Consider the following 57,671-nt stretch of genomic DNA (forward strand, 5'->3'; position numbering starts at 1 on the left):
GCGCCGGCCGGGTCGGCCGGCGCGACGACGGCGAGCGGCGGCCCGGGAGCGGCCGGGTGTGGCTTCTCTGTTGCCGCCGTGTTGCGGGGCATGACGCGCCGTTGCGGGTTGATGGCCGGGCGGGCGACATGCTTCCGGGGGTGTGCCGTGCGGCTTACGGTCCGTATTCAGCCGTCACCGCCCCGTGCGAGGAACCACATGAGCCAGTCCCTGGACTCCGTCACCGCAGGCCGCACCCCCGAGGACCAGGACCGTCAGGAGCCTGGCGCCGCCTGGTCGTTCGAGACCAAACAGATCCACTCCGGCGCAGCCCCGGACCCGACGACCGGTGCCCGCGCGGTGCCGATCTACCAGTCGACGTCCTTCGTCTTCCGCGACACGCAGCACGCGGCCGACGTGTTCTCGCTGGCCGAGCCGGGCAACATCTACACCCGCATCCACAACCCCACCCAGGACGTCCTGGAGCAGCGCATCGCCGCGCTGGAGGGCGGTGTCGCCGCCGTCGCGCTGGCTTCGGGGCAGGCCGCCGAGACACTGGCGATCCTGACGCTGGCCGGAGCCGGGGGCCACATCGTCTCCTCTCCGTCGCTGTACGGCGGCACCTACAACCTCTTCCGTCACACGCTGCCCCGGTTCGGCGTCGAGGTGACGTTCGTCGATGACCCGGAGGACCTGGCGGCGTGGCGGGCCGCGGTCCGGCCCAACACGAAGGCGTTCTTCGCCGAGACGCTCGGCAATCCGCGCGGCGACGTGCTGGACGTGCGGGGCGTCGCGGACACCGCGCACGCGGCCGGGGTGCCGCTCATCGTCGACAACACCGTGCCCACTCCCTTCCTGCTGCGGCCGATCGAGCACGGCGCGGACATCGTGGTCCACTCGGCGACCAAGTTCCTCGGCGGGCACGGCACGACAATCGGCGGCGTGGTCGTGGACGCCGGCACGTTCGACTTCGGGGCCCACGCCGAACGCTTCCCCGAATTCCACGATCCCGATCCGAGCTACCGCGGGCTGCGCTACTGGCCCGACCTCGGCCCGAGCGCGTTCGCGGTGAAGCTCCGGGTGCAACTGCTGCGCGACCTGGGCCCCGCCCTCTCGCCGCACTCGGCGTTCCTGCTGCTCCAGGGCGTCGAGACGCTCAGCCTGAGGCTCGAGCGGCACACCTCCAACGCGCTGGAGCTGGCCCGCTGGCTGGAGCGGCGCGACGAGGTGGCGACCGTGCACTACGCGGGCCTGGAGTCGAACCGCTGGTACGAGGCCGGGCAGCGCTACCTTCCGCGCGGGGCCGGGGCGGTGCTGGCGTTCGAGCTGAAGGGCGGGGCAGAGGCGGGGCGGCAATTCGTGGACGCCGTCGAGCTGTTCAGCCACCTCGCCAATATCGGTGACGTACGGAGCCTGATCATCCACCCGGCCTCCACCACGCACAGTCAGCTCACCGAGGAGCAACTGCTGGCCACCGGCGCCACGCCCGGTCTGGTGCGGCTGTCGGTGGGGCTGGAGAACGTGGACGACCTCAAGGCCGACCTGGAGGCGGGTTTCCGCGCGGCGAAGGCGGCGTCCTGAACCGGCGGGACCCGCACCGCGCACGCCCCCTCCCACCGGCCTCCGGCGGCCGACGGGAGGGGGATCCGCCCGGTCGTCGCCGCTGGGCGGCGATCGAGGACCCGCTGCCCCTGGAGTCCGGCGTCCGGCTGCCGGGGGTGCGCCTGGCGTACGAGACCTGGGGGCAGCGGGCGGCGGACGGATCCAACGCCGTGCTGGTGCTGCACGCGCTGACGGGCGACAGCCATGTGGCCGGGCCGGCCGGCCCGGGGCATCCGACGTCCGGCTGGTGGGACTCGCTGGTCGGTCCCGGCCGCGCGGTCGACACCGACCGCTGGTTCGTCGTCGCGCCCAACGTCCTGGGCGGCTGCCAGGGCAGCACCGGCCCGTCCTCCCCCGGGCCCGACGGCACACCGTGGGGGCCGCTGTTCCCGTATCTGAGCGTTCGGGACCAGGTGGCGGCCGAGGCGGCACTCGCCGACGCGCTGGGCATCGACCGGTGGGCGGCCGTCGTCGGCGGGTCGATGGGCGGCATGCGGGCCCTGGAGTGGGCGGTGAGCAGGCCCGCGCGCACCGGTTCGCTGCTCGTGCTCGCCGCCCCGGCGGCCGCGTCCGCCGAGCAGATCGCCTGGGGCTCGGTACAGATCGGCGCGATCCGCTCCGACCCGGGGTGGCGGGGCGGCGACTACCACCGGGCGCCCCCGGGCGGCGGCCCGCACCTGGGGCTCGGGCAGGCGCGCCGCATCGCCCACATCACGTACCGCGGCGAACCCGAGCTGAACTCCCGCTTCGGCGGGGAGGCGCAGCCCGGCGAGCGGCCCGGGCACGGGGGCCGCTACCGGGTGGAGTCCTACCTCGACCACCACGCGGACAAGCTGGTGCGCCGGTTCGACGCGGGCAGCTATGTGGCACTCACCGAGGCGATGAACGGCCACGACGTCGGCCGGGGCCGGGGCGGGATCGCCCGGGCGCTGCGCCGGGCGGACATGCCCGCCCTGGTCGCGGGGGTCGACTCGGACCGGCTGTATCCCCTGGCGCAGCAGGAGCGCCTGGCCGCACTGCTGCCGGGGGCGGACGTACCGCGCACCATCACCTCGCCCTGCGGGCACGACGGTTTCCTCGTCGAGACGGAGCAGGTGGGCCTGCTCGTACGGGAGTTACTCGCGAGCCTGCCGCAACCGCATCCGCGCCCAGCTCCCGCGCCTTCCCTCTCCACCTCCACCTCCCCTCACCTTCCCACCTGAACTGCGAGGAGCTTCCATGAGCCCGGTTCCGAGCGAGAACGTCTACGACCGGATACGGATGCGGCAGTGGACCGGCGGCCGGGCACGCTCCGCCGGGATCGACCGCCGCGATCTGCTGAAGCTGGTCGCGGCGGCCTCGGCCGCCGTGCCGCTGGCCTCGGCCGCCGCACCCGCGCGGGCGGCCGACGGACTGCCCGGGGTGGTCAAGCCGCTGCCTCCGGAGCTGTTCACGCTGCGCGGCACCAACGCGGAGACGAAGTTCGCCGCCCTGCGGGATACCGGGCTGCTCACACCGGCCGACCGGTTCTTCGTCCGCAATCACACCGCCACCCCGCGCATCGACCGGAACGACTGGAAGCTGACGGTCTGGGGAGACGGGCTCAGTGGCGGCCCGGTCGACTTCACCTTCGCGGATCTGCTGGCCCTCCCCCCGGCGACGCGCACCGCGTTCGTGGAGTGCGCGGGCAACGGCCGCAGCTTCTTCACCTCGCAGCAGGGCCGGGCGGTCAGCGGCACCGCGTGGACGCTCGGGGCGATCGGGACGGCACGCTGGCGCGGAGTGCGGCTGGCGGACGTACTGCGCCGGGCGGGAATCGGGCGGCACGCGGTGGACGTCCTGCCGCGTGGGCTGGACGCTGAGGTCGTCACCGACGGGGTGAACCTGGGGCGGGTGCGCCGTCCGCTGCCGGTGGCCAAGGCCCTGGACGACGTGCTGCTCGCGTACGGGATGAACGGCGAGCCGCTGCCGCCCGACCACGGCTTTCCGGTCCGGCTGATCGTGCCGTCGTGGGTGGGCATCGCCAACATCAAGTGGGTCGGGGACATCGAGGTGAGCTCCGGGCCACTGCTCACCCCGTGGAACACGGGCCTCTACCGGCTGTTCGGTCCCGGGCATCCGCCCGAGGGGAGCGCGCCGTTGACCCGGCAGACGCTGAAGAGCGCCTTCGAGCTGGCCCCGGGCGCTTCGTTCCGCGCCCATCGGCGCACGCTGCTGACCGGGCGTTCCTGGTCGGGCGGGGCGCCCGTGCGGGCCGTGGAGGTCAGCACCGACGGCGGGACGCACTGGCGGGCGGCCCGGCTGCGGGACGAGCCGCGGGCCGGGAGCTGGGTGCGCTGGACGGCCGACTGGGTGCCGAGCGAGCGGGGGCCGGTCGTGCTGCTGGCTCGGGCGACGGACCGCTCGGGGCGTACGCAGCCGGTGGCCACCGCGCACAACACGCAGGGCTACCTGTTCGACGCGGTGGTGCGGCATCCGGTGACCGTGGACTGAGCCGGCCCGGGCCCGTCACGGTGCTGTGCGGGCCCCCGCCAGGACGGCGGTATGCACGGCGCGGGCGATCCTCGCGCCCCAGGTGGACCGGGGTCCGGCGAAGGGTTCGCCGCCGTCGGGTCCCGGTTCGGGAGCGGCGACGCACACGGCGTCCGTGGGGGTGCCCGAGCAGTCGAGTCCGGCGTCCAGGAGTGCCTGCACCTTGGCCTCGGTGGCGGTGGCGACGGCGTTGACCAGGGCGGCGTCGGAGAGCGCGACGGGCAGCGTGACGACGATGTTGACCGTGCCCGGCCGGAACGGGGCCGCCGGAACCTCCGCGGGACCCTGCGGGAACGGCACCGCCGAGGCCTCCGCCTCCGGCAGACGCGGCGCCCGGGTGGCGGTGTCGGGGGCCGCCGCCCAGCCCCGTACGCCGAGGCCGGCGGTGACGGTCGCGGTGACTCCACCGTCCTGGCCGCTCGTGTACGCGGCGACGTCGGCGGCGGTCATCAGCCCCACGCCCGGCCCGGTGAGACCCTCCGCGGCGGCGATCTCGGCGAGGTGCCGGTCCGGGTCGAGGCGCGGGTAGCCACCGGGGACCTGGGCGTTGAGGATCCATGCCCGGGCGCCGATGCCGCCGCCGAGAATCGCGCTGCTGCAGACCCGGACGCCGGGTCCCAGCCGCCAGAGGAGGTGGTGGAGGCGGTGCCCGCCCTCGTGCCGGTCGCGCAGTTCGCCGCGGAGCGCGGGCGGCCTGAGGCGTACGGAAGAGATGGCGCACCCCTGGTGGCTCGGCGGGTCGGCGGCGGTCCGTCCTTCGGCCACCACGGTCCGCCGATCATATGCGGGACCCGGGGTCTCACCCGATTGGCCTAACGGGTTCGGGGGCGGCCCGGTGCCGCCGCACGGGCCCGGGGCCCCGCACCGGGCTTCCGGGAGCCCGGATCCGGGCAAGCGGGCGGTTGCAGCGTCCATGCGGGTGAGGCGCGATGGAATCCGGACGCGCCACCTCTGGTGGAGCCACCCACAGGGCGTGCCCGAGAGGAGGAATCGGTTATGGGAGCCGCTGACGGTTTCACGGATTCCGGAGAACTCGACGGTCTGACCGTGTACGACAACGACGGCGAGAAGGTCGGCAGTGTGGGCCGGGTGTACGTCGACGACGACACCGGCAAGCCCGACTGGGTCACGGTCAAGACCGGTCTGTTCGGCATGAAGGAGAGCTTCGTCCCGCTCGCCGGAGCCCGTCGGGTGGGCTCCGACCTGCACGTCGCGCATCCGAAGGACAGCGTCAAGGACGCACCGCGCGTGGACGCCGACGCGCACCTCTCCGTGGCCGAGGAGGAGGAGCTGTACCGGCACTACGGCCTGACCAGGAAGTCGGGCCGGTCGGCGGGCATGGACGCGCCGACCGTGGCCGGGACCGGTGCGATGGGTGCGGCGGGCGCCGCCGGTGCGGCGGGCGCGGCCCGTGGGACCGGAACGGCCCCCGGCGCCAAGGCGACCGGGAAGGCGACCACGGCGGGCACGAGCGCCGGGACGGCCGGCGCGGGAACGACGGGAGCGGGCATGGCAGGAGCAGGCAGCGGTACGGGCAGGCACCGCGACACGGACGCCTCCAGCACGGCGCGCCCGATGGCGGGCGCCGGCGCGGGCACGTCCCGGTCGGCCGACATGAGCGGCCGCGAGGAGATGATCCGCTCCGAGGAGCAGCTGCACGTCGGCAAGGAGGAGTACGAGAGCGGCAGGGCACGGTTGCACAAGTACGTGGTGACCGAGGAGGTCACCCGGACCGTGCCGGTGTCCCACGAAGAGGTCCGCGTGGTCCGCGAACCGCTGCAGCCCGGTGAGAAGACCACCGGGACCACGGACTTCGGCGAGCAGGACGTCGAGGTGACGCTGCACGCGGAGCGCGCCACCGTGCGCAAGGAGGCCGTGCCGGTGGAGCGGGTCCGGCTGGAGACCAACCGGGTCACCGAGCAGAAGGAGGTCTCCGCCGAGGTCCGCAAGGAGAAGATCGACTACGCGGACGGCACGGAGATGGGCAAGGGCAAGGACGCCGGTGGCGAGTTCGGCCAGGGGCGACGCCGCTGACCGGCACTTCCTCAGGTGGCCACACGGCCGCTCCCACGTCCTCGGCCGCCGGGCGGACTCGTTCCACGGGTCCGCCCGGCGGGCTGTCCCGGCGCCGTCCGCGCCCGGCGGCGCGGCGGGAACCGTACCGAGGCGCGCCCGCCGGGCCCGTCCGGGGCGACGACCGCCCTGGCCTCGGTGTGCCAGGGCTGTCCGGCGTGGTCGTCGAGCCGGCCGCAAGCCGGCACGCGTCTTCGGGCAGGTCGGAGGCGGCGCGGCGGGCGGCTGTGCGCGGGGCCGGTGCGGCGCGGGATCGACCCGCCGCACCGGCCCGGTGAAGTCCGCCCGGGAGTCGATCAGCCCTGGGGTCGATCAGCCCTTGGCTTACGGAGCCCGGGTTGCGGGGGCCTGGTTACGGAGCCTGGAGGGCGATCACCGCGTTCTGGCCGCCGAAGCCGAAGGAGTGGCTGACGGCCCGCCGTACGGGCACCTCGCGCGGGGCCTTGGTGACGCAGTCGATGTCGAACCCGGGCTCGGGGGCGTCCAGGTTCGCGATCGGGGGGATCACTCCGTGCTGCAGCGTGAGGATCGTCAGGCCCGCTTCGATGGCGCCGGCCGCCCCCATGCAGTGGCCCAGCACGCCCTTGGGGGCGGTGACGGGCGGCCGGTGCGGGTAGGACCGGCCGATGAGGGCGGCCTCAGTGGCGTCGTTGAGGGGGGTCGACGTCCCGTGCGCGTTGACGTGGTCGACGTCCTCGGCACGCCAGCCCGCGTCGCGCAGCGCGGCGTCGACCGCCGCCCCCGCGACCTCCCCGGACGGGTGGGGGCTGGTGGGGTGATGGGCGTCGGTGGTGGCGCCCGCGCCCGCGATCAGCGCCCGGGGAACGGCTCCTCTCGCACGGGCGTCCGCCGCCCGCTCCAGGACCATGACGGCCGCGCCCTCGCCCATGACGATGCCGGCCCGGTCCGCAGCGAAGGGCCGGCAGAGGCGGGCGGGGTCGCCGTCCCGCAGCGCTGCCGCGCCGGAGCGGGCGAAGCCGGTCATGGCGACCGGGAACACGATCGACTCGGTGGCCCCGGCGATGGCGATGTCGCACTGGCCCAGCGTCAGCATGTCCCGGGCCACCGACAGCGCGGTCACCCCGGACGAACAGGCCGTGCACGGGGCCAGGCTGGGGCCGGTGGCCCTCATCCGGATGGCGATCTCGGCCGCGGGCATGCTCGGGATGGTCAGCAGGATGCCCGAGGGCGAGGTGGCCCCGGGGCCCCGCCGCTCCAGGGCGACGGCCTGCTCGGTGAGTCCGGCGGATCCTCCGCTGCTCGTGCCGACGACGACGGCGACCCGGGCGCCGTCCCAGCGCTCGGGGTCGAGTCCGGCGTCGGCGACCGCCTCCCGGGCGGCCAGGAGGGCGAACTTGACGTACCGGCCCATCCGGAAAGCGGTCCGGCCGCCGACCGCGTCGTCGAGGTCGATGCCGGTGACCGTACAGGCGAAGTCGACTGCGCAGCCGAGCAGTTCGGGGACGGTGCGGGCGGGCGACGCGCCCGCACAGACTCCGTCCCAGGTGGTGTCGGTGGTGTGGCCGACCGGGGTGATCATCCCCAGCCCGGTGACGGCGATGGCGGGTCGCTTCATCGGGTGTTGCTCACCGGCACCGTGGCCTCGGCCGCCGCGCTGCCGACGGCCGCGTCGATGTACGCGGAGATGTCGGCCAGCGTGGCGTCCTTGTACAGCTTCTCCGAGTCCGCGTCGACGCCCAGGGTCTCCTTGATGACGACGGCGAACTCGGCGACCGCGAGGGAGTCCATCTCCAGGCTGTCCATCGTGGACTCCGGCAGGATCTCGGCGGCGGGCACCTTGAACGTCGCGGTCAGCACCTCGGTGATCTTGGGGTGGATGGTCTTCATGGTGGTTCCTCTCATCGGCGTCTCATCGGCTTGGCTTCGTCCCGCGCGGCGGGTGCGTGGACGCGACGGCCCGCCGCCCGATGTAACTGGATGACGATCTTCCGGTTACGCCTTCGGGCGAACCGATTCGTCTACGCTCACCTGCGGCTTCTCGAACCATCGGGAGAGCATGGAGGTGGTTCCCCAGTACGCCAGCAGGACCCCGCGCGTACCGAGTGCCGCCACCTTCTCGCGCAGCGGGCGCCGCCTGCTGCCACAGACGGGCCGCCGGAACTCCGCCGCGCGGCCCCGGATTCCCGCCCTGCGGCCCCGGTGCCAGGGGCCCTCGGGGTCGTCGTACACGTCCGCGTAGCCGGGTCCGGCGATCGGCCAGTCCGACATCAGGCGCTCGGGGAGCGCGAAGGACTCCACCAGGGCGGGCGTGTGTTCGGCCACGACGGCGACCGCGTCCTCCACCGCGTCGGGCAGAAAGGTGACCTGATCGGCCGTCAGCCGTCCGGACGCGAGCAGGGCGCCGCTGTTGCGGGCGATCCACCGGAGCGCGAAGAGCCTGCGCAGCTCGGACAGCCGTTCGCGCGCCGGGCCCTCGGGCAGGGAGGCGACGGCCTCGGCGTACGCTTCGTCCGCCTGCCGGTAGGCGTGCGCCTCGACGCCGCGCAGCGCGGCCGACGAGGCGGCGTTCCAGCGGCCGAGCGGGTCGCCGGGCGGGGCGGCGGCCATCCGCTCGCGGGCGCGGGCGAACCAGAGGTCCTCCACCGCCGCGAACAGCCTGCCGAGGAAGGCGGGGTCGTCCGTGTCACCGGGGCCGTCCGGGGCCGGTTCCGGGCCGGTGGCGCTGAACAGCATCTCGGCGGCGGCCTTGGCGTGCACGGCGAGGTTGTCGCCCTCGGCGGTGATCACACCCTCGATGCCGGTGAGCAGCTCGGTCATGCCGTTGTTCTCCAGGAGCCCCTGGGCGCCGCACCGTTCGCGGCACTCGACGATGACGGCGCGTGCCTGCCAGGTGATCCACCCCTTGGCGACGGCCACCAGGCGCTCCGCCTCGTCCCGGTCGGTCTCCGGCGCCGACTCCCAGCGGTCCAGGGCCCTGCGGTGGAGCAGGCTCATCGCGTAGACGGTCGCCATCGCTCCGGCCAGCGGCCCGTGATGGGTGCGGTGCGCGTACACCGGGATCCGCCGCGCGGCGCGCGATCCGGAGATCATCCGGTGGCCGGCGTACCGGACGGCGATGGCCAGGGTCACCCGGGCGGAGCCGACCGCACAGGCGCTCATGGAGAGCTTGCCGGGGGTGACCCGGCCGATGGAGACGAGGAACCGCCTTCTGCGGTTCGGGACTTCGCTGCGGAAGTGCCCGTCGTCGTCGATCCGTCCCTGCTGTCCGGCGAGCAGCGCGTCGCGCGCCACGAAACGGCGGTCGAAAGAGGTCAGGCAGTGGTCGACCGGGGAACCCATCCGGGCGGGCAGCCGCCGCACCCGGACACCGGGCAGGGGGCGATGGGCGTCGGTGAGCGGGACGAGGAAGAGGAAGACCCCGTGGTCGGCGCCGTCGACGAGCAGCCGGGCCGCGACCACACCGGACTTGGGGCCTCCGGCGGGGCTGGTGTTGGGCATGAACTTCTGCGCCCCGGCGTGCGGGGTGTGCAACACGAAGCCGTCGCGTTCCCGGTCGTACGTCGCGGTCGTCTCGATGGCCGCCGCGTCGTTGCCGTGCACCACCTCCGTACAGAGGAAGGTGCCCACGCGCCGCAGGGCGAGGAAGTCCGACAAGTCGCGTAGTGTGCCCGCGTCGTGGTCGAGGAGGCTGCCGAGAAAGAGGTTGTAGTGGACGCCCGCCACGGTGGTCAGCGCCGGGTCGACGGGGCCGAGCCACTCGTGCAGGGCGGCCAGCGCCCGGGGGTCGGCGGCCAGTCTCGCGCCGCTGTCGAGCGCGTTGTTGAGGATCCGCAGCCGGTGGTAGGAGAGAGCGAGTCGTTCGTCGGGGGTGCCACCACCAGGACGGCGAAACGGCTCCGTTGTGAGCAGTCGGCGCCAGAACCCGTGCTCCTGACGGAAGTTCGGTCCGAAGAGCACCGTGGTGAGCAGGTCGTTCGTGGACGGCGGGGCCGCGTCGTTCATGATAACGGTCACAACAAAGTAACGATCAAGGAACGGCGAGGACACCCTCGCCGTCCCTAAATGCCCCTGTGGATCACGCGCGTTGGAAGGCGAGGGCGACGTTGTGGCCGCCGAAGCCGAAGGAGTGACTCAGGGCCGTCTCGACCCGCTGCTGACGGGGCTCCTTCGTCACGCAGTCGAGCGGGAAGGCGTCGGGGAGCGCGTCGAGGTTGGCGATCGGCGGGATGGTGGCACGTTCCAGCGTCAGGACGGTGGCCACCGCCTCGATCGCGCCCGCCGCCGCCAGGGTGTGCCCGACGACCCCCTTGGGCGCGGTCACCGGCGGGCGGTGCGGGAAGAGCCGGGAGATGAGGGTGGTCTCCATGGCGTCGTTGAGGGGTGTGGAGGTGCCGTGGGCGTTGATGTGGTCGACGTCGCACGGGGCCCAGCCCGCCTGGTCCAGCGCCGCCTGGACCGCCCGCTGGGCGCCGTACCCGTCGGGGGCCGGGGCGGTGGGGTGGTGAGCGTCCGTGCTGGACCCGGCCCCGGTGAGCAGGGCACGCGGGCGGCCGCCCCGGGCGCGGGCTCCCGTCTCGCGCTCCAGGACGAGCATGGCGGCGCCCTCGCCGATGACGAAGCCGTCCCGGTCGGCGGCGAACGGGCGGGACGCGCCGGCCGGGTCGTCGGTGCGGGTGGAGAGCGCGCCCATCCGGGCGAAGGCGGTGACCACCAGCGGGGTCAGCACCGACTCCGCGCCGCCCGCCACCACCACGTCGCAGCTGCCGCCGAGCAGCAGGTCGCGGGCGACGGCGACGGCGGTGGCCCCGGAGGCGCAGGCGGTGACGGGGGCGAGGCTGGGGCCGCCCGCCTTCAGCGCGATGGCGACCTCGCCCGCCGCCGCGTTGGGGATCATCATCGGTACGAGCAGCGGGGAGACCGCCTCGGGGCCCGAAGCCGCCAGCTTGGCCGCGTTGTCCACCAGGACGGAGACGCCGCCGACGCCGACGCCGAGGACCACCCCGACCCGGCTGCCGTCCCACCGTGCCGGGTCGAGGCCGGCGTCGGCGACGGCCTGCCGGGCGGCCACCAGTGCCAGCTTCACGAACCGGGCCATCCGCCACACCGACCGGCCACCCACCGCCGCGTCCAGGTCGATGCCGTCGACCGGGCAGGCGAAGTCGACCGGCAGACCGGCCAGTTCCTCGCACCGCCGGGCGGTGGAGTGCCCGGAGCACAGCCTCTCCCAGAAGCTGTGCTCGTCCGCCCCTGCGGGTGTCACCAGGCCGACCCCCGTCACCGCGATGGCGGTGCCGGCTCCGGCCTCGGTGCCCTGATCAGCGGGGAGCGACATGCTGTGTTCCTTCCGTAGAATCCGTGGAAATGGTCCCCGGGGTCCCCGGCCAGCGAAGTGCCGCCGAACCCCAGGTCAGTCCGCCCCCGAAGGCGGTGAGCAGCACCCGGTCGCCGGAGCGGAGGCGGCCTCGGCCCGCCGCGTCGGCCAGGGCCAGCGGGATGGAGGCGGCGCCGGTGTTGCCGACCCGCTCCACATGGGTGACGCAGCGCTGCGGCGCGATGCCGACCCGCTCTGCGACGGCGTGCAGGATCCGGGCGTTGGCCTGGTGCGGCACGAAGCGGTCGACCTCGGCCGGGTCCCAGCCGACCCGGTCCAGGAGCGTCCGGCAGGAGCCGGTCATCCGCTCGACGGCGTGCTGGTAGACGGTGCCGCCCTGCATGCGGAAGAACCCGTCGTCCGGGGCCGGCGGCTTTCCGCTCGCCCGTGCGCGGGCCCCGCCGCCGGGGACGGTGATCAGGTCGTAGGCCGTGCCGTCGCTGCCCAGGTCGAACGCCAGCAGTTCCCCGGGATCGCCCCAGCGCCCCGCCGCCACCAGGGCGGCGCCCGCCCCGTCGCCGAAGACGACGCCCGCCGAGCGGTCGGCCGGGTCCAGCCAGGTCGAGTAGACGTCGGCGCCGACCAGCAGGATCCGGTCGTAGAGGCCCGAGGCGACCAGCCCGTGGCAGACGGCGAGTCCGTAGACGAAGCCGCTGCACACGGCGGCGATGTCCAGGGCCGGTACGGTGCCGAGCCCGAGCCGGGCCGCCAGCGCGGGGGCGGTGCCCGGACAGAGGTGGTCGGGGGTGGCGGTGGCGAGGATCACCGCGTCCACCTCCCCCGCCGCCGGGCCGCGGGCCAGCAGCCGGGAGGCCGCCTCGTAGGCGAGGTCCCCGGTGGCGACGCCCGGTCCGGCGCGGTGCCGGCTGCCGATGCCGGTACGGCGGCGGACCCAGGCGTCGTCGACCTCCCAGTCCGCGGGGAGCCGGTCGTTGCCGACCGGCTCCCCCGGCACCCATCCCGCCACGCTCTCCAGCACCGCCGTGCGCGCCCCGGCGCCTAAGACGCCCGCCTGCTTCCCCGGCTCCGTACCGCTGTCGGCCACCCGTCGCCTCGCCACCCGTCGCCCCGATCCCGTTGTCGTACTGCATCCGGTTGACGAACGGCGGAACGTCTCACGAGGATGCGTTCGACTGCGCCGAACGGGTCATGACGTGGCGTCAGTTGTTGACGAGCGCCTCGCGGAGCTCGTTCGCGCCGGGCGGGCTGGCCCCGGCCCGGGAGACGGTCAGCGCGGCGGAGGCGACCGCGTGGCGCAGGACGTCGGTGACGGTGCCCCGGTCCATGGCGTGCAGCCGGTCGCGGGCGCCGGGGCCGAGGAGGCCGTGCGCGGCGAGGGCGTGGAGCGTCCCCGACATGAACGCGTCGCCCGCGCCGACGGTGTCGACGACGTCGACCGGCAGCGCTTCGGCCACGGCAGACCCGCCGGCGAACAGGGCGAACGCGCCGGCCCCGCCCCGAGTGACGAGGACGAGTGCGGGGCCGGCGGCCAGCCACCGCTCGGCCACCTGCTCCGCGTGCTGGTCCGGGTACAGCCACCGCAGGTCCTCGTCGCTGGCCTTCACCACGTCGCTCAGCGCCACGCAGCGCTCGACGCGAGCCAGGGCCCGGGCGCGCTCGCCCATCAACTCGGGGCGCACGTTGGGGTCGTAGCTGACGGTGGCGCCGGCCCGCAGGGACTCCACGGCGGCCAGGACCGTCGCGGCCCCGGGCTCGACGACGGCCGCGATCGAGCCCGTGTGGACATGGAGCGGCACCCGGTCGAGCACGACCGGGCCCAGGGTCCAGCCCACCTCGAAGGCGTACGTGGCGTGCCCCTGGTCGTCGAGGGTGACGGCCGCCGACGGGGTGGGGCCGGTGGCGTCGTCGGTGCGGACCTCGACCCCGGCGGCGGTCAGGTGGTCCCGGATGAGCCGCCCATGGGCGTCCGGTCCCAGCTGGGTGAGGAGGGTGGTGTCGTGGCCGAGGCGAGCCAGGCCGTACGCGACGTTCGCGGGGCTGCCGCCCGGGTGGACCCGATCGGGCTCCTCCGGCAGCCGGACGATGTCGGCGACGCATTCGCCGATGACCAGCGGATCACATCGGTCAGGCATGGGGGCGGGTCTCCTGGGTTGCCGTGTCGGGGAGTTGTCCGGCGGTGCCGCCGCCCGCCGTGGCGGTGACCGGCGCCGACGGGGGCGTGTTCTCCGGGGGAAGGGCGTCATGGCCACGCTGATCCGGCGGGAGGAGCGGCTTCGCGGGGGCGGCCCGGCGGAGCCAGAGGAGAGCTGCGGCCAGCACGGCCGTGGCGGCCAGCAGCCAGGGCAGCCTGCCCGGCGGCAGGGTGCCGGCGGCCAGCCCGGCGCCGGCGGCGACCAGTTGCAGGGAAAGGGACTGAACGGAGAGGGCGGTGGCCCGGCCCGAGGCGTCGACCCGGCGGTGCAGCAGGTCGTTCTCATTGGGGCCCGCGGCTCCGAGGCCCAGGTACACCAGCCCGTAGCCGGTGACGGCGGCCGTAGTGGCGAGGGCGCTCATCGAGTGCGCGGTGAGGCCGAGCAGGCTCAGCCCCAGCGTCACCAGCCCGAGGCTCACGAGCACCGCACGCTCACTGCCGTCGGCGAACCGGGCTACGAGCGGGGCGAGTTGACTGCCCAGGGCGGAGCAGAGGAATCCGGCGCAGGCGAGCCCCGCGAAAACCAGGGCCCCGGACTCCGCCGTTCCCATGAGCGCGGCGGCCCGGCCGGGGGTGAGCAGTTCGACGGCCGCGAGCGCGGCGCCCGCGGCGCTCGCGGTCAGCAGGATGCGCCGGATCAGGGCGTCCCGGGCGCCGAGCCGGAGCCCGGCGGCGATGGCGGCGGGCACCCCGCCCACGACCCCTCGCACCCCCGCCCGGGGCCGCGGCGGTTCGGTCAGGGCGCTCAGCACGTAGAGCACGAAGACGACCTCGACCAGCGCGCCGAGCAGGGCGGGCACGGAGAGCAGGATCACGAGCCCGCCGGTCGCGTCGGCCAGCCACTCCGCCAGGCCGGGGACGAGGCCGAGCAGCCAGGGCAGCCCGCCACCGAGCAGGGTGCCGAGCGCGAGGGCGGCCGAGGTTGCGGAGCTGCCGCGCGCCAGGCCCGTACGCAGATCGGCGTCGGGCCCCGCGTGGGCGTGGACGGTGTCGACGTACCAGGCCTCGGCGGGCCCGCTGGACAGGGCGCGGGCCAGGCCCATCAGCCCCATGCCGAGAGCGATGGCCCAGCCCGCCGCACCCAGGCCGATGAGGGTGAAGGCGGTCAGGTTGAGCAGCCCGGCGATGGCCAGGACGGGGCGTCGCCCGATGACGTCGGAGAGGCCGCCGGTGGGCAGTTCCATCGCGGCGGCCGTGAGGGAGTGCACGGCGTAGAAGCCGGCGATGGCGGCGAGTCCCATGCCCCGTTCGGTGAAGAGGAGCACTCCTGTCGCGATGGACATGCCGATGGGGAGCCAGAAGAGGAAGGAGGCCGTGACGAACCGGCGGCGCGCGGTCGCCTCGTCCGGGCCCTGCCCCGGCACGGGGACGGCGACCACCGGCGCGCCGGTCATGAGGCGTCTCCGGCAGCGGGGGCATCCGGAGCTCCGGCGTCCGGGGCCTCGGGTCCGGCGGGGGCGTCCGCGTATTCCTGCCCGCCCACCGGCTCCGGCGCCAGCGGCAACCCTGCGGCGAAGAGGACGACCTGCTCGGCGCGGGGGTTCCCGGCGTCGCGGGCGGTCAGTTCGTCGGCCTTCTCCCGGACCACCTCCCACAGCTCGGCGAGGGACTCCGGGGTCAGCCGGGATATCCGGTCGTCGAAAGTCGACGGCTCCTGCCATTCCCTTCCCAGCCGGCCGCTCTCCAGGTCCGCCTCGTGGCGGTCCAGGGACCGCTGGAGGTGCTCGACCTGCCGACGGCGCAGGACGCTGAGGATCGTGCTGCCACCGGGGCTGCGGTGCATCGCCTCGTTGCTCACCGAGGTGATGTCGTGCACGGACTTCCAGCGCCGCTCCCGGCTGTCGCGGTGTTCGGCCTCGGTGACGAACGCGTATTTGGCGAGCACCCTCAGGTGGTAGCTGGTAGAGGCCGAGGACTCCCCCGTCCTGGCCGCGAGCTCGCTGGCGGTGGCCGGGCCGTGCTGCCGCAGCAGTCCGAGCAGGGTGAGGCGCAGGGGGTGGGTGAGCGCCTTCAGGGCGGCCCCGTCCTGCGCCGGATCGAGTACGCGACGACCGTCTTCGCTGTCCATGACCTCAGCGTAGGACGACAGAAGCGCTTTCCCGAACTATTTTTGCAGAATATTTTTTGGAAATCTGGCGAGGTCCCGGAGCGACGCCCGACAGGACCCGGGGGCGCAGTCCCCGGGTCCTGTCGACAGGTGAGGTACAGGCCGACCCGTGCGCCCGTCCAGGCACTGGGCGAGGCCGTACTGACCCTTCTGGTCGCCGACGGCCTCGTCCCCGCCCCGTAACCACGCCCCGTAGCCGCACCCCGCATCCGCCGGCCGGTGACAGCGCTCCGGCTCAGCTCGCCCGCGCCGCCTCCAGGGCGTCCGCGACCAGGCCCAGGAACCGGGCGTGGTCACGGGGCCCGTAGAGGGGCTCGGGGTTCCACGGGACGACGGGCGTCGGCGCACCCCCGCTCCCCCGCAACACCTCCAACGGGGCCGCGTGGGCGCGGATGTCGGTCAGGATCACCTCGGGGCGCAGCGCGAAGGTGTCGGAGCGGTCGAGCGTGGACCAGTTGGCCCCCGGGCCCTCGGCCGGCTCCACGACCTGGACGCCCAGTTCGGTGAGCACGCGCAGCTCGGGCCACATCCCGGGGCGCGCGACATGCGCCTGGTCCGGGCCGGCCGGGGAGAGGGCGAGCACGCGCGGCGCTTCGGCGGACGTGACGGCGGCCACGGAGCGCAGCCGCTCCCGGGCGGCGTCCAGGTCCCGGTCGGCGTCCGGCCTGGCCGTGGCGCCGAGCGAGCGGGCCAGTTCGGCGAACCGCCCGCCGATCTCACCGAACGTACGGGCCTGGCTGACGTCGAGGACGACCACCGGAACCCTCTCCTCCAGGGGCTTGGCCGCCTCGGGGGTCAGGCCGTAGACGTGGCCGCCGCCGTAGCTGACGGCCACCACGAGGTCCGGTCCGGTGCTCAGCAGCCGTTCGACGTCCAGGGCCGCCCCCGCCCCGACGTACGCGACCTCGCCCAGCGGCAGGGTCCCGGTCTTCGCCGTGTCGGGCTCAGGCCCGTCGTGGTCGGAGCCGAATATCCCCACCGGGCGGATTCCGAGATCCCACAGGGTGGCGCCGGCCTGGACGTAGGCCAGCACCCGCCCGGGCGGCCGGGGTGCCGTCGACTGCTGACCTCGGTCGTCGGAGAACCGCCATTCGCTCTGCTCCGTCACGTCACACACGCCCCTCTGCCGCCGACTGCCGTTCCATTCGTACGAGTTCGTACACGTGTACCTGCCCACCTCCTCGCTGCCACACCCCTCCGGCCAGGGAACAAACGGTCGTCAACCGGTTTCGGGCACGGCGGGCGACCGTCATCACGGAATGTTAGAAATAAGAGACCCTCAGTCATCGGGCGGCGCCCCCCGGCCGGCCCCCTTCCGGACGGAGTCAACTCCCCATGCGCGCGACCCTTTTGAAGGCAGCCATGGCCGTCGGCGTCGGCGTATCGCTCTGTGCGGCCTCGGCGGACGCCCCGGCCGCGACCGTGGCCGCGACAGGTCCGGCGGCGGGAGCGGCGAGGGCGGCGGCGTGTCCCGTGGTCGACGTGCTGGCCGTCTTCACACCCAAGGCGGCGAAACGGGCCGGCGGCGAGCACCGGGTCCCCTCAGCGGCCCAGGAGATCGCGACGCGGATGAACCGGTCCCTGGCGGCGGGCGGGCTCTGCGGCGCCATCCGGGTCGTCCGCCCGTACACAGCCAACGGTTACGAGGGCTCGGAGGAGTTCCACGCCGCGCACGCCACCCTCAAGGACCACTCGGTGGGTCTCGGACGCCAGGTGCACGAGCAGCGGGCGCGGTACGGCGCCGATCTGGTCACGCTCGTCGTGGACCGGGAGGAGCGGGGTGGCGGCACCGCGGACTACACGCCCGCGCTCGACGGCTCCACGGACGAGTACGCCTACGCGGTCGTCGAGGTCGACGGCATCCGCCTGGATTCGGCGAGCCACGAGATCGGCCACAATCTGGGCCTGGCCCACGACCGCAGGACACTGGCGGGCAACACGGACGGTTCGATGAGCGTGAGCCGCAACCGTCCGTACAACACCGGCTGGATCACCGAGGACGGCAATCACTACACGATCATGGCGTACCGCTCCGCGTGCGGGGACCACTGCCGGCGGATCAGCCGGTTCTCCAGCGCGACGGAGACATGGAAGGGCCACCGACTGGGTGACGCGGTCAACGACGGCGTACGGGTGCTGCGCGAGACGATGCCGATCGTCGCCGGATACCGCGACAAGCGCTGACCCGGCGGCCTCTCGCGGCGTCACGGCGCACCCGGGCACGGCCGAGTACGTAACGCCTCACGGGGAGGCGGCCTCGGCCGTTGGGGACGCGCCCGTCGCGGGGGCGCGCGCCGTCGAGTGCCAGGTCCACGATCCGGCGCGCGAGCCCCCTGTCCAGCGGCGCCCCGGTCAGCAGGACCCGGGCGAACAACGGCCCCGCCAGGGTCTCCGCCACCAGCCGGGTGTCGGTGTCCGGGGCCAGTTCGCCACGCTCGACACCACGCCGCACGATGTCCTCGCCCCGCTCCAGCCGGGCGTCCCAGTACGGCAGACGTCCCGCCTCGACGGATCCCGCGTCCGGGGCGGCGCCGGGGTGGAGCAGGGCGGCCTACGTTTCAAAGCAAGGCGGCTTGCGACAGGCCGCCGATCCGAACCGTAAGGACCCGTCATGGAACGCATGCGCGCAGCGCGTCTGCACCTGCCCAGCCGCACCCTCGCCCTGGAGGAGGTGGACAGGCCCGTGCCCGGTCCCGGCGAAGTGCTGCTGAAGGTCGAGGCGGCGGGGGTCTGCCTCTCCGACGTGCACCTCGTCGACGGCACGCTGAGCCCGCTTTACCTGGAGGGGGACACCGTCACCCTGGGCCACGAGGTGGCCGGGACGGTGGCGGAGCCGGGTCCGGACGTCACCGGATGGGCGCCCGGCACCAGGGTGGTGCTCCAGGCGGGCGAGCAGCGCCGGGGCCGGACGCACACGCGCGGCGTCGACTACGACGGCGGCTGGGCCGAGTACGCCCTCGCCACCGCGTCGACCCTCGTCGCCCTGCCCGACGCCCTCCCCTTCGAGCAGGCCGCGATCATCCCGGACGCGGTCTCGACGCCCTGGGCGGCGGTGACCGCAACCGGCGACGTCCGGGCGGCGGAGGCCGTGGGCGTCTGGGGCGCGGGCGGGCTCGGCGCGCACGCCGTGCAGTTGCTGCGGGCGGTGGGCGCGCACCCGGTCGTCGCGGTGGACCCCGCTCCGGCGGCCCGGCGGAGGGCCCTGGAGTTCGGGGCCGACCTGGCGCTGGACCCCGCCGATCCGCTGTTCCGCGAGAAGGTTCTCGGGGCGACGGGCGGCATGGGCCTGGAGGCGGCGTTCGACTTCGCCGGGGTCCCCGCGGCCCGCGAACAGGCGCTGACCACGCTGGCCCCGAAGGGGCGGCTGGTGCTGGTGGGGCTGACCGACCAGCCTCTGACCGTCGCCCGCCCCACCCTGTTCAGCTACCTCCAGCACCGCATCCTGGGCCACTACGGCTCGGAGGGACACCATGTGACGCAGCTCGTCCGGCTCACCGAGGGCGGCCGGCTGGACTTCTCCCGGTCGATCACCGACGTCGTGCCCCTGGAGGACGCGGTGGCAGCCGTGCGACGGATGGAGACCAAGGAGGGCGACCCGGTCAGGATCGTTCTGCGGCCGTGACGGGCTCCCCGGCGTGGGCGCCGGCCTCCCGCTCCGGCTCGGGCCGCAGCAGCTCCACGTTGAACTGGGCGCCGGCCAGCAGCGAGAGGTTGGCGAACCAGACCCAGATGAGGAAGACGACGAGCCCGGCGAGCGATCCGTACAGCCTGCTGTAGCTGCCGACCTGGGTCGCGTAGAGAGCGAACAGCGCCGACGCGGTGAGCCAGCAGAAGGCGGCGAGGATCCCGCCGGGCAGGCCCCGGCGGACACCGCGCGCGGAGCGGGGCCCGGTGCTGAAGAGGACCATGATCAGACAGGCCACGAGAAAGACCAGCAGCGGCCACTTCAGCGCCGCCCACAGGGTCTCCCCCTCGTGCGGCAGGCCGATGAGGCGGCCCAGCCAGCGGGCCACCGGGCCGGTCATGACGATGGCGAAGGCGCTGGTCATCAGCAGGAGGAGCAGGCCGAACGCGGAGACGAGGATGATGTGCGCCTGACGCAGGGGCGGGCGCGTGTCCCGGACGCCGTGCATGGCGTGCATCGCCCGGCGGAAGACCGCGAGGTAGCTGCACGCGGACCACACGGCGCTCACGGACCCGGTGGCGACGAGCAGCCAGACGGCGGAGCGCTGTTCGGTCGCCGCCTCCAAGGGCCTGCGCAGCGCCTCGCCCGACTCGGCCGGGGCGAACGCGGTGATGTCGGCGATCAGGGCGCCGGTCGCGTCGGGGTTGGCCAGCCCGATCACGGAGACGGTGACCAGGAGCGCCGGGAGCAGGGCGAGGATGGCGTAGTACGTCAGGGCGGCGGCCCAGTCGGTGACGTCGTCGTTCCACAGCGAGACCGGTGTACGCCGCAGGGCGGCGCCCCAGCGGCGGGGCAGGGCGGCGGGGGCGGTGTTTTCCGCGGCGGAAGCGGTCTGGGTGGACAAGCTGGTACTCCGGGGACGTGGGCGGACGCGGTGGGCGACGCGACCTGTCCGTTTCCGGACACGGTTGCTCCGCTCGATCCTCTCCTGCCACGTCGCGGCCGAAGCACACCCCACCCCGGCCGGTACCGCGCGCCCCGGCCGGGTCAGTCGTTGACGGCCGTGAGCAGGACCACGGCGTCCTGGAGCGCCAGCAGTCCGTGCCGTTCCTGCGGGATCGGGTGCAGGCTCCCGGACGGCAGCTCGGCGTCTCCGGAGGCGGCGGTGAGGCGGACGCTGCCGCGCAGGACGAGGAGCGAGGCGGCGGGCGGCGCGTTGTGCTCGTCGAGCGCCGTCCCCTCGGTGAGGGCGATCACCGTCTGCCGCAAGGGGTGCTGCTGGAGCAGGAGGTGGGCGCTGCGGCCGTGCGCGGAGGCGCGGGCCGCGGTCAGGTGTTCCTCGGCGAGTGCGTTGAGGTCGTCCATGTGCCCACTGTGCCGCAGCCGCGACGGCGCCGCGATCCGCGGGATCAGCGGGGCGCCTTCGCGGTCGAGCCCCGTACCACCAGCTCCGGCTCGAACAGCAGCTCGTCCGGGGGGACCGACCCGCCCCGGATACCCGCGCAGAGCAGTTCGACGGCGGCCCGGCCCATGGCCTCGATGGGCTGGCGGATCGTGGTGAGCGGGGGTTCGGTGCAGTTCATGAACGCCGAGTCGTCGTAGCCGACGACCGAGATCTCCGACGGCACCCGGAGGCCGCGCCTGCGGGCCGCCCGCACCGCGCCGAGGGCCAGGGGATCGCTGGCGCAGATGATGCCGGTGACTCCGCGCTCCAGCAGCCGGGAGGCCGCGGCCTGCCCGCCCTCCAGGGAGAACATCGCCCGCTCGACGTACTCCTCGGCCAGCTCCCCACCGGTAGCCGCCGCGACGGACCGGGCGGCCGCGAGCTTGCGACGGGAGGGCACATGGTCGGAGGGGCCCATCACCACGCCGATGCGTTCGTGGCCGAGGGAGGCCAGGTGGCGCCAGGCGCGCTCGATCGCGACGGCGTCGTCGCAGGAGACGCAGGGGAAGTCCAGTCCTTCTATGGGGGCGTTGATCAGCACGACGGGGATGCGGCGCTCGGCGAGCCGGTGATAGTGCTCATGGGCCTCGTCGGCCTGCGCGAAGAGACCGCCGGCGAAGACCACCCCGGAGACCTGCTGCTGGAGCAGGAGGTCCACGTAGTCCGCCTCGGAGACTCCGCCCTTGGTCTGGGTGCAGAGCACGGGGGTGAGTCCCTGCTGGGCGAGGGCGCCGCCGATCACCTCGGCGAAAGCGGGGAAGATCGGGTTCTGCAGTTCGGGCAGGACGAGGCCGACGAGCCGGGCGCGCTCGCCCCGCAGTTGGGTGGGCCGCTCGTAGCCGAGGACGTCGAGGGCGGTCAGCACGGACTGCCGGGTGGTCCGGGAGACCCCGGGCTTGCCGTTGAGCACCCGGCTCACCGTGGCCTCGCTGACCCCAACCTTCTTGGCTACCTGAGCAAGTCGTCGCGTCATGCCGCAAGACTAGCGTAAGCAACGCAAACAATTGACTTATCCATGCAAGGATTGCATGCAAGAGGGGCGCTTCTCCGTCATCGGGAAGCGCCCCCCTTGCCGCTCAATACGGCCCCTCCCTCCGGGCTACGGGTTGTTGACGATCTTGAAGGTGGAGGTGATGTTCTTGATGTCCTGGGCGTTGTCGCTGAGCTTCAGGCCGTTGAAGGTGACCTCGCCGACGGCCGGACCCTGCCCGGCCTCCGGCATCTCGTTGGCCCACAGCCCGAACCCGGACTTGGCGTCGAAGGCGTCACCGCTCTTGCGCGCACCCGAGACGGAGACGTCGGTCAGCACGGTGTCCTTGATCGGGAACTGGGGCTGTCCGCCGACGTAGTTCGTCTGGAACATGATCCCGCTGTAGGTGGGATCGACGATGTCCATGTTGTTGATGCGAATGCCCTGGAACACCTTGGACGCCGAGAACAGCCAGAGGCCGGGGAAGGTCTGCGATCCCCAGAAGTGACCGCCCGCGCGCACGATCGAGACGTTCTCGATCTTCGTCGGTCCGGTCCCGAACCCGTTCATCGGATAGCCGAAGTCCAGCGAGCTGACCGTGATCCCGGAGTAGACCAGGGTGTCGGCGATGTGGATGTTGCGGAAGGTGTTGTCGTACCCGCCGTAGACGGCGACGCCCGCCGCGCGCCAGGTGAGGATCGAGGTCAGGTTCTCGTAGACGTTGTTCTTCATGTCCGCTCCCCCGGCGTCGATCGCCGAGAAGAGCGCGAAGCTGTCGTCGCCGGTGGCCCGCGCCTCGTTGTTGGTCACCAGGTTGTCGGTGGACCCGTTGGTCATGTTGACGCCGTCGGCGAACATGTTGCGGATCCGGGAGTTCTTGATGGTGACGTTGTCGGTGTTGGCGCCCCAGTAGAGGCACACCATGTGCTCGTTCCAGATGTTGTCGATCACGATGTCCGAGACGCCCGAGAAGTCGAACACCTTGCCCGGCCCGTCGATCCGGGACGTGTAGTTGCCGAAGTACGCGAAGTTCGCGAACGAGGACCCCTTGGCGCCGGCCTCGGCCCGGAAGCCGACATCGGTGTTGTCCTGGGTGGAGGGGGCGTTGAAGCGGGTGTACCAGGGGCCCGCGCCGACCACCTTGACGGCCTTGCCGTAGACCTGGAATTTGCTGGCGGTGCTGTAGTCCCCCGCCGGAAGGTAGACGCCCACGAAGGTGCCGGTGGTGTCCATGCGGACCTTGTCCAGGGCGTTCTGGACGTCCTGGTGGGTGAACCCGGCCGGCACGGTGTACGTGGCGGGGTTCGGGTTGGCGACCGGGGCGACCTGCTCCAGGTTGACGAAGTCGATGGCGTACGTGGTGGTGTTGGCGGTGTCCTTCTGGAGCCGGATCCTCGATCCGGCCGGGACGGTTCTGCCCAGCATCGTGTTCGCCTCGTCGTAGATGTGACGGGGCGCCCCGGAGCCCGGGGAGTTGCCGGGAGCGGCCTCGTTCCCGTACAGCCAGGCGTACTTGGAGGTGAGGTCGATCGCCTTGAGGAAGACGCCGTCCACGTAGACGTTCAGGGTGGAGTCGATGCCGCCGCCGCCCGGGGCGTCGGGGATGGAGAACCGGGTGACCAGGGTGTTGGTGGCGGCCCGGGTGGTGAACTCGACGGAGTCGCCGGTCCGGTCGAGGGTGACGGCCTTGCGTCCCGAGGCCTCGCCCGCGATGTCGCCGACGGTCCGGTTCGGTCCGACGACCTTCGCGGCGCCGCCGGCCGTACCGTCCTCCGCCTCGTACATGTCGTACGGCATGTTGGCGCCGCGTCCGACGAAGAGCGCCTGGGTGGAGGTGTTGTTCTCGCGCTTGACCGGGAGTTCGTTGGCGTCGGCCGCGATCACGGTCCGCACGGTGTACGAGCCGTTGGCGGCGGTCCAGGAGCCGAGCGCGACCGGCCCGGTGGTGGCTCCCGCCGCGATGGCCCCGGTGTGGCTGCCGGTGAGCGTCTTCACCGTGGCGCCCTTGCTGTCGACGAGCGTCAGGGTGATGCCGTGGGCGCCGGCGGCCGAGGCCACCGTGCCCTGGTTCTTCAGCGCGACGGAGAAGGTGACCGTCTCACCGGCGGACGCGGCCGAGGGTGAGGTGGTGACCGCCGAGGCCACCAGGTCGGAGCTGGAGACCGGCTTCACGGCCAGCGGGGAGGCGCTGGTGTAGCCGTTGTTGGTCTCGTTCTGCTCGATGACCTCGTCTGCCGGGTCGGCGACGGCGCTCAGGACGTAGCTGCCCGCGTTCCGGGCACCGATGGAGGCGTCGACCTGGGCGGAGGCGCCCGCCGCCAGTGCGCCGACGGAGGCGGTGGCGACCTTGGTGCCGCCGAGGCGCAGCTCGACCTTGCTCGCCGGGGCCGCGAGCGCGCCGGTGTTGCGGACGGTCGCGGTCAGGGTGACCTCGTCCGTCTCGACCGGTGCGGCGGGTGCGGCGGTGATGCCGGTGACCTGGAGGTCGGGGTTGGCCGCCGGAGCGCCCAGGACCTGGAACTCCGCGACCTGCCCGGCTCCGGAGCCGCTGTTGGCGGTGAACTTCAGCTGGACGTCCGCGACGCGCGCGGAGACCGGGATGGTCACCGTGTTGCCGGAGGCCGGACTGAAGGCGTAATCCTTGGCGGCCGCGAGGGAGTTGAAGGACGAGGAGCTCTGCTCCCGGCCGAGGACCTCGATGCGCTGGGTGCGCGGCCCCCAGCTGCTGTCGGGGTTGAGCTTGATGACGACGTTCTCGGTGTCGGCGTTGGAGCCGAGCTTCACGGTGAGGGTGTTCGGGTAACTGCCGCCCGCGCCCTCCCAGTAGGTGGAGGTGCTGTTGTCGTTGGCGTTCTCCGCGACGAAGGTGTGGACCACGGAGGAGGCGGTGATCGGCTTGTTCACGGCGAGGTTCGAGGCGGAGCCGATCCGCCCGTTGCGGGTGACGGTGTTGCTGTCGACGGAGGCGTTGCCCGCCGCGTCCTTGGCCCGTACGACGTAGCTGACCGTGGAGGACGCCGGCTGGGTGTCGGTGTACGTCAGCACGTTGCCCTCGACGCTGCCGCGCAGCACATTGTTGGCGTAGACGTCGTAGCCGGTCACGCCCTTGTTGTCGGTGGACGCTCCCCAGGTCAGCTTGATCGAGCCGCCGGAGGGCTCGGTGTACGCCAGCGCGGAGGGGGCGGTGGGGGCCTGGGTGTCACCGGTGTCGCCGCGCCGGGTGACGGTGTCGCTGTTGGCGGAGACGTTGCCCGCCGCGTCCTTGGCGCGGACGTAGTAGCTGACGTCCTGCCCGGTCGGCCGGGTGTCGGTGTACGTGGTGACGTCGCCCGCGACGCTGGTCAGCAGGGTGTTGTTCGCGTAGACGTCGTAGCCGGTGACGCTCTTGTCGTCCGTGGAGGCCTTCCACGTCAGCCGGATCTGCCCGGTGGCGGGCTCGGTGAACGCCAGGCCGGCCGGTGCGGTCGGGGCCTGTGTGTCGCCGGTGGTGGGGCCGTAGATCTCCAGTTCGGCCAACTGTGCTGCCCGCGCACCGCTGTTGGCGGTGACCAGGACGCGGACGTACCGGGTGGTCGTGGCGTCGAAGGTGATCGTCGCCGACTGTCCCCCCGCCGCGTCGAAGCGGTAGGCCTTGGACGCGGTGAGGTCGGTGAAGTCCGTACCGTTCGCGCTGCCCTGGAGCTTCAGCGTCTGGCTGCGCGCGGCCCAGCCGTCGGGCAGTCGCAGGACCACCCGGTCCACACCGAGCGACCCGCCCAGGTCCGCCTGGATCCACTGTGGGAACGGGTCGTCGCCGCCGGCCCAGTAGCTGTCCCGGTTGCCGTCGTTGGCGTTGGCCGGAGCCCGGGATCCGCTGCCGCTGCTGGCGGTGAGGGTCTTGCCCGCCGCGAGGTCGGCCGACGACTCACCGGCGCCCCGGACCTCCAGCTCGGAGAGCTGCGCGGCCGGCCAGCCGGTGTTGGCGGTGATGTCGACGCGTACGAAGCGGGTCAGCGTCGCCGGGAACGCGATGGTGACCTCGTTCGCCGCCCCCGGGGCGAAGGTGTACATCGCGGAGTTCTTCAGGGTCGCGAAGCTGGTGCCGTCCGCGCTGCCCTGGAGGGACAGCGTCTGGGTGCGGGTCTCCCAGCCCGCCGGCAGGGTCAGCTTCACCTCGTCGACGCGGGTTCCCGCGCCCAGGTCCGTCTGGACCCACTGGGGCAGTCCGCCTCCCGCGCTCTCCCAGTACGTGGAGCGGTTGCCGTCGGTGATGTGGGACGCGCCGTACTCGGCGTGGGCACTGCTCGCGGCGGCGGCCCGGCCCGCGGCGAGGTTGGGTCCGTCGGCCGCCGCGGCGGCGAGAGACGGTACGCCGATCATCAGAAGACTGGTCGTGACCAAGGCGGATATCGCCCGCCATCTCCAGCGTTGGGCTCTCATAGCTCCCCGATCTTCGGCCTCGGCGCAGGGCGCGTCGAGGGCGCGGCTCTGTGACCGCAGCCAGGGAACACGAGTTTCTGCATGCGCTGCGGCCTGTTTTGCGTTGTGCCGTCAGAGAGTTGCAGAGAAATGAGAGACCGTCCACCGTTCCGACAACAGCCGGACGGCCGGGCGGGGGAGCGGATTCCGTCGCGCGGTCACCGCTCCCCCGCCCCGCGGGCGGGCCGTCACTCCGGCCGCCCGACGGATCGTCAGAGGCCGCCGGTGTACAACAGCAGGTCGGGCGAGCCCTGACCGAGAGCGGAGAGCACGTCCGGGGTGGCCGTGTCCGTCAGCCACCGCGAGACGGCGGCAGGAGACGCCGAGGGGTTCTCCTCCTTGTAGAGCGCCGCGACGCCCGCGACGTGCGGGCTGGCCATGGAGGTGCCGTTCAGCGAGACGGTGCCGCCGCCGAGGCGGGCGGAGACGATGTCGGCGCCGGGGGCGTAGATCGAGAGGCAGGAGCCCCAGTTGCTGAAGGAGGTCTCCTGGTCCTGTCGGTCGCTCGCCCCGACGGTGAACACACCGTCAGCGGCGGCCGGGGAGACGTCACAGGCGTCCCGGTTGTCGTTGCCCGCGGCCACGACGGGCAGCACGCCCGCGTCGGCGACGGCCTCGACCGCCGCGTCGACGGCCGTGGAGCGGTCGCCGCCGAGCGAGGCGTTCAGCACGGCGGGGACACCGCTGCGCTCGGCGTCCTTGGCGACCCAGTCGAACCCGGCGAGGATGCCGGCCCAGGTGCCCCGGCCCTCACAGTCCAGGACGCGTACGTTGACCAGCGAGGCGTCCTTCGCCACTCCGGACGTCGCGCCGCCGACCGTGCCCGCCACATGCGTGCCGTGGCCGTTGCAGTCCATGCCGGCGCGGCCGTCCCCGACGGCGTCGTACCCGCTCGCGACCCGGCCGCCGAATTCGCTGTGCGCGGCGTCGATCCCGGTGTCGACGACGTACGCCTTCACTCCCTTGCCGGTGGCCGTGGTGGTGAAGGTGTCGTCCAGCGGCCGGGCGCGCTGGTCGATGCGGTCGGTGCCCCAGCCGGCCGCGGGCGCCCGGAGCAGGTTCGCGGCCGTGGGCGCGGCGACGGCCACCTCGGCGTTCTCCTCGACGGCGAGGACGCCGGGAGCGGCCCGGACCGCTTGGAGTTCGGTGGCGGTGAGCGTGGCGGCGAAGCCGTGCAGAGCATTTCCGTAACGGAACAACGGGTCGAGCCCGAACTCCCGCAGGACGGTGTCCGGCGAGAGTTCGGGCTTCAGGGTGACGATGTACTGCCCGGGTACGGCCCGGGTGGACTGCTCCACCAGAACCCCTTCCGGTCCGCTGTCGGCCGAGGCCGTGGCGGGTGCGCCGACCAGCGGTGCGATCAGCAGCAGGGCGGCCGTGGCCCATCGGGCGGGCAGGCGCATGCGTTCTCCTAGAGGTGGGGATCCGGTCACGGAACAAGTGCGTCCGCGAAGCGCGAACACCCGTTCCTTCGTCCCCACCCGTCGGTCGCCTTAGCGGGTTCAGCCGGACAGCGCAACGCCCGCGGTCAGCTCCAGCCCGTCGAGGTCGTGTCCGACCTCCGCCCGGAGGTCGTCCTTGGCCCAACTGCCCACGGCCACTTCGGCGGTGATACCGGGCCCGAAGCCGGCGATGAGCCCCTGCGCGGACTCGGCGGCTCCACCGTCGTCGAAGAGCCTCGCCAGTGCGTCGAAGACGACGGAGCTGGCGATGTTGCCGCGTTCGGTGAGGGTGGCCCGGCTGTAGCGGAACATCTCGGGCGGCAGGTCCAGGAAGTGGCAGAGGTCGTCCAGGATGCGCGGTCCGCCCGCGTGGACGATGAAGAAGTCCATGTTCGGGACGGACCAGCCGTGCAGGTCGACCAGGTCCAGGAGCACCGGGGCGAGCATCTCCATGGTGCCCGGGACCCGCTTGTCCAGCTGGAAGTGGAACCCGGTGTCGCGGACGGCGTAGGAGATCCAGTCCTCGGTGTCGGGCACCAGGTGGGAGCCGTTGCGCTCCAGGCGCATGCCGGTGCCGCCCTGTCCCCGTACGACGGCCGCGGAGACGGCGTCGCCGAAGAGCCCGTTGGAGAGCAGCGAGCCGACCCCGATGTCGGTGGGCTGGTAGCACAGCGAGCAGAACTCGCAGGAGACGATGAGGACGTTGGACTCGGGGTAGGCCAGGCAGAAGTCGTGCGCGCGGTTGATCGCCGCGCCGCCCGCCGCGCAGCCGAGCTGGGCGATGGGCAGTTGGCGGGTCTCGGGTCTGAAGCCCATGCTGTTGATGATCCACGCGGTCAGCGAGGGCATCATGAAGCCCGTGCAGGAGACGTAGACGATCAGATCGATCTCGGACGGGTCGGTCTCGGCGTTGACGAGCGCCTGCCGGACGACTTCGGGGACCCGGGTCCTGGCCTCGGCCTCGTACACCTGGTTGCGCGCCTCGAATCCGGGGTGCCGCAGGGTCTTCTCGATGGGCTGCACGAGGTGCCGGGTCTGGACGCCGGTGTTCTGGATGAGCCTCAGGACGAGCTCGCGCTGCGGGTGCCCGGCGTGGGTCTCCCGGGCCAGGTCCAGGGTCTGCTGCATCGTGATGACGTGCTCGGGCACAGCGATGGCCGGTCGGCACAGGGTCGCCATGGGTTCTCCTCGTTCTCTGGAGCGAAGGCTCTCGTCACCATGTGACGGGCAGGGCGAGCGGGTAACGCCAGATGGACGTCGTGTTCCACGAGACGTCCGCGGGCGGCACGTCCAGACGCAGGGCCGGGAAGCGGGTCAGCAGCGTGGAGAAGGCCACTTCCAGTTCCATGGTGGCCAGCGGTGCGCCCAGGCAGTGGTGGGCGCCCCAGCCGAACGTCATGTGCGGGATGGTCGGCCGGTCGGGATCCAGCTCGTCGGGACGGTCGAACTTGGCGGAGTCCCGGTTGGCCGTCAGATAGGACACGTGCACCACGTCGCCGGCCTTGATGAGGACTCCGGAGAGCTCCACGTCCTCCAGCGCGATGCGCGGGATGCCGACGCCCTTGCGGAAGGGGATGTGGCGCAGCAGCTCCTCCAGGGTGCGGGGCAGCCGCTGCGGTTCGGCCCGGAGGGACCGCAGGAGGTCCGGGCGGGTGAGCAGGGTGTAGGCGATGTTGCCGAGTTGGTAGGTCGTGGTGTCCTGGCCGGTGATGAGCAGCACCATCGCCATGACGGCCAGCTCGTCGTCGTCCAGCAGTTCGTCGCCGTCCCGGGCGGTGGCCAGGGTGCTGATGAGGTCCTCGCCCGGGGAGCGGCGCCGCTCCGCGGTCAGCTCCTGGAAGTAGCCGCGCAGCTCCGCCTTGGCGCGTACCGCGTCCTCCTTGCCCGCGGCCCCGACGTTCATCATGGTCATGGCGTGGGCCCGGAGCCAGGGGCGGTCGGCCTCGGGGATGTCGAGTGCCTCGCAGATGGTGATCAGCGGCAGCGGCGCGGAGATGCGGGCGACGAGGTCGGCCGGCGCGCCCTCCTCCTCCATCTCGTCCAGCAGCCGGTCCACCACGCGCTGGGTCCCGCCGCGCATCTGCTCGACACGACGCGGGGTGAAGCTCTTGGCCACCAGCCCCCGCAGCCGGCTGCTGGCGGGCGGGTCCATGAGGTTGATGGACTCCGCCTGCACGATCGGCTCCGGCGTCATCCGGGGGAAGTCGCGGCCGAGGACGGCGCTGCGGCTGAACCGCCGGTCGGTGGTGACCGTCCGGACGTCCTCGTAGCGGGTGACCAGCCAGGCCTCGCCCTCTCCGTACGCCATACGGATGCGGGACACCGGCTCCTCGGTCAGCAATTGCCTGAGCTGGGGGTCGAACTCCAGCTGCTGCGCGTAGTCGAACGGACAGTTCCGGACGGTTTCCTTGTTCTGGACCGAGTTCTGCACCGAGGTGTTCTCCACCGAGGTTCTCCCAATGACCGCTTCGAGGAAAAGGGCGAGTGCCGGACCGGGACCCGGCACCCGACCTACCCTGTGTGCCCCGTCACTCTCCGAAACATGTCAGTGGCACACAGCAGTCAGTCGATCAGGGGGGCGCACGCCCCGGCGCTCATGCGGTCGCCTCCCCGACGGTCAGTGCCTCGGCCCGGTCCAGGACGTGGTGACGGCCGATCGGGAGCATGAGCGGCCGGCCCGATACGGGGTCCTCGATGATGCGGCTGTCGAGGTCGAACACCACCCGTACGGTCTCCTCCGTCAGCACCTCGGCCGGGGTGCCGGACGCGTGGAGCCCGCCGCCGGCCAGGGCGATCAGGTGGTCCGCGTACCGGGCGGCGAGGTTGAGGTCGTGCAGGACCATCACGATGGTGGTGCCGCGCGAGCGGTTCAGGTCGGTCAGAAGGTCGAGGACCTCGATCTGGTGGCTGGCGTCGAGGAAGGTGGTCGGCTCGTCGAGCAGCAGCAGATCGGTCTGCTGGGCGAGGGCCATCGCGATCCAGACGCGCTGGCGCTGGCCGCCGGAGAGTTCGTCCACCGCGCGCTCGGCGAGCGGTTCGGTGTGGGTGGCCTCCAGGGCGGCGGCCACGGCGGCGTCGTCCTTCTCGTTCCAGCGGGAGAAGACGGACTGGTGCGGGTGGCGGCCGCGGCCGACCAGGTCGGAGACGGTGATGCCCTCGGGGGCGACGGGCGACTGCGGCAGCAGACCGAGGGTGCGGGCCAGCTCCTTGGCGGGCAGTCGGTGCACCTCCTTGCCGTCCAGGACGACACGGCCGGCCCGGGGGGCGAGCAGCCGGGACATGGAACGCAGCAGCGTCGACTTGCCGCAGGCGTTGGCGCCGACGATCACGGTGATCCGGCCCGGCGGTACGGCCAGGTCGAGGGAGTCGACGACGGTGCGGTCGCCGTAGCCGAGGGTGAGTCCTTCGGCGGTCAGTCGGTGGTGCGTGGTCATAGCGAGCCTCCCGCCCGGTTGGTGCGGATGATCAGGTAGACGAGGTAGGGGGCTCCGAGGACGCCGGTGACGACCCCGACCGGGTAGCGCTCGCCGAAGGCGAACTGGCCGGTGAAGTCGGCGACGAGGACGAGCAGCGAGCCGACGAGTCCGGCGGGCACCAGCAGGGAGCCGCCCGCTCCGGTGATCCGGGCCGCGATGGGTCCGGAGAGGAACGCCACGAACGCGATGGGGCCGGCCGCCGCCGTGGCGAAGGCGATCAGCCCGACGGCGGCGACGATCACCGTGATCCGGGTGCGCTCCACGCGTACGCCGAGCGCGGAGGCGGTGTCGTCGCCGAGTTGGAGCGCGGAGAGGTTACGGGCCTGGCCCAGCAGCAGCGGGGTGAGGACGGCCGCCGCGACGAGGGCGGGGACGACCTGGTCCCAGGTGGCTCCGTTGAGGCTGCCGGTCAACCAGCGCATCGCCTCCTGGAGGTCCCATTCGGCGGCCCGGGACAGGACGTAGGAGGTGATGCTGTCGAGCATCGCGGAGATCCCGATGCCGATCAGGATGAGCCGGGTGCCGACGACGCCGCCCTTGAAGGCCAACGAGTACACCAGCAGGGCGACTCCGAGGCCGGCGGCGATGGCGAGGACGGAGACCTGGATCTCGCCGAGCGAGAGGGTCACGATGGCGATGGCCGCGGCGGCGCTCGCCCCGGAGCTGATGCCGATGATGTCGGGGCTGGCGAGCGGGTTGCGGAGCATCGTCTGGAAGGTGACCCCGGCCAGGCCGAAGCTGAATCCGGCCACCAGCGCGAGGACCGCGCGGGGCAGCCGCAGCCGGCCCACCGTGAACGACGCGCCCGGCACCTGCTCCCCGAGGATCACCCGGAACACGTCTCCGGGCGGGTAGAAGGTCCGGCCCGCCATGAGCGTCACGGCGAACGCGGCGAGGACGAGGACCAGCAGCGCCAGGACGACCCGGCGGCGGCGCGAGGCGCCGCGCAGGCGACGGCGGGTGGCGGCCTCGACGGACGACGGCCGGGTGAGGACGGGGGCGCTCACAGGGCACGTACCTTCTGTCGGCGGACGATGTAGATGAAGAAGGGGGCCCCGATCAGTGCGGTCACGATGCCGACGTCGATCTCCGAGGGGCGGGCCACGATCCGTCCGACGACATCGGCGACGGTGAGGAGGACCGCGCCGAGCACAGCCGACAGCGGCAGGAGCCAGCGGTGGTCGACGCCGACGAGCAGCCGGCAGGTGTGCGGGACGACGAGGCCGACGAAGCCGATCGGCCCGGCGACGGCGGTGGCCGCCCCGCAGAGCAGCACGGCGCCGAGGGCGGCCACCGCGCGTGCCACGGCGACCCGTTCACCGAGCCCTGCCGCCAACTCGTCGCCCAGTGCCAGCGAGTTGAGGGCACGGGCCGAGAGCAGGCAGACGGCGAAGCCGACCGCGAGGAACGGCATGACCTGGCCGATGCGTTCGAAGGACGCGCCGCCGACGCCGCCGATCTGCCAGAGCTTGAAGCTTCCGGCGATGTCGTTGCGCGGCAGGATGACCGCGCTGACGAGCGAGGCGAAGGCCGCGGACGTGGCGGCTCCGGCGAGCGCCAGCTTGAGGGGGGTCGCCCCTCCTCTGCCGAGGGTTCCCACGGTGTAGACGAACAGCGCGGCGAGGGCCGCGCCCAGGACGGCGGTCCAGACGTATCCGGTCGGCGAGGTGAGCCCGAAGAACGCGACCGCCGTGACGACGGCGAGGGATGCCCCCATGTTGACGCCGAGGATGCCCGGGTCTGCCAGCGGGTTACGCGTCACGCCCTGCATCACGCCGCCCGCGAGGCCGAGTGCGGCGCCGATGACGACGGCGAGGACGGTACGGGGGATCCGCTTCGTCGCCGCCGCCCGGCCCAGGGTGTCGTCCGCGCCGCCGAGCGCCGCGACGACGTCGGACCAGGGGACATCGCGGGAGCCGATGGCGACGGACGCGACCATGACCGCGGCCAGGGCGAGTACGGAGAGGAGGACCCACAGCAGGCGCACGCCCGCCGGACGCCTGGTGACGACGTCCGGCGGGGTACGGGTGTCGGGCTCGGTCACTTGACCTTGTCCGCGGCCTTGGCGAGCGCGGCGGCGTAGTCGTCCAGCACATAGCTGATCGACAGCGGCGTCGGGTTGGCGGCGGTGGCCAGCGGGCTGGTGCCGGGCAGGAGGTAGACGGAGCCGCGCTCGACGGCGGGGATCTTCGAGAGCAGCGGGTCCTTGGTGACCGTCTTCAGCAGCTCGCCGGTGTCGTCGCCGTAGCCGGTGATGATGTCGACGTCGTCGAACGCGTCGATCTGCTCGGCGCTCTTGGTGAGGGCGAACTTCTTCGTGCCCTCGGACGCCTTCGCGATGGACCCGGGGATCTTCATGCCGAGGTCCTGGAAGAACTGTGTGCGGGTGTCGTGGGCGGTGTAGAAGCCGACCTGACTGACGTCGTTGGGGTCGACGTGCGTCATGAACATCGCCGACTTGCCCTTGAGCTGCGGGTACTTCGCGGCGGTCTTCGCTATGTCTCCGTCGAGCTTCTTGATGAGCTTCTCGCCCTCGTCGGCCAGCCCGATCGCCGTGCTGTTCGTCCGGATGATCTCGCGCCACGGCGTCGCCCAGGCGGCTTCCGGGTAGGCGACGACGGGGGCGATCTCGCTGAGGGTCTCGTAGTCCTTCTTGGTCAGACCCGAGTACGCGGCCAGGATGACGTCCGGCTTCGTGTCCGCCACGGCCTCGAAGTCGATGCCGTCGGTCTCGTCGAAGAGTACCGGCGTCTTCGCCTTCAGCTCGTCGAGCTTCTCCTCGACCCAGGGCAGCACGCCGTCGTCGTTGTCGTCGCCGAAGTTGGCCGCGGCCATGCCGACGGGCACGACGCCGAGCGCGAGCGGCACTTCGTGGTTGGCCCAGTTGACGGTCGCGACGCGCTTCGGCTTCGCCGGGATGGTCGTCTTGCCCAGGGCGTGCTCGACGGTCAGGGGGAACCCGCCGGAACGGCTTTCGTCGTCCTTGTTCCCGGCGTCCGTGGTCCCGCCGCAGGCGGAGACGGAGACGAGGGCGGCCGCCACGACGAGCAGGCGGAGGCGGTGTGAAGACATGGGTGTGTACCCGGCTTTCCGGATGTCGGGGTGCCGCTTCTCGCACGTCCGGGGGTGCGCAGCAGTCAGGGATCGGTGCGCGGCACGTGCGTCATCGGCTTAGGTAAGGCTTGCCTTCGAACCCTATGAGAATCGACCCGACTGTCGCAATCAACCGTTTAGGACATGCCTTGTAGCGATACGGACACTCGATCCGGTGGTCACTCCGGCCGGAAGGTCCCCGGGGTGAGTCCCGTCGTACGACGGAAGGCGGCGCCGAACGCGCTCGCCGAGCGGTAGCCGACCTGTTCGGCCACCGCCTCCACGTCCCATCCCCGGGCCAGCAGGCCGATGGCGTGCTGGGCGCGGACCGCCGCCACCCAGCGCACGAAGCTCGTGCCCGTCTCGGCGGTGAACGCCCGGGTGACCGTGCGGGCGCTGACGCCGAGGGCGGACGCCCAGTCCGCCAGCGTCCGCCGGTCGGCCGGATCCTCGCGCACCGTTTCGGCGATCGGGCGCAGCAGCTCGGAGGCCGGGATCCGCACGAGCAGTTCACGGGGCGACGGTACGAGGACGTCGAGCACCAGCGCCTCGGTCGCGGCGCGCGAGGCGGCCGTGAGCCCGGGTTCGCCGAGCCGTTCCAGCAGCAGGCGCAACAGCGGGGTGATCTCGACGGCGACCGGCGTGGCGGAGATCGACGCGGTGGTGCGGAAGCCGAAGAAGCTCGCCCGGAACCAGGTTCCGGCGGTCGCCGATCCGGCGTGCAGGGTCCCCGCGGGCATCCACAGGCCCAGGGTCGGGGTGATCGTCCAGATCCGGCTGCCGACCACGGCTGTGGAGGCGCCGCGCTCGTTCCAGAGCAGTTCGTGGAAGGGGTGGGAGTGCGCGTCCCAGAGCGTGTCGTGGGTGACGACCTCGTCGTAGCCGGCGATGACGAAGGGGGTGTCCACCGAACCGGGAGCGAACGCGGGCAGCGTCCGGGTCTCCCTGGTCATGGAAGGTGGACCTGTCTCGTACGGGGGCCGCTCGCGGCGGACGGGGTGCGCATCGGCTCAGCCTAGAGGTGCGGGGGCGCGCGGATCCAGCGAGCCCCTCAGCCTGCCTCAACTTGACGTTTACGCAGGTCAGTTACGTCCTTCAGGTGAAAGAACCACGGCTTTCGCCGTGGACGCCGCTCCTCGGCGGACAGTGGGTGGGCCGACCGGGCACCGGGCCGCGGCCGGAGGGAACATGACATGCGGAGAAAGGTGACGGATTCATGGGCATTGAGGCCACCAGGCGGGCCACGCTCGTCTTCTCCCTGTTCGACGCCAACGCCAACGGCGTCCTGGAGGCGGACGACTTCGACCTCATGGCCGACCGCGTCGTCCGCGAGGCACACGCGTCGGACCGGGCGGCCCAGGACGCGATGCGCGCGGCGTTCCGGCGGTACTGGACGACGCTGCGCACCGAGCTCGACGCCGATGGCGACGGCGAGGTCAGCTTCGAGGAGTTCACGGCCTGCGTGCTGTCGCCGGAGCGGTTCGACGCGACCGTCGGGGTGTTCGCCGAGGCACTGGCCGCCCTCGGCGACCCGGACGGCGACGGTCTGATCGAGCGCCCGCTGTTCATGGCGCTGATGACGGCCATCGGGTTCGAGCCCGCGAACATCGACGCGCTTTTCGACGCCTTCGAGCCGAACGACGGGGACCGGATCCGGGTGGAGACGTGGGTCGCCGGGATCAAGGACTACTACGCGCCGGGCAAGGCCGGCATCCCCGGCGACCATCTGGTCGTGGGCACCGCCGCCTGACCGGGCTCGCACGCATACGGCCGACGACGGTGGACGCCCTCCCGGGCGTCCGCCGTCCCGCCGTCCCGATGTGATCCGCCCGGTCCGGCGGCGTCCCCGGAGTCCGAGGTCGGCGGCCTCACGGTGAGCGCGGGACCGCGCCCCCGCTCAGGGAGGCAGGACCATGGCACGCAGGATCGCGGGATCGGCCAGGGGTACGTACGGCAGGTGTGCGTCAGCGGGTGCCGAGCCGAGCCTGGCCAGGGGCTCCCGGAGGACTGCCGCACCGCGTCCCACACCACGTCCAGCACCGCGGACCTGCCGAACCCGGTGGGTCCGGCCACCGCCACCGCACCCGCCCGCCGCAGCTCTCCGGAGACCTGGTCGACCAGCGGGCGGCGCGCTCTCACCGCAAGGCGCCCATCCACGCCTCGACCGCGTCCGCGTCGCGTGGCAGGTCCGACGACAGACACGTCGCGCCGTCTGCGGTGATGACGAAGTCGTCCTCGATCCGCACGCCGATGCCACGCAGTTCCTCGGGGATCGTCAGGTCGTCGGGCTGGAAGTACAGCCCGGGCTCAACGGTGAGCACGTGCCCCTCCTCCAGCACACCGCCCAGGTAGGTCTCGCTGCGGGCGGCGGCGCAGTCGTGGCAGTCGAGGCCGAGCATATGACCAGTACCGCATACGGTGTACCGGCGGTAGAGGCCGGACTCGTGCGGGATCGCCGCGCCACCTGGCCGCAGGCCCCAGGCGTCGAGTCCCTCGGCGATGACGCGGGTCGCGGCGTCGTGGAAGGCGCCGTACGGTGCACCGGGCCGCAGGGCGGCGATGCCCGCCGACTGGGCGGCGAACACCAGGTCGTAGACGCGGCGCTGCACATCCGTGAAGCGCCCGCCGACCGGCAACGTCCGGGTGACGTCCCCGGTGTAGAACGAGTCGGCCTCGACGCCCGCGTCCAGCAGGAGCAGCTCCCCCTCTTGGACCGGGCCGTCGTTGTGCATCCAGTGCAGCACGCACGCGTGCGCCCCGGCCGCCGCGATGGTCTCGAACCCCAGACCGTAACCCTCCAGCCGGGCCCGCCGGTTGAAGGTGCCCTCCACCCACCGCTCCCCGCGTGCGAGGCGGGTGGCGTGGGGCAGTTCACCGACGACCTCGTGGAAACCGGCGACCGTGTGCCCCACGGCGGCGCGCAGCTGCTCGATCTCCCACGCGTCCTTGACCAGCCGCGACTCCGACAGGAAGGCGAGCAGCTCGGCGTCGGCCGGTGCGGACGGCGGGACAGTCGCGTCGACGAGCGCGTCCTCGCCGCGCACCACCCGGGTCGGGACGCCGCCGCCGAGTGCTTTCTCCAGCCCTTCCCGGGCGACCGCGTCGACGCCGAGGGTGTCGGCGGTCTCCCGGAGCGTCCGGCGGCGGCCGACCCAGAACTCGCCGTGCTGCCGGTCACTGTAGAACTCCGCACCGGACGGACCGGCATCGCGCGGTGACCGGGGCCGGGTGAACAGGGTGACCTCGTGCCCGCTGCCGGTGGGCTCGAAGACGAGCACACTGTCCGGCACCGCCCCGGTCCCCAGCTCGGCCGTGAGGTGGATGTACGCGGAATGCGGCCGGAAGGCGTAGTCGAAGTCGTTGCTGCGGGCCTTGAGCCCGCCCGAGGGGACGACGATCCGCTCTCCGGGGAACCGCTCGGACACCGCCGCACGCCGCTTGGCCGCGTACGTGGCTCCGGAGACTGGCGGAAGGCTCCTGGTGGTGTCCGCCCACCCCTGCCGAAAGACCTCCGCCACCGCCGCCGGTGCTCGACGATCGTGACTCCGTGCCCCGCGCGGGCCGTCATTCCGTTCCATCGCACGCCTCCCGTCGTTCCGTTCCATGGTGGTGCGTTCTCACCCCACGTGGAGAACGCACCTGTTCGAGCCGTGGCCCCGAGGGGCCTCGGCGGCCGATGTCAGCCGCGAAGCCGGGCCATCCACGCCTCCACTTCGCCGGCCGCCCGGGGAAGGTCGGCCGAGAGGTTCTCGTTGCCCTCGTCGGTGACCAGGAGATCGTCCTCGATCCGCACGCCGATGCCGCGAAGCTCCTCGGGCACGGTCAGGTCGTCCGACTGGAAGTACAGGCCGGGCTCGACGGTGAGCACCATGCCCGCCTCCAGCGTCCCGTCCACGTACAGCTCGGTGCGGGCCTTCGCGCAGTCGTGGACGTCCAGGCCGATCATGTGGCCCGTGCCGGCCAGCGTCCAGCGGCGGTACAGCCCGAGTTCGTACGCCTCGTCCACCGACCGCTCACCGAACAGGCCCCAGGAGGCGAGGTGCTCGGTCAGCACCCGCTGAGCCGCGTGGTGGAAGTCCCGGTACTTCGCACCTGGCCTGACCGCGGCGATACCGGCCGACTGCGCCTCGTACACCGCGTCGTACACCTTGCGCTGGACCGGCGTGAAACGGCCGTCGACCGGCAAGGTGCGGGTGACGTCGGCGGTGTAGAGATCACGGCTCTCCACTCCGGCATCGATCAGCAGCAGTTCGCCCGGCCGGGCCTCGCCGTCATTGCGGACCCAGTGCAGCGTCGTGGCGTGCGGTCCCGCGGCGCAGACCGACGCATAGCCCACGTCGTTGCCCTCGGTCCGCGCACGCATCCAGAACGTGCCCTCGATGGTCCGCTCCGCGGTCGGCGTGTCCGTACCGAGAACGCGCACCACGTCCTCGAAGCCACGCGCCGTCGCCCGGCAGGCGTGCCGCAGGTCGGCGATCTCGAACGCGTCCTTGAGCAGCCGCATCTCGGACAGAGCGGCACGGAACTCGGCATCGCGCTCGGCGGTCACCTTGTCGTCCAGGGCGGCGTCGACCCCGGCGTCGTAGTCGCGCAGCAGACGGATCGGGCCGGTGGCCGCGGCGAGCCGCTCGGTCAGCGTGCGGACGTCACGGCAGGGCAGGCCCAGGAGCCGCTCGTTCTCGGTGAGGCTGTTGCGACGGCCGTCCCAGAGCTCACCGTGGTAGTCGCGCCAGAACTCCCCGGTCTCGCGGTCCGACCGGGGACGCAGATAGGCGACCGCCCGGTGCTCACCGTCCGCCCCGGGCTCCAGAACCAGCACGGAGTCCTGGGATTGATCACCCGTCAGGTACGCGTATTCGGAGGACGGCCGGAACGGGTAGTCCGTGTCGTTGGCCCGGACCTTCGGGTTGCCGGCCGGTACCACCAGCAGTTCCCCGGGAAACAGCGCGGAGAGCGCCGCTCGACGCCTCGCGGTGTACGCCGCCTGGGCGATGGGCTCGACGTCGAGGCGCTCGGTGTCGGCCCAGCCCTGCCTCATGTTCTCGGCGAGCTCGGCACTCACGTCCGCGTACAGGCCGTTCTTCCGTGTCCTGTTCTCATCCGTCTCACCGGACACGACGTCCTCCTGATGCGAATCCGTCACGCGTGTTCCTCTCCATCGCAGAAGTCGATGCCCTTCGGGCAGCCAACCGGAGAATGCCCATGAGCGCGCCCATTGCGGCAACGGCCTCGCCGGCCGCACGCCCTGGGCCGGGACGAGAGCGGAGCTGTGCGGTGAGCCCGGTCATCCGCGCCGCGTCGGCACGGGCCCCGCAGGGTCCGGGCAGTGCCGACTTGGCAAGCTCAACTCCTCTGGCAGTAGGGCTGCTTACCGTGGACCGCACTCTTGCAGCCCCTTCCCGTCCCCACGTCATACACATGTATGGAATCGTGCGGGCACTCTTGCGTCATTTGTCGCTGGGCGGCCCGGCCGCCCTCGTGTCGTACGGCGCCCGCGGCGCGGGATCCGCATCGGGCTGGGACGCAGGGTGTCGGGCACGGCACGGCTTCAGCCGGGCACCGGTACGTACGTGACCGACTGCCTCCCCGACGCGATCCGGCAAGTCACCGCTTCCATCGTTCGGCGCTCGGTATCTGGCCTGATTCCATGGCCACTCGGTCTGTTCCGGGTGGCCGGCAGACCCGTATGCTACGCGCATAGATTTTGGTGCGGACATGCCATTTCATTCGTAGCCCTTCCTCCCCTGTGGCGTGGCCGCGCGCGTTCCACCCTGCTCTCGCTCCTGTCGACCTGTCAGGCCCCTCTCGTCCAGAAGGGACACCGCCCGTGCTCTCCAAGCTGTCCGTGAGAACCACCGTCGCCACCCTCGCCGCCATCGGCCTGCTCGCCACCGCGCCCTCGGCTACGGCGGCCTTCCGCGACTCGGCCGCAACACCTGCCGGGGCTCCGGCAACCGCCACCCAGTCGCCTTCCTCCGGTGTCACGGTGAAGATGCCGTCCGCGGTGGCCAACCGCCTCGGCACCGGTCGACAGGCGCTGATAGACGCCGTCTCCACCGACGTCCTCTCCCGGTCCCACGACGCCAAGGGCCTCACCCCGAAAGCCGCCGTCGCCAAACTCGCCGACGAGAGCCGCAAAGTGGTCGTCGATGTCCGTACCGTCTCGGCCGACTGGGCTCGTGGCGTCGCGTACGTCGAAGCGCCCCGCACCCACCACGGCGAGCCGGAGGGCTGGCTCTACATCGCGCACCGCAAGGACGGGCAATGGATCTCGGGCCTTGAGGGCGACCGCGAGTTCGCCGAACACGTGGCCGAGTCTCCGCTGGTCGGCATGGCGGAGCGGCGGACCATGACGGCGTACGCCCAGCGCAAGGCGGCTCCCCAGCAGGAGACGCCGTCGGTGGGGACCACCGCTGCCAACACCAACGGATTGCTGCTTCCCTGGATGCCCGACTACTACATGACGCTCACCGGCGGGGCACACTCCCACACCGGCTCGACGGGCTACTGGAGCAGCCTCGACTTCGCGGGAGGCAACGCGAGCGGGCGGGTCCGCTCGTCCCGGGAGGGGACGGCGACCTCGATGTGCGGTGCCGGGGGCGGCTGGACCAGAGTGATCCACCCCGGCGGCTTCTCGACGGACTACTACCACATGTGGAACACCACCTACTACAACGGAGCATCGATCGCCCGCAGCGCCCTGCTCGGCACCATCGGCACCGACACCTGCGCCGGCGGGGCCGCGACCGGAGCCCACGTGCACTGGAGCCTGCGCACGTACGACGCCAACTACAACGGCCAGTACACCTGGCTCAACGGCCGCACCATCGGCGGCTGGGCCTGGTGGAACGGCTCCAGCCAGTACACCGGGTGCGCAACCCGCTCGGGCGTCACCGCCTGCCCCGGTACGGCGATCTACAACCGCACCAGCTGACCGGCGTCTGTGACCGAGCGGTGGGTGGAGCCGTCGACCGCGCGGCACAGCCGCCTCGACGCGTCACCGGAGACCCGCGGTGCTGCCCGGCCCCCACGTGACGCGGACCCGCAGCACCTGAGCACACGCGCATGCCGGTCACGGTGTGCCGGGCACCAGTCCGACCCGGTAGGCGAGGACGACGGCCTGGACACGGTCGCGCAGGCCGAGTTTGGCCAGGATGCGCGACACGTAGGTCTTGACGGTCTCGGGGGTGATGTACATCGACACGGCGATTTCCGCGTTCGACAGCCCCTCGGCGATCAGTTGGAACACTTCCCGCTCGCGGGGGGTCAGCGCACGCACGACATCCTGTCCGGCCGGCCGGGAGGTGCCGGCCGGTCGCAGATACTGGGCGAAGTGGCCGATGAGGTGGCGGGTGACGGCGGGTGCCAGCAGGGCCTCGCCCCGGGCGACGGTCCGGATACCGTTGACCAGCTCCGCCGGAGGCGCGTCCTTGAGAAGGAACCCGCTCGCTCCGGCACGCAACGCGTCGTAGACGTAGGCATCGACGTTGAACGTGGTGACGACCAGTACCTTCGGTGCGTCTTCGGTACCGGGACCGGCCAGTTGTCGCGTCGCCTCGATGCCGTCGAGCAGGGGCATCCTGATGTCCATCACGACCACGTCGGGTCGCAGCAGCCGCGAGGCCCGGACCGCCTCGTGGCCGTTCTCGGCCTCCCCGACGACCTGCATGTCGGGCTGCGCGGAGAAGATGGTGACGTAGCCGGTCCGCACCAGCGCCTGGTCGTCGCAGACGAGCACACGGGTCGGTGGCGGCGTATCGCTCACGAGGGCACTCCTGAAGGGGGCTTGGACGGAATCGTGGCACAGACCTCGAACCCGCCTCCGGGCCGGGGACCGGCCACCAGTTCACCATCCAGCATCCGCACCCGGGCACGCAGGCCGGCCAGCCCTCGTCCGCCCGTGGGGCCCGGCTTCCACGCGACCTGTGCGGCGGCGGGTCCGTCGGTGGTCACCACGATCTCGATGTGCTCGTCGCCGTGCCGGAGCAGAACCCGTGTCGGCTTCCCGGCCGCGTGCTTCAAGGCGTTGGTGAGCGCCTCCTGCACCACCCGGTAGGCGGCCAGCTCCACGTCCACGCCCTGCGGCCGTCGCTCACCCTGCTCGCGGAGCTCGACCGGCTGACCCGACCCGCGGGTCTCCTCGACCAGGTCCCCCACCCGCCCCAGGGCGGGTGTCCGGCCCACGCCCGCCGGGTCCGCGGATGCGGCCTCGCCGGTCGCCTCCAGGACACCGAGCAGGTACCGCAGTTCCGTCAGCGCCCGACGGCCGGTGTCGCTCACGGCCGTCAGTCCCTGGCCGACGCGTTCCGGCGCGGACGTGAGCAGGAACTGCGCCGCGTCGGCCTGGACCACCATGGCCGTCACATGGTGGGTGACCACGTCGTGCAGCTCGCGGGCGATCCGTGCCCGCTCGGCGGCCGTGGCCACCACGACGGCCAGCCGCCGCCGCTTCGCCTCTTCCGTCCGCCGCATGCGCACCGTGCTCCCCACCAGCCACGCCGTGGCCAGAGCCAGGGAGAACGCGAGGTAGTCCGGTAGCGCATTCGGGGAGCCGAGACGGTTCAGGACGACGGCCAGCACGGCGTAACCCGCACTCGTCACGGCGATCAGGCCGTGGCGGAAGCGGATCTGGTGGGCCCCGGCGGAGTACAGGGCCAGATACAGCCCCATGCTCGCGAACGTCGTCGCGAAGCCCAGCGCCTGGTGCACGGCGAACGCGCCCGCGATGACGGCCAGACAGGCTGCCGGCCACCTGCGGCGGACTGCCAGCGGCACGGTCTGGGCCAGGACCAGCCCGACGCTCAGTACGTCCGTCGGTCTCTGGGGCAGATCGCCGATCTGCGCACCGATCGGGGACAGGGGCGGCACGAAGGCCAGCAGGGTGAGCGCCAGGGCGAGGACACCGTCCTTGACGAGAGCATCCCGCCCCCGCCACCGGTCGAGCGGCACCCGGAGCAGCCGCGGACTCCAGATCGGCTGACGGGACATCACTTCGGTTTCCTCCAGCCGGCCCGGCTCAACGGGGCTCGCTTCGGCGGGACTTGATGCCACCGCCCCGGTGGGCACGGACGAGCATCGGAGCGGCGATGGCCACACCCAGGAGGACGGGCACGATCGACGCCTCCAGACCGAAGCCGCCCCCGGTCAGAAGGGCGGAGCCATGGACGTCCACGGTGAACAGGCCCTCGGGAGGGTGTCCGGAGACCGGGATGCCGAGCAGCTGCTCCGTGGTGTTCCAGGCGAAGTGAAGCCCCACGACGAACCAGATGCTACGCCGCCACAAGAACGCGGCTCCGAGCAGGACGCCCGCCTCCAGAGCGATCGCCAGTCCGCTCCACGCGCTCGCTCCCGGGGCGCCCAGGTGGGCGACACCGAAGAACAGCGAGGTGACCACGATGGCGGCCCGACTGCCCCACAGCTGCTCAAGGGCCTGCAGGGCAAGACCGCGGAACAACAACTCCTCGGTGACCGCAGCGCCGATCTGCACCACGACCGCGGTCCAGAGGACCGACACGAAGCCGTCGCCGGCCCAGGTGAACGAGTAGCCTCCGAACGCCGTGATCAGGAGGGCGGAGACAAGGATGAAACCCAGGCCGATCCCGCCGCCCAGCAGCACCTCCCGGGCGGCCCCGGACCGGGCGATCTCGGGTGCGGAGCGTCGTGCCACACGGCGCATGACGTAGCAGTACACGGCCACCGCGGCAACCGCGCCCAGCAGCGGCACGGGGCCGGGGCCGGTCGCCGTCAGCCCCGACACCAGGCCGACGCCGACCATTCCCGCCGCCATCCAGCCGAGCGGTGACCGCATGATCCGACCGGAGCGGCCGCCGCCCCCGTCGCGGTCCTCGCCCGGGCCGGAGCCCGCGCTGTGCCGTATCGCGGATGTCGTGTCCATGGTGGCCTCCCCCGTAGTGGGTCACCCCCGGCGGCGACCTGACGACCACACTAGGAATCCGCGGACCTCCGCGGATCACCCGTGCGAGGACGGCTCCTGTAGCTCTCACGGGGGATGCGCCACCGCGACCTCGCCCGTTCCGCCGCGGGGTGCGGCGTTCGCGTGCACGCATCACTCGGGAGTGGGCCCGGGCGGCTCGTCCGGCGAGTTTCCGGAGGCAGGGTCGTCAAGATGGTCGCGCAGTCGCGCGATGCCGAACAGCCTGGACACGCCCCACGCCGGCCGCCCGTACCGCGGCCTGCTCAGCCGGTCAGCAGATCCGGGTTGCCGGCCAGGGCGGCGAGACGGCCCCGCGGGTCCGGGACGAGCCGGCGTTCGGCCAGATCGAGGACGCCGGCCACCCCGGTGATCTCGGCGGCCACCGTGCCGTCCTCCTTGACGATGTGCTGCTCCAGCGTGAACGTCTTGCCCGTGCCGTAGTCGAACCGGCAGGTGACGCGCACCCGCTCGCCGCCGCGCAGTTCGCGGTGGTACTTGACCGTCACCTCGAGCTGCACCGGGCCGATCCCGTCGGCCAGCAGCTTCTCCTGGGGCAGCCCGGCGGCCCGAAGCAGCTCCCAGCGCGCGTGCTCCGCGTACTGGAGGTAGACGGCCTGGTTCAGGTGGCCCTGGGTGTCGAGCTCGTAGCCGCGCACGGTCACATCAACGGAGAAGGTCATGACCGTGCGAACGCCCGCGCCAGCCCTTCCATTCCGGTGAGACGGTGCTGCCGGATCCCTTTACGCGCCTGTCATGCACCGGTAACTTCCTCCCCGCAAGGAATTTCAGCAAGATTCCGGCGGAACTTGCCGTCGGGTCGAGTTCACCCGCCGAACCCCGAGGCGCGTCAGGGTTCTCCCCCTCCCCTGGAGACACGCATGAGACGCACCCCTCACCGGTTGCCGCGGCGCCCGCTCGCGGCAGCCGTGGCAGCAGCCGGGCTGCTGGGACTCCTCACCGCCGCGCCACGAGCCGTTCCCGACCCCGCCACCGCACCCGTCGCGGCCTCGGCCTCCGCGGCGACCACGGCGACCGTCTTCTACTCCACGAAGACCCGGAACTGGTCGGCCTACTACCTGCATCACTCCCCCGACGGCGGCTCCTGGACCACCGCACCCGGCGCCCGGATGGAGGCCGCCTGCGCCGACTGGGTCAAGCTGACGGTCCCCCTCGGGGACGCCGGCGGGCTGAAGGCGACCTTCACCGACGGCTCGGGCACCTGGGACAACAACGCGGGCAAGAACTACGACCTGGGCACCGGGAACATCACCGTCCAGGACGGGGTCGTGGCGCACAGCGACCCGTGCGCGGAGACGGGGCCCGAGGAGCCGGAGGAGCCCGGAGGGCCGAACTCGGCGTCGGTCTACTACGCGACCTCCACCGTCGGCTGGCCCACCGTCAACCTCCACTACCGGCCGCACGGCGGAGCCTGGACCACCGTCCCCGGCATCGGCATGGAAGCCGCCTGCGCCGGCTGGGTGAAACGCACGGTGGACCTGGGCAGCGCCACCGGCCTCCAGGCGACGTTCAACAACGGCAACGGGGTCTGGGACAACAACAACGGTAACGACTACACCCTGGCGACGGGGCTCACCACGGTGAAGGACCGCAAGGTGACCGCCTCGGCGAAGGACCCGTGCGCCGTCGAGGAACCGGACACCGAGGCGCCCACCGCACCCACGGCGGTGAAGGCCGCCGCCGACGGGGTCGCGGTCGTGGTCACCTGGGAACCCGCCACGGACAACAGGGGGGTGACGAAGTATCAGGTGATCCGGACCGGCGGCACGAAGGGCACGGTGGTCACCGACACCACCTCGACCGTGTTCTCCGACACCGGCCTTGAGGCGCAGACCGCCTACCGCTACACCGTCAGGGCCGTCGACGCCGCCGGAAACGTCTCGGCGGAATCCGCCCCGGCCTCCGCCACCACCGGCGACAGGCCCACCGCACCGCCGTCGGGCACACCACTGGGCACCGACCCCCGCAAGGACCCGATCTACTTCGTGCTCACCGCCCGCTTCAACGACGGCGACAGCGCGAACAACCGGGGTGGCAGCCAGCACGAGAAGTCCGGCAACGCCGCGGGCGGCGACCCCATGTTCCGGGGCGACTTCAAGGGGCTGGTGCAGAAGCTCGACTACGTCAAGGGGCTCGGCTTCTCCGCGATCTGGATCACCCCGGTCGTGCTCAACCGCTCGGACTACGACTACCACGGCTACCACGGCTACGACTTCTACAAGGTCGACCCGAGGCTGGAGTCCGCCGGGGCCTCGTACCAGGACCTCATCAACGCGGCGCACGCCAAGGGCATGAAGATCTACCAGGACGTGGTCCACAACCACTCCTCACGCTGGGGCGCCAAGGGACTGTTCACCCCGAAGGCCTACGGGGTGCGGGACGCCCAGTGGAGCTGGTACTACGACGAGAAGGACGACGCCTTCACGTACGACGGCCTCACCGTCGAGCCGAAGTCGGGGAAGTCGTACTACAACGGCGACCTGTGGTCCACGGCCGAACCGTCCGGCAACACCTGCCTCAACTGGGGCACGCCCACCGGAAACACCTCGCCGGAGGGCTACCGGATCTACAACTGCCAGTGGCCGAGCCCCACTTCGGGCATGTTCCCGAAAGCCATCTACCACAACTGCTGGATCGGCAACTGGGAGGGTGAGGACTCCCGCTCCTGCTGGCTGCACGACGACCTCGCCGACTTCAACACGGAGAACGCCCAGGTCCAGAACTATCTGATCGGCGCGTACAACAAGTACATCGACATGGGCGTCGACGGCTTCCGGCTCGACACAGCGGTGCACATCCCCCGCACCACCTGGAACCGTCGCTTCCTGCCCGCGATCCAGGAACGCGTCACACAGCAGTTCGGGGCCGGGGCGGCGAAGAACTTCTTCGTCTTCGGCGAGGTCGCCGCTTTCGTCAACGACAAGTGGAACCGCGGTTCGGTCAACCACTCCGCGCAGTTCTTCACCTGGAAGGAACGCAAGGAGTACAGCGCGGACGACGAGAAGGCCGCCCTGGAGATGTACGACTACGAGCAGCAGCAGGGCACGGCCGCGCAGCCCGTCTCCGACAACGCCTTCCTCAAGGGCAACGCCTACCACGCCCCCGACCGCAGCCGGTTCTCCGGGATGAACGTCATCGACATGCGGATGCACATGAACTTCGGGGACGCGAACAACGCCTACAACAACGGCAAGGACTCCGACGACGCGACCAACGACGCCACGTACAACGTCGTCTACGTCGACAGCCACGACTACGGGCCCAACAAGAGCAGTGAGCGCTATGCGGGCGGCACGGACGCCTGGGCCGAGAACATGTCGCTGATGTGGACCTTCCGGGGGATCCCGACGCTCTACTACGGCTCCGAGATCGAGTTCCAGAAGGGGAAGAAGATCGACTGCGGGCCGACGTGCCCCCTGGCGACGACCGGGCGGGCCTACTTCGGGGACCACCTGGCCGGGGAGGTGACGGCCTCGGACTTCGGCAAGGTGTCGTCGGCCACCGGGAAGGTCGCGGACACGCTGGCCGCGCCGCTGGCCCGGCACCTCCAGCGGCTCAACGAGATCCGGCGCGCGGTGCCCGCCCTCCAGATGGGCCAGTACTCCACGGAGGGCATCAGCGGCTCCATGGCGTACAAGCGGCGCTACACCGACGCGGCGAGCGGCACCGACAGCTTCGCCCTGGTGACGGTCTCCGGCAGCGCCACGTACACCGGCATTCCCAACGGCACGTACAAGGACGCCGTCACGGGTGACACGAAGGTCGTCACCGGTGGGACCCTCGCGGTCCCGGCCCCCGGGAAGGGCAACCTGCGCGTGTACGTCCTGGACCTCGGCGGGAAGAACGCCGCGCCGGGGAAGATCGGCACGGCGGGCCCCTACCTCAAGTAGCGGGGCTCACTCGGCGACCCGCCGCACCGTGCGCAACAGGTAGTCCTTGCGGTGCAGCGGGTCGTGGTCGGTGCGCGGGCGGTCCGGGACCGGGCCGGTCACCGGGCGGTGGCCGGCGAAGGCGGACTCCAGCACCCCCTCGCCCCGGGTCGATCCCGGCAGCAGCCGCTGGAGTTCGTGGACCCGGGCCGCCGGGATCTCGCCCTCCACGATGCAGAGAGCACCCTGCGCCTCGGGCGGTCCCGGCTCCGCCCGGAGCCGGGCGAGGACCGGGACCAGTGCGCCGAAGGCGTCCGCGGGCACCTCCAGACGGAAGCGGTGCATCGGCTCGTACACCCGCGTGCCCGCCCGGCGCAGCGCGTCCATCAGGACCAGTGGCGTCAGACCGCGGAAATCGCCCGCTGTGCTCGACACACTGCTGTAGCCGGAGTGCGTCTGGGTGACCACGCAATCGGTGACCTGCCAGCCGTGCATTCCCTGGCCGAGGGTGGAACGCACGGTCTCCTCGACCGCCCGCATCAAGGAAGGGGGCATGGAGCCGAGTTCCACGGTTCGGCGGAATTCCACCCCGCTGCCGTACGGGGCCGGGTCGACGCGCAGTCCGACGGTGGCGAGGAAGGGGTTGAGGTCCGTGTCGATCAACTCGGCGGCCGCCCCCGGGCCGGCCGGCCGTTCCAGGCAGATGGTCGTGGTCCCCCGGAAGATCACGTCCACGCCGAACTCCTCGGCCAGGGTCGTCTGGATGACCTCCTTCTGTACCTCCCCGTAGAGCGAGAGGGACACCTCCCCGCGGAGGTCGTCACGGCGGACGGCGATCAGCGGGTCCTGTTCGGCGAGGCGGCCGAGCGCGACGTGCAGGGCGCCCCGGTCCTCGGGGCGTCGTGGTACGACGACCGTCTCCAGCGTCGGCGGGGCGAAGTGGCGGTGCCCGGCCTCGGCCCGGTCCGCGCCGACGCTGTCGCCGATCCGGATGCCGGTCAGCCCCTTCAGCCTGCCGATCCGCCCGGCGCGGACGGCCGGCGCCGGCACCTCACCACCGTCCTCGAAGACGCTGACCGCCGAGACCTTGCCTTCGCCCTCCTGACCGTCCGGGCTGCGGAAGCGCAGCACCTCGCGGGCGTGCACGGCCCCCTCGACCATGCGGACGTACGCGGTCCGCTCGCCGTTCGCGGTCCGGTCGACCTTGAACACCGTGCCCCGGGCCGGCGCCCCCGGATCCCCCGTGGCGGCGGGCAGCAGTCCGGTGATGCCGCCGACCAGGGCGTCGATGCCCGCGCCGGTGGCGGCGGAGCCGAAGAAGACCGGGTGGACGAGGCACCGGGCGGTCTGTTCGGCCAGTGCTCCGAGGAGCCGGGTGTGGGTAAGCCCCGCCGGGTCGTCGACGTACACGCTCAGCAGCTCGTCGTCGTGCCGGGTGAGCACATCGGTGAGCACATCGGTGAATCCGGGATCGGCCCCGGTGAACGGGGTGCTCGTCGCGGAGCGGGTGCCGAGGCCCTGGGCTGAGCCCATCGCGACGATGTCCGGGGAGAGCCGTTCGGTGATGCTCGTCAGCAGCGAGTCGTAGCGGGCGCCGGGCCGGTCGGTCTTGTTGGCGAACAGCAGGGTCGGGATGCGCAGCCGACGCAGGGTGCGGAGCAGGACGCGGGTCTGCGCCTGGACGCCCTCCACCGCGGACACGACCAGGACGGCGCCGTCGAGCACGCCGAGGACCCGCTCCACCTCGGCGATGAAGTCCGGGTGGCCGGGGGTGTCGATCAGGTTGACCGTGGTGGCGCCGAGGGTGAAGGAGACGACGGCGGACTTGATGGTGATGCCGCGCCGGCGCTCCAGGGCGAGGGAGTCGGTCCGTGTGCTGCCGTCGTCGACGCTGCCGAGGGCGTCGATGGCTCCGGCGGTGTGGAGGAGCCGCTCGGTCAGGCTTGTCTTACCGGCGTCGACATGCGCCAGGATTCCCAGGTTCAACGTGTGCACGGAGCTTCATGTCCTTGAGAGAAAGGTCAGTTTCTGTCGGGAGGAACACGAAAGCTCGGCGCATGTCAGGACTCCTGGGTCGTCGTACCGGTGGCCTGCCGGAGTAGATCAGGGGGCCGCCGGGGGCCGCAACCGGTTATCCGCGGCGCCGCAGGTGCGGGAAGCGCCATTCGGTGCGGCTGCGCAGGGTCTCGCCGGGGCGCAGCACGGTGGTGGGGTGACCGGGGCGGTTGGGCGAGTCCGGCAGGTGCTGGGTCTCCAGGCAGAGTGATCCGTGGCGGCGGTGGCGGCGGCCGGTGCCGTCGGTGAACGTGCCGTCGAGCTGGTTGGCGGTGTAGACCTGGAGTCCGGGTTCGGTGGTCCAGAGCTCCAGGGAGCGCCGGTCGCCGGGGGCGGTGAGGCGGGCGGCCCGGCGCAGGGCCCCGGGGGCGGCGGAGCGCAGGACCCAGCAGTGGTCGAAGCCGCCGGCCAGGGCGAGTTGGGGGTGTGTCAGGGCGAGTTGGCCGCCCAGCGGCTGCGCGGTGGTGAGGTCGAACGGGGTGCCGGCCACCGGGGCGGGCGGGCCTTCGGGGATGGAGCCGGGGTCGATGGGGAGGTAGGCGTCCGCGTCGACCTGGAGGGTGTGGCCGAGGATGTCGTCGTCGCCGAGGTTGAGGTAGGAGTGGTTGGTGAGGTTGACGACGGTGGGCCGGTCGGTGACGGCCCGGTAGTCGACGGCGAGGGTCCCGGTGGTGTCCAGGGTGTAGGTGGCGGTGACGTCGAGCGCCCCGGGGAAGCCCATGTCGCCGTCGGGGCTGTGCAGGGTGAGCCGGAGGACGGCGGTGGTGTCGGTACGGTCCCCGGTGGCCTCCCAGACCTTGGTGTGGAAGCCGTCGGAGCCCCCGTGCAGGGCGTGGCCCCGGTCGTTGGCGGGGATGTGGTGCGTGGTCCCGTCGAGGGTGAAGCGGCCGTGGGCGATGCGGTTGGCGTACCGGCCGACGACGGCCCCGAAGTAGGGGTTCTTGTCGGTGTAGTCGTCGAGCGCGGGCAGCGAGCGGACGACCGGGCCGGGGCGGCCCGCGGTGTCCGGCACGGTGAGGCTGTGCAGGACACCGCCGTAGGTGAGGATCTCGGCCCTGACGCCGGTGCCGGAGTCGAGGGTCCAGAGGTCGGTCTCGCTCTGCCCGTGGGCGCGGCCGAACGGTTTGCGGTGCACGGTGGGCATGAGGAGTTCCTTGGGAGGTGCGGAAGGGGGCCCCGAAACACGCCCTAGCGGGGCGGCCCGGGAGCCTCGCGGGGCGTGGTGGATTCGCGGACGACGAGCCGGTAGCCGGGGCGGGGCCGCCGGGGTTCGGCGACGGGGGTGCCCGCGAGGCGTTCGACGAGGCTGTCGACGGCGAGCCGGGCGATGGCCGCCTTGTCGGGCGCGATGGTGGTGAGGGTGGTGGCCCCGTACCGGCTCTCCTCGATGTCGTCGAAGCCGACGACGGCGATGTCGTCCGGGATGGCGAGGCCGCGTTCGGTGATGGTGCGCATGGCGCCGGTCGCGATCATGTCGTTGTACGCGAACACGGCGTCGGGCCGCCGGCCCCGGTCGAGGAGGGAGGCCATCGCCGCCGCGCCGTCCTCACGCCCGTAACCGTCGGTGACGACGACGAGGGACTCGTCGGGTTCGATGCCGGAGGCGGCCAGTTCCTCGCGCCAGCCGCGCAGCCGGAGGTGGGCGGGCTGGCGTTCCTGGCCGGTGCGGGAGCCGAGGAAGGCGATCCTGCGGTGGCCGAGGGCGACGAGGTGGGCGACGGCCTCGCGGGCGGCGGCCACGTTGTCGATGGCGATGTGGTCGTAGGGGGCCTCGTACTCGCGCTCGCCGAGCAGCACCAGCGGCGCCGTCTCGGTGCGGGCCATCAGGTCCTCGGTCTCCAGGTGGATGGGGCTGAGGATGAGGCCGTCGATGACGTGGGAGCGGAACCCCTGGCAGACCAGCAGCTCCTTCTCCCGCAGGCCCGCCGTGTGGTCGACCAGGACGGTGTAGTCGTGCCGGGCCGCCGCGTCGACGACCTCGCCGGCCAGCTCCGCGAAGTACGGGTTGCCGAATTCGGGGACGGCGAGGGCGATGATGCCGGTGCGGCCCTTGCGGAGGTGGCGGGCGGTGAGGTTCGGCCGGTAGCCGAGCTCGTCGATCGCCTGCTGGACCTTGGCCCGCATCTTCGGGGTGACGTGCTGATAGTTGTTGACCACGTTCGACACGGTCTTGATGGACACGCCCGCCCGTTGAGCTACGTCCTTGAGGCTGACGCCCACGGCACTCCTTGTTGCTTGGTTCGACGCGGCCCGATCCGTACGGTTCAGGTGGTCTCCGGATACGCACGGTTCAGACGGTTCTGCGGATACGTACGGTTCAGACGGTTCTGCGGATACGTACGGTTCAGACGGTTCTGCGGATACGTACGGTTCAGGTGGTTCTCCGGCTGCGCGCGAGGTAACGCTGCGCCACCACGACAACGATAAGGAACCCGCCGCTGACCACCGACTGGTACGAGGAGTTGAGCGAGCCGATCTGGTTGATGAGGTTCTGGATCACGGCGAGGAGCAGGACGCCCCAGAGGGTGCCGCTGATGGAACCGGCGCCGCCGATGAGGAGGGTGCCGCCGATGACGACGGCGGAGATCGCGTCGAGTTCCATGCCGACGCCGACGATGGTGACGCCGGAGGAGAGACGGGCGGCGTTGAGCGCTCCGGCGAGTCCGGCGAGCAGTCCGCTGAGGGTGTAGACGAGGATCTTCGTCCGGGCGACGGGCAGGCCCATGAGGGTGGCGGCGTCGCTGCTGCCGCCGACGGCGAACAGGGTCTGTCCGAACGAGGTCCGCTGGAGCAGGAGTCCGCCCGCCCCGAAGAGGGCCAGGGCGATGAGGATCGGGTAGCCGAAGCCCCAGACGCTGCCCTGTCCGAGCTGGGCGAAGGCGGAGTCCTTGGGCACCAGGTAGGTGGTGGCGCCCTCGTCGGTGAAGGCGAGCAGCATGCCCCGCGCCGCGAGAAGGGTGGCGAGCGTGACGATGAAGGGCGCCATGTTCCCGCGGGCGATGAGCAGGCCGTTGACCAGTCCCATCGTGCCGCAGACCACCAGGGGTACGAGCAGGGCGGCGAAGAAGCCCCACTGGGAGGCCCAGGCGGCTAGCACGCCACCGAGGGCGAAGACGGAGCCGACGGAGAGGTCGATGCCGCCGGTGATGATGACCAGGGTCATGCCGAGCGCGACGATCGCGAGGAACGAGGCCTGGACGGTGACGCCCCGGGCGTTGTCGAGGCTCGCGAACGTCGGATAGACGAACGAGGCGATGAGGATCACGGTCAGCAGGACGGCGAGGACGCCCTGGCGCTGGAGAAGTTCGCCGATCCGGGAGCCGGTGGAGCGTCCGGGGCGGGGTTCGGGGCGCGAGGGGGCGCTCCTGAGCGGCGCCGGAGCCTCGGCCGCGGGCACGGTGGCCGGTGGGGTGTTGTTCATCGGGACCTACGCTCCCGGGCGACGTAGACGGCGGCGATGATGATGGCCGCCTGGGCGATCTGTGCGGTGGAGTCGGGCAGGTCGTGCTTGACGAGGGTGGCGCGCAGCAGCTGCATGAGCAGGGCCCCCGCGACGGTGCCGAGCACCCGGATGGAGCCGCCGTTCAACGGGGTGCCGCCGACGACGACGGCCGTGATGGCGGACAGCTCCATGAGGGTGCCGAGCGAGGACGGGTCGCTGGCGGTGAGCCGGGCGGTGGCGAGGATGCCGGCGAGGGCGGCCATCACCCCGCACAGGATGTAGACGCCGATCAGGACGCGCTTGACGGGCAGCCCGGAGAGCGCGGAGGCCGAGCGGTTGCCGCCGATGGCGACGATCTGGCGGCCGAAGGTGGTGCGCTGCACCAGGAACGCGACGGCCAGCGCGAGGACGCCCGCGATGAGGACGACCGTCGGGATGCCGAGGAAGGAGCCGGTGCCGAGCGCGAGGATGTCGGGGTTGACGATCTGCTTGAGCTGACCGTCCGCCATGACGAGGGCGAGGCCCCGGCCGCCGACGAACAGGGCGAGCGTGGCGACGATGGGTTGCAGCCCCACGAGTGAGACGAGCGTCCCGTTGATCGCGCCGACCACCGCCCCCGCGAGCAGGGCGATCAACAGCGCGGGGACCAGCCCGTAGCCGAGGTAGAGCGGCAGCAGGGCGGCGGCGAGCGCCATGGTGGAGCCGACGGAGAGGTCGATGCCCTCGGTGCCGATGACCAGGGCCATGCCGAGGGCGACGATCACGATGGGCGCTACCTGGACGAGCTGGGTGCGCAGGTTGTCGGCCGTCATGAAGTGCTCGGTGAACAGCGCGTTGAACAGCAGCACGACGGCGACGGCCGCGTACACCCCGTACTCCTGGTACCAGGCGGGGTCGCGCAGCCGGGCCCGTGGCTTCGCGGCGGGGCGTGGCAGGGTGGCCTGGGTGGTCATCGGGGGTCCTCCTGAGCGGCCGGGGCCTTCCCACCGGAATCGGGCGTGTGGTCGGCGAGCACGGCGTCGGGCGTGTGGTCGGCGAGCACTTCGAGCAGGCGGCTCTCGTCCACCTCGTCGCCGGCGAGTTCACCGGCGACCGCGCCGCCGCGCAGGACGACGATGCGGTCGGCGCCCTCGATCAGCTCCTCGATGTCGGAGGAGATCAACAGCACGGCGAGCCCCTCGCGGGCGAGTTCGTCGATGAGGGACTGCACCTCGGCCTTGGCGCCGACGTCGATGCCCCGGGTGGGTTCGTCGAGCAGCAGCACCTTGGGCTCCAGGCAGAGCCAGCGGGCGAGCAGCACCTTCTGCTGGTTGCCGCCGGAGAGTTCGCCGACCTTCTGCTCGGGGCTGGAGGCCTTGATCCGCAGCCGCTTCATGAAGATCTCGACGACGCGGTCCTGTTTGGCGCGGGAGACGATGCCGGCCTTGGAGAGCCGGGGCATGGCGGCGAGCACGATGTTCTCGCGGACGGAGAGGCCGGGGACGATGCCCTCGGCCTTGCGGTCCTCGGGGAGCATGCTGATGCCCGCACGGATGGCGGCGGCCGGGGTGGGACGGCCGAGGCGCTTGCCGTCGACGGTGATCTCCCCGCCGTCCAGAGGCAGCGCGCCGGTGAGCGCCTTCGCGGTCTCGCTGCGCCCGGAGCCCAGAAGGCCGCCGAGTCCCAGCACCTCACCGGCGTACAACTCCACGGATATGTCGTGCAGTTGGTGGCGGCGGTCGAGGCCGGTCGCGGTGAGGACGGGGGTGCGGGCGGCGTCGTGGCCCTCGGCGGCGAAGCCGGTGAGGCCGTCGCGGCGGACCTCGGCCATGTCGCGGCCGAGCATCATCGACACCAGCTGCATGCGTTCCAGCGGGGCGAGTTCGCCGGTGTGGATGTGGCGGCCGTCGCGCAGGACCGTGACCCGGTCGCAGATGCGGTAGAGCTCGTCCATGCGGTGGCTGACGTAGAGGACGGCGATGCCCTGGCCGCGCAGGTTCTCGATGACCCGGAACAGGGTCTCGACCTCGCGGGGCTCCAGCGACGAGGTGGGCTCGTCCATGATGACGACCTGCGCCTGTACGGAGACGGCGCGGGCGAGGGCGACCATCTGCTGGGTGCCGATGCCGAGGGTGTGCAGGGGTCGTTTGGGGTCGACGCGGACGCCGAAGCCGTCCAGGAGTTCGGTGGTCTCGCGGTTCATGCGGGGGAAGTCGATGAGTCCGAAGCGGTTCTTCGGCTCCCGGCCCAGGAAGATGTTGCGCGCCACGCTCATCAGCGGGACGAGGTTCACCTCCTGGTAGATCGTGGAGATCCCGGCCTGCTGCGCCTCGAAGGGGCGGGCGAAGCGGACGGGTTCGCCGCTGACGCGCACCTCGCCCTCGTCGCTCTGGTAGACGCCGGTGAGCACCTTGATGAGGGTGGACTTGCCGGCCCCGTTCTCGCCGACGAGCGCGTGGACCTCGCCCGCGCGCAGCGCGAAGGAGACGTCGTCCAGGGCGACGACGCCCGGGAACCGCTTGCTCACCGAGCGGGCTTCGAGGACGGGGTCCGCCACGGCGGCGGCACCGGCCCCGGGGGGCTCCGGGTGCTGGGGGGTCGCTGGGGTTGGTGCCATGAATCCTGGCCTTCCGGTGTTACGGGGATGGGGCCGGGCCGCCGCTCGCCCCGGGGTGCCCGGGCGTCGCGGCGGCCGTCCGTCGAGGGGATCAGTACGCTCCGCCGAGCGATTCCTCGGCGTTGGCCTCGTCGTACTCGCGGTCGGTGATGATCACGTTCTCGGGGATCTCCTCACCGGCGTAGAACTTCTGCGCGGTGGCGAAGGCGAGCGGACCGAAGCGCGGGTTGGACTCGATGACGGCGTTGTACTCGCCGTTGACGAGGGCCTGGACGGCGTTGCGGGTGCCGTCGACGGAGACGATCTTGACGTCCTTGCCGGGCTTCTTGCCGGCGGCCTTCAGCGCGGTGACGGCTCCGAGGCCCATCTCGTCGTTCTCGGCGTAGACGGCGGTGATGTCGGGCTTGGACTGGATGAGCTGCTCCATGACCTGCTGGCCCTTGTCGCGGGCGAACTCGCCGGTCTGCTGGGCGACGATCTCCAGGCCGGGGGCCTTGGCCTTCACCTGGTCGACGAAGCCCTTGGTGCGGTCGGTGGTGACGTTGTTGCCGGACGCGCCGAGCAGGATGGCGACCTTGCCCTTGCCGCCGGTGACCTTGATCATCGCGTCGGCGGCGCGCTTGCCCTGCTCGACGAAGTCGGAGCCGAGAAAGGCCACGTAGTCCTTGCAGGCGGTGGAGTTGACCTTGCGGTCGATGGTGAGGACGGGGACCTTCTTGGCGGCCGCCGCCTTCAACGCGGGCTCCAGACCGTCGGAGTTGAGCGGGGCGACGATGAGGAACTGGGCGCCCTGGGACAGCATGTCCTGGATGTCGCTGATCTGCTTGGACAGCTGGGACTGGGCGTTGGTGGTGAGGAGCTTCTTGACGCCGACCTTCTTCGCCTCGTCCTTGATGGACTGGGTCTCGGCGATCCGGAACGGGTTGGCCTCCTTCTCCGACTGGGAGAAGCCGACCACGGCGTCCTTGAGGTCCAGTTTCGGCGCGCCGTAGGTGGTCAGCTTGCAGCCCGAACCGGAGGTGGAATCCGGGGTCTTGGCTTCCTGCGCTCCCTGACTGCTGTCGCCGCCCGCGTTGTTGGAGGTCTCCGACTTGGCGCAGCCGGCGGCGGCCAGCGTGGTGGCGGCGAGGACGCAGGCCACGGCGAGGGTACGGGATCGACGCTGGATCATCATGCGCGGAACGCTCCTTGGCGGGTTGACGGCACGCTGATCGGCGTGCGGTCGGGCATGCGGGACGAGGCATCGGCTGCTCTGCGGCCGCTGCCGCCGCATTCCTCACACCCCTGCTCCGTACTGCGGGAACAGTGGTCGTGAGAGTCTGCGCGGCCTGTCGGCGGCTCGGTTTACAACGTTATATATGCGGTGCGGCACGGGCGGCAAGGGTGATGTCGATGCGTTTCCAAAATGTGTCGGCGGACTGCCGGAGCGCATCCTCGGCCGACGCCTCACCCTTCGGCGAAGGCGCTGCGCGAAGCCTGGACACCCGCCCGAC

General features: G+C 72.0%; 43 protein-coding genes and 2 pseudogenes. 9 read left to right on the plus strand and 36 right to left on the minus strand.

Going from position 1 to position 57,671, the window contains the following annotated elements:
* Positions 1-198: 198 nt before the first annotated feature.
* The 3 genes from AB0F29_RS28530 to AB0F29_RS28540 are packed head-to-tail and all read left to right on the plus strand — an operon-like array spanning position 199 to position 4,053.
* Entirely contained in the window at positions 199-1,560 is a 1,362-nt protein-coding gene (locus AB0F29_RS28530; RefSeq protein ID WP_361877664.1) for a bifunctional o-acetylhomoserine/o-acetylserine sulfhydrylase, read from the plus strand.
* Complete coding sequence (locus AB0F29_RS28535; protein WP_361878014.1) at positions 1,557-2,783, plus strand: homoserine O-acetyltransferase; 1,227 nt, start codon at positions 1,557-1,559, stop codon at positions 2,781-2,783. The genes AB0F29_RS28530 and AB0F29_RS28535 overlap by 4 nt, the downstream gene beginning before the upstream one ends.
* Before the next feature lie 16 nt (positions 2,784-2,799).
* On the plus strand, positions 2,800-4,053 hold the full coding sequence (locus tag AB0F29_RS28540) for a sulfite oxidase (RefSeq protein WP_361877667.1): 1,254 nt from the start codon (positions 2,800-2,802) through the stop codon (positions 4,051-4,053).
* A 15-nt stretch (positions 4,054-4,068) separates the two neighbouring features.
* Here the strand turns inward: AB0F29_RS28540 and AB0F29_RS28545 are convergent, their stop codons facing one another.
* Positions 4,069-4,806, minus strand: coding sequence for an adenosylcobinamide amidohydrolase (locus AB0F29_RS28545; RefSeq protein WP_361878017.1), 738 nt, complete (start codon positions 4,804-4,806; stop codon positions 4,069-4,071).
* Positions 4,807-5,088: 282 nt separating this feature from the next.
* On the opposite strand from AB0F29_RS28545, the gene AB0F29_RS28550 reads away from it, so the two are divergent.
* On the plus strand, positions 5,089-6,126 hold the full coding sequence (locus AB0F29_RS28550; protein WP_361877670.1) for a PRC and DUF2382 domain-containing protein: 1,038 nt from the start codon (positions 5,089-5,091) through the stop codon (positions 6,124-6,126).
* 391 nt (positions 6,127-6,517) lie between these two features.
* Here the strand turns inward: AB0F29_RS28550 and AB0F29_RS28555 are convergent, their stop codons facing one another.
* From AB0F29_RS28555 to AB0F29_RS28595, 9 genes are all read right to left on the minus strand, one after another.
* Positions 6,518-7,741: a beta-ketoacyl-[acyl-carrier-protein] synthase family protein gene (locus tag AB0F29_RS28555; RefSeq protein ID WP_361877673.1), complete on the minus strand. Its 1,224-nt coding sequence runs from the start codon at positions 7,739-7,741 to the stop codon at positions 6,518-6,520.
* The gene (locus tag AB0F29_RS28560) at positions 7,738-8,013 is read right to left on the minus strand and encodes an acyl carrier protein (RefSeq protein ID WP_018956640.1); all 276 of its coding nucleotides are present in this window, start codon (positions 8,011-8,013) and stop codon (positions 7,738-7,740) included. The genes AB0F29_RS28555 and AB0F29_RS28560 overlap by 4 nt, the downstream gene beginning before the upstream one ends.
* Positions 8,014-8,118: 105 nt before the next feature.
* Entirely contained in the window at positions 8,119-10,128 is a 2,010-nt protein-coding gene (locus AB0F29_RS28565; protein WP_361877677.1) for an acyl-CoA dehydrogenase, read from the minus strand.
* A gap of 73 nt (positions 10,129-10,201) precedes the next feature.
* On the minus strand, positions 10,202-11,458 hold the full coding sequence (locus AB0F29_RS28570; protein WP_361877680.1) for a beta-ketoacyl-[acyl-carrier-protein] synthase family protein: 1,257 nt from the start codon (positions 11,456-11,458) through the stop codon (positions 10,202-10,204).
* Positions 11,442-12,476: a beta-ketoacyl-ACP synthase 3 gene (locus tag AB0F29_RS28575; protein WP_361878020.1), complete on the minus strand. Its 1,035-nt coding sequence runs from the start codon at positions 12,474-12,476 to the stop codon at positions 11,442-11,444. Before AB0F29_RS28575 ends, AB0F29_RS28570 begins: the two co-directional genes overlap by 17 nt.
* Positions 12,477-12,657: 181 nt before the next feature.
* On the minus strand, positions 12,658-13,590 hold the full coding sequence (locus AB0F29_RS28580; RefSeq protein ID WP_361877683.1) for a carbohydrate kinase: 933 nt from the start codon (positions 13,588-13,590) through the stop codon (positions 12,658-12,660).
* Positions 13,583-15,043, minus strand: coding sequence for an MFS transporter (locus AB0F29_RS28585; RefSeq protein WP_361877686.1), 1,461 nt, complete (start codon positions 15,041-15,043; stop codon positions 13,583-13,585). Before AB0F29_RS28585 ends, AB0F29_RS28580 begins: the two co-directional genes overlap by 8 nt.
* Positions 15,040-15,717, minus strand: coding sequence for a helix-turn-helix domain-containing protein (locus tag AB0F29_RS28590; protein WP_361877689.1), 678 nt, complete (start codon positions 15,715-15,717; stop codon positions 15,040-15,042). Before AB0F29_RS28590 ends, AB0F29_RS28585 begins: the two co-directional genes overlap by 4 nt.
* 274 nt (positions 15,718-15,991) lie before the next feature.
* Positions 15,992-16,864, minus strand: a complete 873-nt coding sequence (locus tag AB0F29_RS28595) for an ABC transporter substrate-binding protein (RefSeq protein WP_361877692.1) — start codon at positions 16,862-16,864, stop codon at positions 15,992-15,994.
* Between the two features lie 227 nt (positions 16,865-17,091).
* Here AB0F29_RS28595 and AB0F29_RS28600 point away from each other — a divergent pair, with 227 nt between their 5' ends.
* A complete protein-coding gene (locus AB0F29_RS28600) occupies positions 17,092-17,940 on the plus strand; it encodes a M12 family metallo-peptidase (protein ID WP_361877695.1) in 849 nt (282 codons plus the stop codon).
* A 76-nt stretch (positions 17,941-18,016) separates the two neighbouring features.
* Here the strand turns inward: AB0F29_RS28600 and AB0F29_RS28605 are convergent.
* Positions 18,017-18,307, minus strand: a pseudogene (locus AB0F29_RS28605) (TetR-like C-terminal domain-containing protein); the annotation flags it as partial.
* Between the two features lie 60 nt (positions 18,308-18,367).
* Here AB0F29_RS28605 and AB0F29_RS28610 point away from each other — a divergent pair.
* Entirely contained in the window at positions 18,368-19,378 is a 1,011-nt protein-coding gene (locus AB0F29_RS28610; protein WP_361877698.1) for a zinc-binding dehydrogenase, read from the plus strand.
* Here AB0F29_RS28610 and AB0F29_RS28615 read toward each other — a convergent pair.
* The 12 genes and pseudogenes from AB0F29_RS28615 to AB0F29_RS28670 all read right to left on the minus strand — a co-directional run bounded on the left by AB0F29_RS28615 (position 19,356) and on the right by AB0F29_RS28670 (position 35,217).
* Positions 19,356-20,285, minus strand: a complete 930-nt coding sequence (locus tag AB0F29_RS28615; RefSeq protein WP_361877701.1) for a YihY/virulence factor BrkB family protein — start codon at positions 20,283-20,285, stop codon at positions 19,356-19,358. The genes AB0F29_RS28610 and AB0F29_RS28615 overlap by 23 nt on opposite strands.
* A gap of 143 nt (positions 20,286-20,428) precedes the next feature.
* Positions 20,429-20,746: a hypothetical protein gene (locus tag AB0F29_RS28620; protein WP_018956653.1), complete on the minus strand. Its 318-nt coding sequence runs from the start codon at positions 20,744-20,746 to the stop codon at positions 20,429-20,431.
* Positions 20,747-20,790: 44 nt separating this feature from the next.
* Entirely contained in the window at positions 20,791-21,798 is a 1,008-nt protein-coding gene (locus AB0F29_RS28625) for a LacI family DNA-binding transcriptional regulator (RefSeq protein WP_361877704.1), read from the minus strand.
* A 126-nt stretch (positions 21,799-21,924) separates the two neighbouring features.
* Positions 21,925-26,214, minus strand: a complete 4,290-nt coding sequence (locus tag AB0F29_RS28630; protein ID WP_361877707.1) for a discoidin domain-containing protein — start codon at positions 26,212-26,214, stop codon at positions 21,925-21,927.
* A 251-nt stretch (positions 26,215-26,465) separates the two neighbouring features.
* On the minus strand, positions 26,466-27,656 hold the full coding sequence (locus AB0F29_RS28635; protein WP_361877710.1) for a S8 family peptidase: 1,191 nt from the start codon (positions 27,654-27,656) through the stop codon (positions 26,466-26,468).
* Between the two features lie 99 nt (positions 27,657-27,755).
* A pseudogene (locus AB0F29_RS28640) lies at positions 27,756-28,886 on the minus strand (type III polyketide synthase); the annotation flags it as partial.
* Positions 28,887-28,908: 22 nt separating this feature from the next.
* Positions 28,909-30,141 carry a cytochrome P450 gene (locus AB0F29_RS28645; RefSeq protein ID WP_361877713.1) on the minus strand — a complete coding sequence of 411 codons (1,233 nt, stop codon included), beginning with the start codon at positions 30,139-30,141 and terminating at the stop codon, positions 28,909-28,911.
* 148 nt (positions 30,142-30,289) lie between these two features.
* On the minus strand, positions 30,290-31,129 hold the full coding sequence (locus AB0F29_RS28650) for an ABC transporter ATP-binding protein (RefSeq protein WP_361877716.1): 840 nt from the start codon (positions 31,127-31,129) through the stop codon (positions 30,290-30,292).
* The gene (locus tag AB0F29_RS28655) at positions 31,126-32,178 is read right to left on the minus strand and encodes an iron chelate uptake ABC transporter family permease subunit (protein WP_361877719.1); all 1,053 of its coding nucleotides are present in this window, start codon (positions 32,176-32,178) and stop codon (positions 31,126-31,128) included. The genes AB0F29_RS28650 and AB0F29_RS28655 overlap by 4 nt, the downstream gene beginning before the upstream one ends.
* The gene (locus tag AB0F29_RS28660) at positions 32,175-33,215 is read right to left on the minus strand and encodes an iron ABC transporter permease (RefSeq protein WP_361877722.1); all 1,041 of its coding nucleotides are present in this window, start codon (positions 33,213-33,215) and stop codon (positions 32,175-32,177) included. The genes AB0F29_RS28655 and AB0F29_RS28660 overlap by 4 nt, the downstream gene beginning before the upstream one ends.
* Positions 33,212-34,243: an iron-siderophore ABC transporter substrate-binding protein gene (locus AB0F29_RS28665; protein WP_361877725.1), complete on the minus strand. Its 1,032-nt coding sequence runs from the start codon at positions 34,241-34,243 to the stop codon at positions 33,212-33,214. Before AB0F29_RS28665 ends, AB0F29_RS28660 begins: the two co-directional genes overlap by 4 nt.
* A 200-nt stretch (positions 34,244-34,443) precedes the next feature.
* A complete protein-coding gene (locus tag AB0F29_RS28670) occupies positions 34,444-35,217 on the minus strand; it encodes an AraC family transcriptional regulator (protein WP_361877728.1) in 774 nt (257 codons plus the stop codon).
* 263 nt (positions 35,218-35,480) lie between these two features.
* Here AB0F29_RS28670 and AB0F29_RS28675 point away from each other — a divergent pair, with 263 nt between their 5' ends.
* Positions 35,481-36,014, plus strand: a complete 534-nt coding sequence (locus AB0F29_RS28675) for a calcium-binding protein (RefSeq protein ID WP_361877731.1) — start codon at positions 35,481-35,483, stop codon at positions 36,012-36,014.
* Between the two features lie 385 nt (positions 36,015-36,399).
* Here AB0F29_RS28675 and AB0F29_RS28680 read toward each other — a convergent pair whose 3' ends face one another.
* Both AB0F29_RS28680 and AB0F29_RS28685 read right to left on the minus strand, forming a co-directional pair.
* Positions 36,400-37,842, minus strand: coding sequence for an aminopeptidase P family protein (locus AB0F29_RS28680; RefSeq protein WP_361877734.1), 1,443 nt, complete (start codon positions 37,840-37,842; stop codon positions 36,400-36,402).
* A gap of 101 nt (positions 37,843-37,943) precedes the next feature.
* Positions 37,944-39,407: an aminopeptidase P family protein gene (locus tag AB0F29_RS28685; RefSeq protein ID WP_361877737.1), complete on the minus strand. Its 1,464-nt coding sequence runs from the start codon at positions 39,405-39,407 to the stop codon at positions 37,944-37,946.
* A gap of 684 nt (positions 39,408-40,091) precedes the next feature.
* Here AB0F29_RS28685 and AB0F29_RS28690 point away from each other — a divergent pair.
* On the plus strand, positions 40,092-41,198 hold the full coding sequence (locus tag AB0F29_RS28690) for a M23 family metallopeptidase (protein ID WP_361877740.1): 1,107 nt from the start codon (positions 40,092-40,094) through the stop codon (positions 41,196-41,198).
* Positions 41,199-41,336: 138 nt separating this feature from the next.
* Here AB0F29_RS28690 and AB0F29_RS28695 read toward each other — a convergent pair whose 3' ends face one another.
* The 4 genes from AB0F29_RS28695 to AB0F29_RS28710 all read right to left on the minus strand — a co-directional run bounded on the left by AB0F29_RS28695 (position 41,337) and on the right by AB0F29_RS28710 (position 44,878).
* Complete coding sequence (locus tag AB0F29_RS28695; protein WP_361877743.1) at positions 41,337-42,029, minus strand: response regulator transcription factor; 693 nt, start codon at positions 42,027-42,029, stop codon at positions 41,337-41,339.
* Complete coding sequence (locus AB0F29_RS28700; protein WP_361877745.1) at positions 42,026-43,252, minus strand: histidine kinase; 1,227 nt, start codon at positions 43,250-43,252, stop codon at positions 42,026-42,028. Before AB0F29_RS28700 ends, AB0F29_RS28695 begins: the two co-directional genes overlap by 4 nt.
* Positions 43,253-43,280: 28 nt before the next feature.
* Positions 43,281-44,159, minus strand: coding sequence for a CPBP family intramembrane glutamic endopeptidase (locus AB0F29_RS28705; protein ID WP_361877748.1), 879 nt, complete (start codon positions 44,157-44,159; stop codon positions 43,281-43,283).
* A 302-nt stretch (positions 44,160-44,461) separates the two neighbouring features.
* Positions 44,462-44,878, minus strand: coding sequence for a thioesterase family protein (locus AB0F29_RS28710; RefSeq protein WP_361877751.1), 417 nt, complete (start codon positions 44,876-44,878; stop codon positions 44,462-44,464).
* A gap of 198 nt (positions 44,879-45,076) precedes the next feature.
* Between AB0F29_RS28710 and AB0F29_RS28715 the strand changes: the two genes are divergently transcribed.
* The gene (locus tag AB0F29_RS28715) at positions 45,077-48,106 is read left to right on the plus strand and encodes a carbohydrate binding domain-containing protein (protein ID WP_361877754.1); all 3,030 of its coding nucleotides are present in this window, start codon (positions 45,077-45,079) and stop codon (positions 48,104-48,106) included.
* Positions 48,107-48,112: 6 nt separating this feature from the next.
* Here AB0F29_RS28715 and AB0F29_RS28720 read toward each other — a convergent pair whose 3' ends face one another.
* From AB0F29_RS28720 to AB0F29_RS28750, 7 genes are all read right to left on the minus strand, one after another.
* Positions 48,113-50,080 carry a translation factor GTPase family protein gene (locus AB0F29_RS28720; protein ID WP_361877757.1) on the minus strand — a complete coding sequence of 656 codons (1,968 nt, stop codon included), beginning with the start codon at positions 50,078-50,080 and terminating at the stop codon, positions 48,113-48,115.
* Between the two features lie 136 nt (positions 50,081-50,216).
* Positions 50,217-51,284: an aldose epimerase family protein gene (locus AB0F29_RS28725; protein WP_361877759.1), complete on the minus strand. Its 1,068-nt coding sequence runs from the start codon at positions 51,282-51,284 to the stop codon at positions 50,217-50,219.
* A 44-nt stretch (positions 51,285-51,328) separates the two neighbouring features.
* On the minus strand, positions 51,329-52,360 hold the full coding sequence (locus AB0F29_RS28730; RefSeq protein WP_361877762.1) for a LacI family DNA-binding transcriptional regulator: 1,032 nt from the start codon (positions 52,358-52,360) through the stop codon (positions 51,329-51,331).
* Positions 52,361-52,511: 151 nt separating this feature from the next.
* A complete protein-coding gene (locus tag AB0F29_RS28735; protein WP_361877765.1) occupies positions 52,512-53,561 on the minus strand; it encodes an ABC transporter permease in 1,050 nt (349 codons plus the stop codon).
* Entirely contained in the window at positions 53,558-54,535 is a 978-nt protein-coding gene (locus AB0F29_RS28740) for an ABC transporter permease (protein ID WP_361877768.1), read from the minus strand. Before AB0F29_RS28740 ends, AB0F29_RS28735 begins: the two co-directional genes overlap by 4 nt.
* Positions 54,532-56,178: a sugar ABC transporter ATP-binding protein gene (locus AB0F29_RS28745; RefSeq protein ID WP_361877771.1), complete on the minus strand. Its 1,647-nt coding sequence runs from the start codon at positions 56,176-56,178 to the stop codon at positions 54,532-54,534. The genes AB0F29_RS28740 and AB0F29_RS28745 overlap by 4 nt, the downstream gene beginning before the upstream one ends.
* Positions 56,179-56,269: 91 nt before the next feature.
* Positions 56,270-57,352 carry an ABC transporter substrate-binding protein gene (locus AB0F29_RS28750; RefSeq protein WP_361877774.1) on the minus strand — a complete coding sequence of 361 codons (1,083 nt, stop codon included), beginning with the start codon at positions 57,350-57,352 and terminating at the stop codon, positions 56,270-56,272.
* Positions 57,353-57,671 lie beyond the last annotated feature (319 nt).

Source organism: Streptomyces sp. NPDC026589 (assembly GCF_040638385.1).
Lineage (GTDB): Bacteria > Actinomycetota > Actinomycetes > Streptomycetales > Streptomycetaceae > Streptomyces.

Coding starts and splice junctions, on each gene's coding strand:
- AB0F29_RS28530 (WP_361877664.1), top strand. CDS start 199: ATGAGCCAGTCCCTGGACTCCGTCACCGCAGGCCGCACCCCCGAGGAC.
- AB0F29_RS28540 (WP_361877667.1), top strand. CDS start 2,800: ATGAGCCCGGTTCCGAGCGAGAACGTCTACGACCGGATACGGATGCGG.
- AB0F29_RS28550 (WP_361877670.1), top strand. CDS start 5,089: ATGGGAGCCGCTGACGGTTTCACGGATTCCGGAGAACTCGACGGTCTG.
- AB0F29_RS28555 (WP_361877673.1), bottom strand. CDS start 7,741: ATGAAGCGACCCGCCATCGCCGTCACCGGGCTGGGGATGATCACCCCG.
- AB0F29_RS28560 (WP_018956640.1), bottom strand. CDS start 8,013: ATGAAGACCATCCACCCCAAGATCACCGAGGTGCTGACCGCGACGTTC.
- AB0F29_RS28565 (WP_361877677.1), bottom strand. CDS start 10,128: ATGAACGACGCGGCCCCGCCGTCCACGAACGACCTGCTCACCACGGTG.
- AB0F29_RS28570 (WP_361877680.1), bottom strand. CDS start 11,458: ATGTCGCTCCCCGCTGATCAGGGCACCGAGGCCGGAGCCGGCACCGCC.
- AB0F29_RS28580 (WP_361877683.1), bottom strand. CDS start 13,590: ATGCCTGACCGATGTGATCCGCTGGTCATCGGCGAATGCGTCGCCGAC.
- AB0F29_RS28585 (WP_361877686.1), bottom strand. CDS start 15,043: ATGACCGGCGCGCCGGTGGTCGCCGTCCCCGTGCCGGGGCAGGGCCCG.
- AB0F29_RS28590 (WP_361877689.1), bottom strand. CDS start 15,717: ATGGACAGCGAAGACGGTCGTCGCGTACTCGATCCGGCGCAGGACGGG.
- AB0F29_RS28600 (WP_361877695.1), top strand. CDS start 17,092: ATGCGCGCGACCCTTTTGAAGGCAGCCATGGCCGTCGGCGTCGGCGTA.
- AB0F29_RS28610 (WP_361877698.1), top strand. CDS start 18,368: ATGGAACGCATGCGCGCAGCGCGTCTGCACCTGCCCAGCCGCACCCTC.
- AB0F29_RS28620 (WP_018956653.1), bottom strand. CDS start 20,746: ATGGACGACCTCAACGCACTCGCCGAGGAACACCTGACCGCGGCCCGC.
- AB0F29_RS28625 (WP_361877704.1), bottom strand. CDS start 21,798: ATGACGCGACGACTTGCTCAGGTAGCCAAGAAGGTTGGGGTCAGCGAG.
- AB0F29_RS28630 (WP_361877707.1), bottom strand. CDS start 26,214: ATGAGAGCCCAACGCTGGAGATGGCGGGCGATATCCGCCTTGGTCACG.
- AB0F29_RS28635 (WP_361877710.1), bottom strand. CDS start 27,656: ATGCGCCTGCCCGCCCGATGGGCCACGGCCGCCCTGCTGCTGATCGCA.
- AB0F29_RS28650 (WP_361877716.1), bottom strand. CDS start 31,129: ATGACCACGCACCACCGACTGACCGCCGAAGGACTCACCCTCGGCTAC.
- AB0F29_RS28665 (WP_361877725.1), bottom strand. CDS start 34,243: ATGTCTTCACACCGCCTCCGCCTGCTCGTCGTGGCGGCCGCCCTCGTC.
- AB0F29_RS28670 (WP_361877728.1), bottom strand. CDS start 35,217: ATGACCAGGGAGACCCGGACGCTGCCCGCGTTCGCTCCCGGTTCGGTG.
- AB0F29_RS28675 (WP_361877731.1), top strand. CDS start 35,481: ATGGGCATTGAGGCCACCAGGCGGGCCACGCTCGTCTTCTCCCTGTTC.
- AB0F29_RS28680 (WP_361877734.1), bottom strand. CDS start 37,842: ATGGAACGGAATGACGGCCCGCGCGGGGCACGGAGTCACGATCGTCGA.
- AB0F29_RS28700 (WP_361877745.1), bottom strand. CDS start 43,252: ATGTCCCGTCAGCCGATCTGGAGTCCGCGGCTGCTCCGGGTGCCGCTC.
- AB0F29_RS28705 (WP_361877748.1), bottom strand. CDS start 44,159: ATGGACACGACATCCGCGATACGGCACAGCGCGGGCTCCGGCCCGGGC.
- AB0F29_RS28710 (WP_361877751.1), bottom strand. CDS start 44,878: ATGACCTTCTCCGTTGATGTGACCGTGCGCGGCTACGAGCTCGACACC.
- AB0F29_RS28715 (WP_361877754.1), top strand. CDS start 45,077: ATGAGACGCACCCCTCACCGGTTGCCGCGGCGCCCGCTCGCGGCAGCC.
- AB0F29_RS28725 (WP_361877759.1), bottom strand. CDS start 51,284: ATGCCCACCGTGCACCGCAAACCGTTCGGCCGCGCCCACGGGCAGAGC.
- AB0F29_RS28735 (WP_361877765.1), bottom strand. CDS start 53,561: ATGAACAACACCCCACCGGCCACCGTGCCCGCGGCCGAGGCTCCGGCG.
- AB0F29_RS28740 (WP_361877768.1), bottom strand. CDS start 54,535: ATGACCACCCAGGCCACCCTGCCACGCCCCGCCGCGAAGCCACGGGCC.
- AB0F29_RS28745 (WP_361877771.1), bottom strand. CDS start 56,178: ATGGCACCAACCCCAGCGACCCCCCAGCACCCGGAGCCCCCCGGGGCC.
- AB0F29_RS28750 (WP_361877774.1), bottom strand. CDS start 57,352: ATGATGATCCAGCGTCGATCCCGTACCCTCGCCGTGGCCTGCGTCCTC.